Origin of the sequence: Shewanella algidipiscicola (genome assembly GCF_900380485.1) — a bacterium.
In the GTDB taxonomy this organism is placed as follows: domain Bacteria; phylum Pseudomonadota; class Gammaproteobacteria; order Enterobacterales; family Shewanellaceae; genus Shewanella; species Shewanella algidipiscicola.
On record NZ_OXJV01000001.1, the window covers coordinates 922,744 to 980,414 of the forward strand.

Below are 57,671 nucleotides of genomic sequence, written 5' to 3' on the forward strand. Positions count from 1 at the left end.
GCAGAAAACTTAATGTCTGCTCATTTATCGATGTCGCCGCTTGGAATACCGCCACCACTAACCCGACCACTAAACCTGGCACAATGATCATCGACACTATGGTAACGATGACGGCCAAGGCTTCACGAAAGATATCAATCAGGGCTTCGGGTGACATAGGTGCTCCTAAATCCCAAAACTATTGGCTAAGGTGCCCATCACTAGACTCCAACCATCAACCAACACAAACAACATGATTTTAAAAGGCAGCGATACAATCATCGGCGACAACATCATCATCCCCATGGCCATTAAGATACTGGCGACCACTAAGTCGAGAACCAAGAATGGCACAAATAACATAAAACCAATCTGAAAAGCGGTTTTTAACTCACTGGTAATAAATGCGGGGATCAACACGCTCATGGGCGCATCTTCTGGGGTGTCAATGTTTTGGTAACCCGAGATCTCGACAAAGGTTTGCAGATCAGTCAGGCGAGTTTGTGACAGCATAAAGGCTTTCAGTGGCGCTTTACCCGTCTCAAACGCCTGCTCTATGGTGAGGGTTTCATCCATGTAAGGCTGTACGGCATTAGCGTAAATCTTGTCAAATACCGGTGCCATAATGAAGAAAGTCATAAACAGACTCATGCCAATCAGTACCTGATTTGACGGGGTTTGCTGCAGACCAATCGCTTGGCGTAGTATCGATAACACCACAATAATGCGCGTAAAAGAGGTCAGCATTATCACCATCGCGGGTAAAAAGCTCAGTGCGGTCATTAACAACAATATCTGCATAGTTACAGAATATTGCGTGGCGCCGTCGGCCCCTGTCGTGACCGTTACCGCGGGTAAAATACCCTCTTGCGCCCACGCTAACTGAGGCAGTAATAAGGCGCTAATTAAGCTAACGAGGAGGATAATCCGTTTCATAATTGTGATGATTTAGCTTGACGTAATCGGCTGGCAAAAGAGTCTTGTGATACTGTCACAGGCGTCTCAAGTTTATCGATAAGGGTCACCTGATGACTGGTCACGCCCAACAGATATTGCTGCCCTTCAACCTCCACTAAAACCATTTTCTCCTTTTGGCCTAATGGGGTAACTGCCACCGTCTTAAGCACTCCATGGCTGGTAGGCACTAACTTGAGGCGCTTCACCACATAAGCCAATAAAAAGATCAGCACGATAACGAGAATAAGCCCACCAAGCATATTCGCCATGGTATTTAATGCCGGTTCTCGCTCTGCTGTAGCCTGTGTTGCGGTGCTGGTTATTGCACTTGCCATCATTGGCATCGATAATGACATTCCCATTAACCTTGCCTCACTTAAGCTTTTTAATGCGTTCGGTTTGGCTAATGACGTCGGTCAATCGAATACCAAATTTATCATTGACCACAACCACTTCGCCGTGGGCAACTAAGGTGCCGTTGACCATAACATCTAAGGGTTCACCAGCGACACGGTCTAACTCAACCACCGAGCCTTGGTTCAACTGCAGCAAGTTACGGATATTAATAAAACTGCGCCCCACTTCCATCGAGATGGTCACAGGAATATCCATAATGGTATCGAGTTTGGCCGCTTCCTCTTCGGTTAGCGGTTTAGAACTGTCGGCTAATTCGTCTAATTCAACGGCTTGAACCTCTTCAATCGCCTGCTCAGCCATTGCTGCAGCCCAATCATCACCTGTATCTTCTGTGCTCATCACTTTTTACCTTTAAAACTCAAATAATGGTTAACTAACCTAAACTCGGATTAACTAGATATTGCCAATCTCTCGTGCCTTACCCTTTTTGGTCACTAGCTGTAATTCGCTTTTCGCCGTTTCAGGCCGTGGGATTTTTTCCCGAATATGTAAGGCTAAATTTTCTCTTGAACGCCCAAGTTTACAACGATAAGTGGGCAAGTCTTCAACCCGCATGACTATGTGCTCAGGCATTTCAATAGGAATAATATCGCCCGCCTTTAAGCTCAGTACACTCTTCAAGGACATCTCTTTTTCGACAATAGTGGCATCGATGCCCACTTTGACGTCCATGATTTCATCTTTTAAGGCTTGCGACCAGCGCATGTCTGTGTCTTGGGTATCACTTTGTACACCCGCATCAAGCAACTCGCGAATCGGCTCTATCATCGAGTAAGGCATGGTAATATGAAAATCGCCCCCCCCTCCGTCGACTTCGATATGAAACGAACTCACCACCACCACTTCGGTAGGGCTAACAATGTTGGCCATCGCAGGGTTCACTTCAGAGTCAAGATAATCAAACTCGACATCCATGACAGGTGCCCAAGCTTCTTTATAATCTTCGAAGATAATTTTAAGCAGCAGTTGTACGATACGCCGTTCGGTGGGGGTAAATTCTCGCCCCTCAATCTTGGCATGAAAACGGCCATCACCACCAAAGAAGTTATCCACCAAAATAAACACCAGCCGGGCTTCCATGGTGATCAAGGCGGTACCTTTTAGTGGGCTAAAGCGCACCATATTAAGGCTAGTGGGCACAAATAAGGTATGCACATATTCACCAAACTTGAGCATCTGCACGCCATTAATCGACACTTCTGCCGCACGGCGCATCATATTAAACATGCTGATGCGTAAATGGCGCGCAAAACGTTCGTTAACGATCTCAAGGGTCGGCATCCGGCCACGGACAATACGATCTTGAGAAGAAAAGTCATAGGATCGCGCATCTAGCTCGTTATCACTTGCCTCATCTTCATCAACGTCATCGACACCGTGTAATAACGCATCGATTTCGTCTTGGCTTAATAGATCACTCACAATATTGCCCTACCTGGTTAATCAAGATTGCCGCTAGCATCACTGCATTACAAATCCAGTAAAGAGTACCCGTTCGACCACTTTACGCCCGGTCACAGGCTGCAATGTGTTTTGCACATTCAGCAGTGCCAGTTGTCGTAGCTCATCTTTACCCGCTAACGAACTTAACTTTTGCACATTGGCACTACTAAAAGTCGTTAAAAGCGCATCTTCGATTAATGGAATGTGTTTCTTCAGTAACACATCATCGTCAGCGCCTCGCACCATTAACTGCACTTTTATCTCGACTATACGTGCACGGTTTTGCCCTGGCAGGTTGAACAGAAACGGCCGAGGCATGCCGACATAAAACGCTTCACCACTATTAGCGGGAGCGACTTGCTCTACAGAGGTATCATCAATCGGTTCATTATCGGATGAGTCACTCGTCCCCAATAACAACCATAACGCGATGACTACACTAAGGAGAACGACAAGTCCTACAGAGGCAAAAATAATCAGCTTCTTTTTGCTTTTGAGCGGCGCATTCTGTTCCAGTTGTAACGATTCTTCTTCTGCCATGTTTATTTCCTATAACACGCCACTTTTTAAGCGCCTACACTAGGTGGAGGAATCAATAACCCTATAGGTTACCTGCTTATGCATAATAATCTATACCTGAGCGGTAACTTGTTGCATTATTCGCGGCCAATAAGCTTTCATCTGTTGATATTTCATCCACATCCGATGCTGAGGTGCCATTTTGATGACCAGAGCCATCGGCTTCACCTTGCTCTCGGCCACCACCGCCTTGCGACACATTACTGTCTGTCAACTGCATTCCTTGTTCGGCCAGCATCTCACGTAAGCGTGGGATCGCCTGTTCGACCAGATCTTTGGTCTGATGTTGCATCACCTGAAACTGCACTTGGGTCTGATCGCCCTGTACTTGAATACGCACCATCATCTGCCCAAGCTCTGGCGGGTCGAGCCGGATCTCTGCGTGTTGCACCCCTTGGCTGACCATAGCGATCAATTGTTGACGCATGACGGGGGAAAACTTTTGAATCATCTCCTGCATCTGCTGGGCAGGCTCACCTTGCGGTCGAATGGAGACTTGATACTGGGCTGGCGCCTCGGCTCGCGCAAAAGGAGTCGATGTCATGGTCGATGATGTGGGCTTTAACTCGTTAACGCCATTGTCGGCGATATCACCCTCTGCGGCCATAGTGACCATTAACTTAGCATTTTTAAGCTCATTGCCAGCACTTGCATTAGCATCCGCTTGAGCTTGCACTTTGGCGGTTATTTGCCCGGCGGCGTCAGGTTTAAGCTCTGGGGAAACGCCAGATTGAGCTCCACCCAAACTCGATTTAGCATCGTCGCCGCCCATCTTAGCCCCAAGACTGTTAGCCCCAAAACTGTTAGCACCGAGACCATGGTTAACCGCCCCCTGCGCGGCTAAAAACGTGTTGGCCTGCTCGACTAAGGCATTAAAAGCAGTACTGTTACCCTGCTGCGCTCCCTCCATTAGCCCCGCCATCATTTGCGGCGGCAATTGCGCTAGCTGTGCCTGACTCAGGCCAGTTTGACTCTCAAGCACCTCTAGTTGGGATTGAGTTAGGCTAGCTAACAGCTCGTCGGTACTCGTCTCACTTGACAGCTTCAGCTCTGAGCCTAATTCTGCATCGGGTGGCAATGGCACGCCGCCGTCGGCAAGTTCCTGGTTTTCCGCTAACTGTGTCGCCCAGTTAATTTGCGCCAACACATTGGCGACGTCATTATCCTCGTCTTGTTGCTCATCCGCTGCCACGACCTGTTGAGTGTCATGCGCTATCTTATCGGCTTCAGAAGGGCCTTGGGTTTTATGACTTGGGTCATTATCGGCTGACGCTTGCGCTAACGCCGTCGAAAAGTCGTTATTTTTCGAGTCGTTAGCACTAGATTTGTTGGGTTGCAAACCTAATTTATCGCCTGCGGTATCCGCTTTAGATAACAGCACGCTATTCATTTGTGGCATAAATCCTCCAACACTGTTACGCGTAACACGCGGCGCTTATGTCACGCTTTTAGTGTCAATTATTCGGTCGTACTGCCGATAAGAAATTAGTATTTTGATAAACAATGCAAATAAAGCGCCAACTGTTAAGTTATTGCCTTGTCTGATGATTATTTTTAATGAAGAGCAATATTGCGGCGACTGAGGCACTTAACGTTGAGGTTTTCTAAAAAATTGCTGAGAGGCAAACTCATCAATCATCTTTTGTTCTTGCTTTAATTCGGCAAGTTGCCGCTTATGCGCCTTGCGCTCAAGTAGCAGCTCCACCGCTTTACGCTTTTGCTGTTTAACTTGCCACGCTTGCTGGCCAATTTGACGCTGTTTATCTGACTCATTGACGGCAAAATGTTGTTTAGTGATCGCCTCATCAATTTGACGGATAAACTGATGAAACTGATGATAATTACTTGCACTTATTACCTGTCCCTGTTGCTGCTCCATCTGTTTCATGTAATCGAGACGGTACTGTTGTAATGCGCTTAGTTGCTGCTGGCATTTTTGCAGCACCATCTGCGCAGAGCGTAGCTGCAGTGACGCTTGCTCTTCGGCGTCGAGCGCCAATTTAAGCACGGTATCGAGTGGATCATGTTTTGCCATCACATCCTCTATATCATCAAACGAGGGCATCTATCGCATACAGGGATAATCGCTACCCCTGACATTGGGCACTCAGTTGGCCTAACATCAAGGCGCAACTGTCAAAGCTGAGCGACTCTTTCATCGTTTGACGTAAAAAAGCGTTCATTGCCGGTTGCAGGCGAATGGCGTTATCGATACGCGGATCGCTGCCCTGGGTATAAGCACCAATCGAGATCAAGTCACGGTTTTGTTGATATAAGGAGTACATCTGTTTAACTCGGCGAGTGGCTTCTAAGTGGGCTTCACTGATCACCATAGGCGCCACACGGCTAATGGATGCCTCGACATCGATAGCAGGGTAATGGCCCGAATCGGCCAAGGCACGTGATAGCACAATATGACCGTCGAGGATCGCTCGCGCCGAATCGGCTATAGGATCTTGTAAATCATCACCTTCGGTGAGCACAGTATAAAACGCGGTGATCGAACCTTGTCCAACACCACCATTACCGGCCCGTTCCACTAACTTAGGTAACTTGGCAAACACCGAGGGCGGATAGCCCTTGGTGGCTGGTGGCTCACCGACGGCCAGTGCAATTTCACGTTGCGCCTGCGCATAACGAGTCAGACTGTCCATTAACAGTAAGACGTTATAGCCCAAATCGCGAAAATACTCGGCGATACGGGTCGATGTTTCACAGGCGCGCAGCCGCATTAACGGTGAGGTATCGGCAGGGGCGGCCACCACCACAGAGCGGGCTCGCCCCTCTTCACCTAAGATCTCTTCGATAAACTCTTTCACCTCACGGCCACGTTCGCCAACTAAGCCCACGACAATGATATCGGCGGTAGTCCCACGGGTCATCATACCCAACAGCACACTTTTACCGACGCCAGAGCCGGCAAACAGCCCCATACGTTGTCCCTTACCGACGGTCAGCATCGCATTGATGGCGCGGACGCCAACATCGAGCGGCTCGGTGATCGCCCGTCGTGCCAATGGATTAATGGGCGCGGCATGACGCGGGGCTTTTTGGTCGGTATGCAGATGGCCTAAGCCATCGAGTGGCGCACCGTTACCATCGAGCACTCGTCCCAGTAAGGACAGGCCCACATTGAGCCCAGCCTGCGCACCCAATGGCGTAACTTTAGCGCCGGGCATCACGCCTCTGAGCTCTTCAACAGGCATTAAATACAGTAGTTTATCGTCAAAACCGACCACCTCGGCAATAAGGTCACCGGCCATGGTCGCAATACTGCACAAACTGCCTACCGATGCACGGCAACCGGTGGCTTCCAGCGTCAAGCCCACCACCCTAACCAGTTGACCACTGGCATCAGGCATAAACGGATTGACGTTATGATTATGCTGTTTAAATTTATTCAGCAGTTGGTGTTGTCGTGTCTGCATCTGCTTGGCCTTGGCTATCACGCGTATCATCATGGGGCGTCGCGGCATCCGCCTCTGAGGAGGATTGTCCTTCGGGTGCTGATACCTGACTCACCGCCTCACCCGCCTGCTTAGCCAACACCTGCTGCTGTTGCAGCTTCTGTTGCTCTAAGTGACTTTCGCTGTGGACTAAGTTTTCAAATACCGCCTTAATGCGGCTTTCAAGCCCCATGTCGACACGGCTTCTATCATTACTGATGATGCACTCGCCGCGGCGCAGTGACGGATCGGACTCTATCTCCCAGCGATTTTTTTGCAGTTGGACACTGCCATATAACTGCTCAACCAAGGTGACGTCTTCAGGGTGCAAACGCACATTGACGCCTTGCTCTTTTAGCGGAAGGGCGTCAATACCTTGGCGAAGGGCGGCCAAGACATGTTCAGGGTTCACCTGCAACTCATGGCCTATTACCGCCTTGGCTAAGGTCATGCTGAGATTTACCAGAGATTGCTCAATTTCGGTATCGAGTAGCGATAAAGGTGCCACTAATTGCTGCATTAAGGCTTCAAATTGCTGAACTTGTTGCTGCGCCTGAGTCAAGCCATGCTGGTAACCTTGCTCTTCGCCTTGGCTGAAGCCTTCTTGATGACCTTGCTCTAACCCGCTGAGGCGGCCTTTTTCTAAGCCCTCTTGATAGCCTTGTTGCTGGCCTTGTTCAAACCCTTCGGTTTCGGCTTCGGCGCGAATAGTTTCGATTTCGGCAAGCGTCGGCGGCAACACCTGCTGTTCGACTTCTACCGCCTCTTTAACCTGAGTTGTGCGACCAAAGAGATTCTCCTTGGGCGTCTTGTCGACCACAGTCACATCGGGCAACTGCCAGTGACTAAAGTCAGCCTTATCTTTAGGTGTTGAACGATCGTCGGCGTTACTCATTATAGGAACTCATCGCCACCGCCACCGCCGAGAATGATCTCGCCAGCATCACTTAAACGACGGGCAATAGACAAAATTTCTTTTTGCGCCATCTCCACTTCACTGATGCGAATAGGCCCCATGGCTTCCAAATCATCGTTAAGAATTTCAGCGGCACGTTTGGACATATTACGTAATATTTTCTCTTTAAGTTGATCATCAGCGCCTTTAAGGGCTTTCATCAACACATCTTGCTGCACTTCACGCAGTAAGGTTTGAATACCAATATCATCAACATCGGAGAGGTTTTCAAACACAAACATCAAGTCTTGGATCTGCTGGGCTAACTCTTCATCGGATTCACGCAGGGTTTCCATCAACTGACTTTCAACTCCGGTATCGAGGTAGTTCATGATGCTGGCTGCGGCTTTGAGCCCGCCCATCTTGGCAGCTTGCGCGCCGCCCTGGCCAGCAAACTGTTTCTCCATGATGTCATTAAGTTCTTGCAGCGCTGCGGGTTGCACTTCTTCTAGGTTAGCAATACGCATCATCAAATCTAAACGAGTATTTTCTGGTGCTTGAGCAAAAATTTCCGCCGCTTGATCCGGCTCAAGATATGATAAGACAATGGTTTGGATTTGCGGGTGTTCATTTTGAATAATGGTGGCAACCTGTCTGGCGTCCATCCATTTTAATGACTCAAGTCCGCGCGCTCCGCCGCCCATGATGATCTGTTCAATCAGGTTGCCGGCTTTGTCTTCACCTAAGGCTGCCGTCAAGGCTTTGCGCACAAACTCCTCACTATTAAAGCCAATAGAAGAGTATTTCTGCACCTCTTCTAAAAACAGTTTGTGTACCCCAATCACTTTACTTTGGCCAAAGTCTTTCATGGCAGCCATCGACATGCCGACTTTTTGCACTTGCTTAGGCTCTAAGTGTTTTAAAATGGAGGCTGCATCAGCTTCACTCAAACTGAGTAATAAAATCGCTGTTTTCTCAATGCCGCTCAGATCATCAACATTGAACTCGGCGGCATTACCTTTGATTGCAATATCTTTATCATTACTCATTTTCTTGTAACCAACCTTTGACTACTTGGGTGGACAGTTCCGGTTCGTTGGCCACTAGGGCGCGGATGGCCTTGATCATATCATCATCTTTATGCAGATCTGGTATCAAAATTGAACCATCATCAGCATAACTGTATTCGGCATCAGGGCGATTTAACATGCCCAAGGTGTCGGCGGCATACTGATCTTCAATTTCTGCAAGCTCTCCCCCTAGCATTGGATCGTCTGGCATCTTATCGGCATCGGGGTAGATAAGCCGTTTTAACATAGGCCGCACGACAAAGAGGATCAAGGCCAGAATGATAAGTCCACCCATTACTAGCTTAACCGCGCGCCAAAACCAAGGTTGCTCCCACATTTCCAGCGCAGGTGCATCTTCAATCAACTGATCCATAAAGGGAACCGTAACCAGTTCAATCATGTCACCACGCTGAGTATTAAAGCCCACGGCACCTTCAAGTAGCCGACGAATATTGGCCAACTCCTGCTCTGTGCGCGCCACACGTTGCACTTGCCCATCGGCGCCAGCAGGACCGGTTTTAAAGTCAATGGCGACCGATACACTGACGCGCCTAACCACGCCAATTTGCTGACGGGTATGACTAATGGTGGTGTCGAGTTCATAGTTGCGGGTGGCTTCTTTGTGACTCGAGCCAGGAACAGTACGCTCTTGTTGGTTATCCAGCGCATTTTCAGGAATGTTCGACTCCATTGGCGGTTGGTTCGTCAGGGCGCCAGGAATGCCGCCCGTAGTCGATCCCACCGATTGATTTTCAACAGTCATTTCACTGCGCATGGCAGGCAAGTCAGGATTAAAGCGTTTCGCGGTCTGCTCAACGGCAGTAAAGTCCATATTCACATCGACCTGAGCGGTAAAGTTTTCTGGGCCGAGAATAGGCATCAATATCGACTCAATCTTATTACGATATTCTGACTCTTTTTGCTGCACTAGCTCTTGCTCTCGCCTAGCTCGCGCCGATACTGCGTCTTGACTGCCCGAATTGAGTAAACGACCATTAGAGTCTGTAACCGTGACGCGTGTGGGCTCAAGGCCGTGTACCGCAGAGGCGACGATATCGACAATCGAGTCGATCTCCTCTTGGCCTAATCCGCCTCGGCGAGTACTGATGACCACGGTTGCGGTTGGGGTTGAACGATTTCGAGCAAAAACATTTTCTTTGGGGATGGCCAAAATCACTTTAGCGCGGCTGACACTCTTAAGCTCTTCGATAGTACGGGCGAGGTTTTGCTCTTGGCTATGTTTTAAGCGCGCTTGTTCCATGCGTTGACTGACGCCGAAGCCACTGTCCTGAGACAGGTAGTCATTTTTTGTCGCCGAGTTGTCAATACCTTCGCGACTGAGCATCATTTTAACTTCTTGGTATTGATCCTCTGGCACTTTTAATACATCGACATCAATTTGGTAGTCAACTTTATTTTTATCTAGCACATCGAGGACTTGTACCATCTCCTCAGTGCTCATTTTGCCCAACGGGCGATATTCAGGCTCTTGCGCCCACAACATGACAAACACAGCCAAGGCTAAACAGATCGCCAGCGCTAAGATCATGGTCACTTGACGTAGCATGTCGACGCCGCCAAAAGCACCACCACCACTGGGTTTGTGCTCTTCTTGGACCCCACCGGCTAACATGTCGTCTGCAGTAGAGTTTGTTCCCACTACCATATCTGTGCTCACTATAGATACCTGCTGTGTGTTTTATTTAAGAAATGCCTGATCAGAAAAGCTGTCCATTATACTGGCATGCTCATGATCTCTTTGTACGCTTCGACAAGTTTGTTACGCACCTGCACTGTGGCTTCAAATGCGACGCTGGCTTTTTCGCGCGCGATAACCGTATCAGATAAAGTCACCCGGGTATCGCCCATATCGAGACGTGTTTGCATCGACGATGAGTGACCCTGTAACGAGTTCACTGTGCCGACCGCTTGTGAGAGGAGTTGACCAAAGTCACTGCCACTGGTGTTAGCGACTTGCTGAGTTATGTTAGGAGTGATCCCGCTAGGCTTAATTTCACCGCTAAGCGATTGCATCTCCTGCAATAATGAATTGGCACCAATCTGCATACTAACCTCTTAGTCGTCGTATTATTGACGAAAAATTTCTGTTAGCAAGGCTAATGCAATATTATTGCCAAAATGGTCAACCGATAGCACTTTAAGCCAGCGAATCGCTTAAATAACCACCTAGAGGTGACAATTAAGTCAAGCTTAGGTCCAGAGTTGACCACGCAAATAAGCTGCGAACCGCGGGCGTTAAATAGCACAAATAAAAACGCAGCATAAGAAGATAACTTCTGCTGCGCTTATCGGACATAACCTATGTTGTGCTTTCTACTTTAAGGTAAGGGGGGGAATTACGCTGGCAGTTGAATGCCTAAATCGCGCATCTTAGCCATCTTATAGCGCAGTGTACGGGCACTGATCCCCAGCTTTTCGGCCACTAACTTACGACTGCCGTTACACTGGGACAGTGTCTCGAGGATGATCACGTGCTCTTGCGCTTTGAGCTCATCGCCGAGGCCATCTAACTCGGCGCTTTTTGACTCGCCAAACTGCGGGGCACTGTCGATACCAATATCTTGATTGTCGATAATAATATCGCCTCCCGTGATGGTATCGCCCGACAGTAAGATCAGGGCTCGCTGTATCACGTTATCCAGCTCGCGTACGTTACCCGGCCAGCGATGGGTCAATAAACGCCGTGATGCCGACTCATCTAATTGTGGCACGTACGCTAATCCGCTCGACTTAGCATGACGCTGCACTAAGTGTTTTGCCAGCGGCAAAATATCCGCGGGGCGTTGATACAATGCAGGCCACGTCAGTGGAAACACGTTAATCCGATAATAGAGATCTTCACGAAACTCGCCTCTGGCAGCAAAAGCTTTTAAATCACGGTTGGAGGTCGCCAAAACCCGCACATCTAGCTTAATGGTTTTACGACCACCTAAACGCTCGACCTCGCGCTCTTGCAATACCCGTAATAGCTTGGCCTGTAAGCCTAAGTCCATTTCAGAGATCTCATCAAGCAACAAGGTGCCACCCTGCGCCTGTTCAAATTTACCCGGACAGGCCTGATAAGCGCCAGTAAATGCCCCCTTTTCATAACCAAACAGGGTCGCCTCAAGCATATTTTCAGGGATCGCCGCACAGTTAATGGCCACAAAAGGGCCTTCGGTGCGGGTACTATGCTGATGAATATAGCGGGCTAATACCTCTTTGCCCGAACCACTTGGTCCCAGGATCATTACCGAAGCATCTGAATGAGCCACCTTTTGCGCCAAGGCCAGTAAAGCTAGGCTTTTGTCATCGGCCACAATCGGCTGATTTTCGATTAATTTAGGTTTTAAATAGCGCGACACCTGGTTTAATAACACCTCTGGCGCGAAGGGCTTAGCTAAATAATCAACCGCCCCCAATTTAATGGCACTCACCGCATTATCTATAGTGGCAAAAGCGGTCATTAATAAAAGAGGCAACTGACTGTAATGCTGCTGTAAATAATTGAGTAAGCCTAAGCCGCCGATGCCGTCCATCTGCACGTCACTGATCACCATGTCAAACTGATGTTCCTTTAACGCCACGATCGCCTCTTCGGCAGAGCCAACATCAATACATGCATACTGGGCTAGCAGTAAGGTATCAACCAAGGCTTCACGCAGTGAAATATCGTCTTCAACTAATAAGATATGAGCTTCAGCCATGGGTCACCTCCACGTCCTGTTCGACCATAGCGGGTAAAGCGAATGAGGCGCGGCACCCTTGGCCGCGTATACAATTGAGCTGCAGTTGGCCATGATGGTTTGCTACCACGGTTTGCACCACGGCCAGACCTAAGCCAGTGCCTTGCGACTTGGTGGTAAAAAACGGTTCTAATACCTGTTGCTGCATGGATTTATCCATCCCTTTACCGTTATCAACCACTTCAAACAGGATCTGCTGCGCATTATCTTGCGCCTTAATCCAAACATGTGTGGCTCCGGCCTCAATGCTGTTAATCACTAAATTATTAATGGCAGAACTCAATGCAGCGCGATTGGCCATAAAGGTCTGTGTTGAGGCCATATCAAGGTGCAAGCGACACTCTTTACGCGCCGCGATCGGCTCACAATTGGCCAGCACAATATCGACCACTTCGGCCATACTCGTTGCATCGGTTAACTCTTGTTGACGCCCTTTAGCCATGAGCAACATATCATCGACCTGCTGCGATAATTCATTGAGCCGGTCGATAAGCTTTGATTGAAAACGCTGGCGTGAATCTGTGGTTAATTTAGGACTGCCAAGATTAGAGGCATACAGCAAAGCGGCCGATAAAGGCGTTCTCACTTGATGCGCTAAGCTTGCCACCATTTTACCTAAGGCAGATAAACGCTGCAGGTGGGATAAATTCTTTTGCAGCAAGCGGGTTTCGGTCAGATCGGTCAGTACAATCAACTGTCCAGGCTCCGGCGTTAAAGGCGTTATCGCCAGCTTAACTCGGCGACCATTTTTCAGAGAGACTTCATGACCATCATCATGCTGCGGCGAAAAGGCACGGTTAATGATCTGCAACCAGCGCATGCCCGCCAGTGGCTGACCAAGTAACTGCACCGCAACCGGATTAGCCTCGGTCACAATACCGTCGCCATTAATGATCACTACACCCGATGGCATCGCTTGGAGAATATGTTCCATGGTGCTAGACATCGCATCGTTAGCGACGCTGTTGGCCATCATAGGTGGCACAGAGTCAAACTCAGTAAAGTGTAATTTGGGCGTAGCGGACATAGTCACTCCGTCAATAAATTGCTGCTAACGGAGTCTCTGCAGGTTTTGTGCCAATAAAAAACTATAATAAACAGTAAAATAGATAAAAAACAGAAAGGGCGCTATCTTAAGCGCCCTTTCTACATAATAAACTTGATTACGTTTAGTCTTTGCTCATGCCATATTTACGCATTTTTTCAACTAAGGTTGTGCGGCGAATACCCAGCATTTCTGCGGCTCTGGCGACCACATTATCTTGCTGTTCTAATGCTTGGCGGATCATATCAATTTCAAGTTCAGCCAAGAGGTCTTTAAGATTGACTCCTTCAGGCGGTAATTCACTGGGGAAGCGGCTCTCAGGCATATCCACCTCCACTTCATCGCTAAAGATTGACGCTAAGGCGTCACGCTCTAACTCCTCTTCGCTGACGTCGACTTGATACTCAGGTACATCGATATGACGGTACTTCAGTGGTAAATCGTTCACATCGACAAGGCCACCAGGATACAGAATGGTTAAACGCTCGACTAGGTTAGACAGTTCCCTCACATTACCAGACCAACCGTGCTCTTTAAGCGATTCTATGGCGCGCTGGGTAAAACGTACCTTACCACGCCCCTCGTTATAGACTCGACTGACTAATTCTTGTAGCAATAGGGGAATATCGTCTTTACGCTCGCACAGGGCGGGCATCTCGACCGGAAAAACATTTAACCGATAGAAGAGATCCTCTCTGAATTCGCCATTGGCAATCATGGTTTCAAGCTCGCGATGGGTAGCGGCAATCACTCGAACATCGGTCTTAAGCGCCTTACTGCCACCGACGCGTTCAAAGACTTTCTCTTGCAATACACGCAGCAGTTTTACCTGCATCTGCAGCGGCATATCACCAATTTCATCGAGAAACAGTGTACCGCCTTCGGCTAATTCAAATCGTCCCTTACGGGCACTAATCGCACCGGTAAAAGAGCCTTTTTCATGGCCAAAGAGTTCACTTTCTAACAATTCAGCAGGAATCGCACCACAGTTAACAGGAATAAAGGGGCCATCACGTCGCTCTGAAATATAATGAATATTTCGCGCTACCACCTCTTTACCTGTACCGGATTGCCCCAGTACGAGTACCGTGGCATCAGAACCCGCCACTTGATTTATCAGATGACGAACTTGAGCAATACCTTCACTTCGCCCAACTAAGCTACGAAATAACTTGGTTTGATTGCCACTGGTTGGTACTTCAGGCCGTTTAGCCTGAACAAAAACTTGGCAAAAATGTAACAACTCAGTGAGCTGCGGGTAGTTAAGGGGTTCTTCGATACATCCAAGAATATTAGATGTGCTAAGGGGGTCGGTTTGGCCTAATACCAATATCGGCTGCCAAGGAACCGCGGCGGCAATCGTCTTTAACAGCTCTTTTGATTGTGCTTCTTGAGCTAGCACCAATGCCCGAAACCGGGTATTGGAAACTCGAACTTCAAGTTCATCAACGCCAAGCTGTTCAACTTGTTCACCAAGAAACTCAAAAACACAAGATAAGCGATTAGTTCGCTCTGACTCATTACCGACAAGTAGAATTCGTTGATCTGTTTGCATCATTTAAGAAGGCCGTAGAAGCGCTCAGTGTTGTTCGCATTAATTATTAGTGTTAATAGCTTAGAAAACGAGATAATGCAGTTACTACTGATTTTAAATAAACTAATTACCATTAAGGAATAGTGTATTATCAGCAACGTATTAGCAAGTATCAGATTCACTTTATGACAAACTCATCTGATTCTAGAACAATTTATCTACGATTCAAGCACAAGACGTCAAAGGTTTGACACTTGACAGAATTATGGCGCACAAGGCTTTACGAAGCACGCAATTACACATCACTGTGTGACACTATATGATGGTCTTTTTGCGGAATAGCATCCCAACCCTCTTTAATGGTTCTGAGTATCTCACTAACATCATCAATGGCCTGCACATCATTATTGATATTAGCTTCCGATATTTTACGCAGCATAAAATCATAGAGTTCGCTAAGATTATTGGCGATATCACCGCCAGCTTCCATATTCAAACTATTGTTTAGGCCAGTAATAATACCAATGGCTTTGCCAATAAAGATCCCTTTGTTGGCAATATCATTATTTTCAATCGCATAACGGCTTTGCGCTAAACGTTGCAGCGCCCCCTCAAACATCAATTGAATTATACGATGGGGAGAAGCGACCGAAATTTCGCTCTCTACTGATACCTTACGATATGATTTCAGTGACGTTCTCATAAATACCTACCTACTCTGAACCTATAGACTTATACACATTAAGCTGCTTCTGGCTCTTTTGCCCTAAATGCAGCAGCTCTTGTCGATGTTTTAACAATGGTACCGCACGAGCAGTAAACTGATTCGTGAGCGTTAATTGCGTCTGCAGTACTTGTCTATCTTCCTCTTTAGGAGACTCAAGCAACTCATTGAGTAAAAGTTGACGCTGATAAACCAAATCTAGCAAATTTGATACCAACTCATCAGCTTTTTCATCTTCGGCTGTAATCGCCTCTAATTGACTCAATACAGCAGCCAACTGAGTATTTAGTGTATTCAGTGATTGCAAATCTAGATAACCTTACAATTAACCAGATGCCTTGACCACACCTGGCAGAGAATTTAATGCGCTAATCACGCCATTACCTTGGGAAGTTAAATTACCCACCACTAAATCCATGGCATTGAACTGTTTAAATAATCGCGCCTGTAGCTGCTCCATCTTCATGTTGAAAGCTTCGCGCTGATCTTCTAAACGTTGCTGATCTTCTGTTAAGGTATTATTGCGTGTGTTAAGCAGCCCACTGGTTTTAACATAACCTTCAACTAAGGTATCTAAGCGTGTTGCTAGACCTGTGTCTTTGGTGGCAAACAGGTTCTCGATACTGCCCATATCTTCATTAATGACTTTATCTAACTTGGTGCTATTAACAGATAACTTACCATAACGATCGGCTTCAATTCCGATATCGTAAAGCGCGATACTGCCGCCACCGCCAGTATCGACCCGGGTCGAGATCATATTGCGCATCTGCGACTCGATAGAACGGATCATTGAATCCCCTTGCATGGCCGCGGCTTTCTTCTCTTTCGCGTCATAGGAGGATAGCTTTTCTATCGTGCCAATCAAACCGTTATAGGCATCGACGAAGCCCTGCACATTCTCTTTAACGGCCTCTTCATCAAGCTCAATTTTGAGTACTGAGGTCTTATTCAGGTCGGCATCGGTTAAATTTAAGGTCACCCCAGAAATCGCATTGCTAATTTCATTGGTTTGCGACTGTAACTTTTGCCCATCGATATACACAATCGCTTCTTTGGCCGCTTGTACTTCGGTCAAATTACCTGTGCCAAACATATCATTAAGCCCAGTCCCGCTAGTATCGTTCGCCGCAACGGTGACATTACTGTCAGAACCTTCGGTGTCAGAGCTTATCACTAAGCGACTGCCACCATCTGTGGTGACTATGGTCGCTGTGACACCGACGTTATCGTCGGCATTGTTAATACTGGCGGCTATCGCATCGAGCGAATCACCCGCCGCGACATCAACGCTAAAGGAGTTACCATTTACCGTAAAATCTAAACTACCTTCGCCCACAGCCGCTTTAGGGTCGGCGGTATAGCCACCAGCCACCTTATGACGCTGGGCAAGTTGCTCAACCACTATATTATAACTACCCGACTGGGCATTTTTATCGGCGCTAGCCGTAAAATAATTGCTCTCACCGGTACTGACTTTGCGCTGGTTTACACTATTACCATCTTTAAGTTTTTCTAAGGCATCTTGAAACTTAGACAAAGCACTCTTTAACGTACCAATGGCAGAAACCTGCGCTTCAAGCGCATCTTCTTTCTTATTAAAGATCGCTTCTTTAGGCACTTTTTCGGCATCAACGAGTACGCCGACAATCGTGTTGATATCGAGTCCTGAGCCAATTCCCGTTGCTGTTAATGCCATAAATACCTCAACTTAATTATGATGTTCTAAAGCCTTAGACTTCAGTTTTCATTAGTAAACCTGTCACTTCCGACAATTTTTGCGCCAATTCTAGGGCTTCTTCATTAGGAATTTGACGAATGATATCACCAGAATCTATATCCATAACGCTTACAATATTCGTGCCAGAGTCTTCATCTATTTTAAATGCCAACCCTTTTCGCATCAGCGACATCATGTCAGACAGCTCATCGACAACGCCTTGCAGATGCTCTGGTTCAGCTTGTGCTGCAGGTATCTCTTCTGCTGCTTCTACCGCATTAATGGCAGAGCGAGTATCTAATTCAACATCCTGCTGACTAGGTTTGGTCGCCGCATGATCTACATCCACTTTAGTCGGAGCAAGAGTAGCTGAGTTAACCATATTAATATCCATAACGATAACCCTCTATTTCACCTTGTTGCTTAAAACCACGAAAGGGAGGCTCGTTGCCGAACCTCCCTTATCGTATCAATGCTTAACCTAGGCTCGTTATAGTAACGATAGCGCAACCTGTGGCAACTGGTTAGCTTGCGCTAACATGGCTGAACCCGTTTGCTGTAGTACCTGGTTTTTAGTCATTGCGGAGGTTTCTTTGGCGAAATCCACATCCACAATACGACTCTTAGCATCTGAAACGTTGGCCTGCGTGTTAGCGCTGTTACTGATGTTGTAAGAGAGACGGTTTTGCACCGCACCTAAGTCGGCGCGTTGACTGTCGATAGTTTGAATCGCAGAGTCAATTTTCTTCAGCGCACTCGCTCTATCACCAGCTGAAGCATTAGCTAATGCAGCAAGAGATAGGGTCGTCTTGTTTGTTGTTGCCACAGAAAGAGTGATATCTTCACCATCTTGGTGACCCACTTGGAACGATTTACCGTTAGAAAAGCCACCGGCTAATAATTTTGTGTTACCAAAAGCGGTATTGCTACCAATTTCATCAATCTCGGTGGCCAAGGCATCCATTTCAGCCTGCAGTGCAGTTAGATCATCAGTACTGTTGGCACCGTTTTCTGCTTGTACTGTCAAGTCACGCATACGTTGTAACATGTTAGTCTGTTCTTGCATCGCGCCTTCAGCAATCTGTGCAATAGAGATCGCATCGTTAGCGTTACGCATACCCACTTCAAGACCACGAACCTGAGAATCTAGACGGTTAGAGATGGCCAGACCGGCAGCATCATCTTTTGCACTGTTAATACGCAAACCACTTGATAGACGCTCCATAGAGGTCGCTAGGTTACCACTAGACTGATTCAAGTTCTTTTGAGCTTTCATCGATGTAACGTTTGTATTTACTGTAATAGCCATTATCGTTTCCTCTACTGTGCCTGACTTAATCACTTGCCTGTCTGATTTGAGCCAGGCGGAGCTAATTGGTTACAGTAAATGTAACGGCACGAGGATTTTAATCTTTAGCTTTTTTTTAAAAAAAATACTAAATTCAATTAATGCATTGAATTTAGTATTTAAAAATATCATTGTTACACGAATAAATAGGTTAAATGGAGCCGACACTTGCGACTCCATTTAACCTAAATTTATCTTATTGATAGCCATTAGCCTAATAATGATAAGGCAACCTGAGGCAACTGATTCGCCTGAGCTAACATGGCAGAACCGGTTTGCTGTAGTACCTGATTCTTGGTCATAGTGGCGGTCTCTTTGGCGAAATCCACATCCACAATACGACTCTTAGCATCGGCAACATTCGCTTGAGTATTGGCACTGTTACTGATGTTATGTGCTAAACGGTTTTGCACCGCACCCAATTTAGCGCGCTGGGTATCGATAGTATTAATGGCTGCATCAATCTTGTCTAATGCCGACTTACGATCACCTGCTGAAGCATTAGCCAAAGCACCTACTGATAGACTGACCTTATCGGTTTTACCCACTGAAATGGTAATGTCTTCGCCATCTTGGTGACCCACCTGGAAGGTTTTGCCCGCAGCAAAACCACCGCTTAACAGTTTAGTGTTACCAAAGGCGGTATTATTACCAATTTCATTAATTTCATCGGCTAGCTGATCCATCTCTGCTTTTAGTGCAAGCAAATCGTCGGTACTGTTGGCACCGTTTTCAGACTGGACAGTCAAATCACGCATCCGCTGCAACATGTTAGTTTGCTCTTGCATCGCGCCTTCGGCAATCTGTGCGATAGAGATGGCATCATTGGCGTTACGCATACCCACCTCTAAACCACGTACCTGCGAATTCAATCGGTTCGAGATGGCTAGACCTGCCGCATCATCTTTAGCGCTGTTGATCCGCAAACCACTAGACAAACGCTCCATTGACGTTGCCAACCCTTGAGATGAGGTGTTGAGGTTTTTCTGCGCCTTCATTGATGTAACGTTAGTATTTACTGTAATAGCCATTGTGTTTTCCTCTTCTTGGTTGCACTGCCAAGACGCTGAGCTTGGCTAAAAAATCCTGAGTTAACATCTACCGAGATGAGCCTCGTTAGATATAGTCAAATAGTGTCGTCGACCCGACTTTGCTAAACACACTCGACACCGCATTTAACGCTAATTGCTGTCTTTCGAGCTCTGTAATAGCAGAGGCATAATCTAAATCTTCGAGCATCGATAACGCCGAACTGTTGACTAACTTCTCTTCAACATGGGCCGAACTGTGACTCTCTAGACTTTTCAAATGAGTGCCCGATTGACCTCGAGCAATACTGATTTGATTTACACCACTATCGACATCATTCAATACCTGTGCCAACTCTGATCTTCCTTGGGGCGTATTTATTTTATTCGGATCTTCTATCAAGGAAATAGCTTGATTAATGGTGTCGAAAATACTGACTTCACTTTGGGGATTTATGGTAAAACTGTCGCCATTTTCAGGCATGTCAGAGAGAGAAACCTCAATACCATTAACACTTACAGGGGTGGACGGGTCAAAAGGCGATACCGTAGTCACCAACGCAGCGCTTGAGTCTCTCACCTCGAGATCGCCGCCCACCATGGTGAAGGTGTAACTGTCTTCAACATAAGCTGCAGGGTCGGTAATACTGGCGCTGTTAACATTAAAATCACCGACTTGGCTTGCCAAATAATTGACACTGAAATCGCCTAATCCTGATGGCGCATTCATAAATGCCTGATCGCCCGGAATATTAGTACCTAAGGTGACGCCCGATGCGACCACCGCATCACGTACGCCGCTATCGCCGTTGTAAACCACATTGCCTGCGGCATCGAAACTGAACGGTTGCTTACCCGTTTCGAAGCCACCAAATAGATAATTGCCCGATTCATCTTGGGTATTGGCAATCGCCACCAACTCTTCTAAGGTTGTGCGCAGTTCAACGGCAATCATTTGCCGCTCGGAATCTTCTAAACCGCCATTTGCTGCACGCAACACTTGTTCTCGAACCGATCCCGTCAATGTCTCGGCGCTGCCAAGCTTACTTTCGGTCAATGACAAACGGTTATTGGCATAGTCGATATTTTTCATAAACTGATCGACTAAGGCATTTTTTTGGTTAAGGTTATCGATGCCAATAGCGGCAACCGGATCGTCACCTGCGGTATTGACTCGCTTACCACTTGATAGTTGCTCTAAGATTTTACTGGTCGATGATTGCCTGTCTAACACACTGGTAATACTTTGGTTAAACATCTGTGCCGTTGAAATGCGCATCAGCTTTACTCCTATCTCACCGAACTAAATAAAGTGTCAAAAATTTCAGCAGCTGTGGTCATGATCCGAGCGGATGCTTGATAAGACTGTTGAAAACGCATTAGATTGGCGGCCTCTTCATCGAGGTTTACACCAGACTCGCTTTGCACCCGGCTATAAGCCTGTGCGTAAATCGCCTCGGCGGAACCTAATGCCACCTCAGCCGATTTAGCTTTGCCACCCACGGCTAATTTAGTCGACTCATACACATCACTTAAGGTGGCGCTTCCGCCCTGCATCAATTTGGCTTCGTTTAACTTGGCCATCTCAAGGGCATTATTGTTATTACCTTCGGCAAAATTGAGATCAAAGGTAAAACGCTGACCGGCCTCGGCGGTACTGTTTTGCACATCGAAATTCATCCCAAAGGCGTCAATATTAGGTGGCGTAAATGTCCCCGCACCTAAAACGGCACCTGTTGCATCAAAGGCTTGATAGCTATTGGTGATGGTGTCTATTTCAAAGGTGATTTCACCGCCAACACCAGGGAAATTGGCTTGGCTAGGATCCATACTGTTTAATGTGAGGCTCGTGCTACCCGTATTGGCCGCATCGGCATTGATACTCGGACCCGCAGCGGCAATGCCTTTAGGGTCGCCCATCACCACATCAATCCCCGCTGCGGCGCCCGCTGTGGGCCTGATCTCAAACTGATCGCCCGATGCCATGGTGCCTGCGGCTATTTGAATACTAAAGCCGTCGCCACCAGTGAGCTCGTTACCGTTAAGCACCAGTGGTGTGACGACGCCACTGTCGTTATCTTTAAGCTCATAGGTTGCAGGCGCGGTAAAACTTAACTGATAGTTACCACCAGAAAGCGCCCCAACATCATCGATATTGACCTTGAGGGTGGCATCTCCGGTATTATTGCCATAGGCGCCTACGCGGCCCATCGACATCTTAGGATCGTTGATATCTAAAAAGAGGTTTCCGCCTACATTGCCATTTAAATCAAAACCTTGGCTCTGAGCTTGATTAAAGCTATCGGCGATACCTACGGCCAGCTGGCCCATCTCCATTTGTGCAGGGATCAAGGTGTCATCCCTAAATTGAAATAAGGCGCCTAAACTCCCCCCCATTTTAGTGGGATCGAGCACCAGACTTTGGTCGCCAGTCGATGCAGTGATCCGCAGTTCACCGCCAAATGGGTCGCCCATTGTCGAGCCCACTTGCATCGTCACCTCACCAGACACCAACATGGCGGCGCCGCCAAGCATGATGCTTTTAGCGCCTGATTCCAGTGGGATCACATTGACTGTGGCATATTCGCTCAGCTCTTGGATTAAGGCATCTTGATGATCAAGCAGCTGCATGTCGGCGCCTTGAGACTTCATCAACTCCTCGTTGATATGTCCAAGTTCCTTGCCGATGGCATTAATCCTGTCGGTGACCGCCACGATTTGATCGTTAGTCTGCTGCATTTGACCATTAAGGTGAGAGTTCATCTGATTTAATGCATTAGCCAGTTGCTCGGCATTCCCCAGCACACCACCTCGAATGCCTAAATCATCGGGAAGATCGCTCAAGCTGTTTAGCCCAGCAAACAGGTCATTTAGGCCTTGCGGCACCGATTTGCCGATCTGCGAAAACAGTTGGTCGAGCTCACCCATTTTGACATGCGTGGTCTGCGCCTGACTCACCGCCGTTTGCCCAATACGCAGTTCGCGCGCGGCGTAATCGTTATAAATACGCTTAACGTCGCTCACATAGGTACCCGCACCAAAAACGTTATTGCCTAAACGCTGCGAGTCGAGGCTCGACTGCTCAGCCACTTGACGGTGGTAGCCTTGAGTGTTGGCATTAGCGATGTTATTACTGGTTATCGCCAACTGTGACTGCGATGCCAGCACGCCCGTACGAGCAATGTTAAGTAAGTCCAATGACATTAAAGAATCCCTCCTACTGCGCGGGCAATGGTAATTTGACTCATGGTGTTACTCCCGATATGGCTGAACCCAGCCCTTTGGTTACCGATTGCATCACCTTGATCACTTTGTCAGCGTAATGTGGATCGGTTGCATAACCGGCATCTTGCAGGGCTTGTACAAACGCAGCAGGATCGGCCGCCTTATCCATGGCCGCTTGATAACGTGGCCCTTCAGATATAAATGACACAAAATCATCGAAACTCTGCTTTATGCCGTCATATACGCGAAAATCGGCCCGTTGTTTAACCGCAACACCTTGTTCAAACTCCAAGGTACTCACGCCTGCTTTATCGCCTTGCCAGCGCTTGTCGGCCTTAATATTAAATAGGTTATGACTGGGCTCACCCTGTGCGGTGCGCACCATTTTTTGTCCCCAACCAGTCTCGAGTGCCGACTGGGCAATGAGTACCTCTGGCGTGGTGCCAAGGGATTGTGCTGCCGCTTTAGCATGGGGATATAGCGTACTAACAAACTCATCACGGCTACTGAAGCCATTTATGGGCGCCGCCGATGGCAACACTTTGCCGCTGACAACCTCGTCGAGTGCCTCGGGTAAAGAGGGAGTTTGAGTCGCTGAAACCTTAGATTGGCTTACATGCTGTGCCGTCATATTGACGCTAGATGAAATAGGCTGCTGCATGCCGCCACGTAATACTGACGCTGGGGTATAAGCACTGGCCGTAGGATCGAGCTGCTGCACCATCAAGTCGGCTAGGCCTAACATGCCTTTGTCGGAGAGGTTAACCGACATCTGCTGATCGTGCATCTGCTCGTAAAACTTAGTGTATTGGCTGTTCATCGGGCTGTCGGATTCAAACACTGCATTGGCGTCGCGCATGCTCTGCATCAGCATTTGCACGAAGATCCCCTCAAACTGCTGCGCCACTTCCTTCAGAGCTGACTTATCATCTTTTTGTGCTTTGGCACGCAGGGAGTCTAGCCCCCCGATGTCCATAAAGTGCGATGAATGTGACAGCTTTTCCATAGTCAACCCGACAAAAATTAGATGATGATAAGCTCTCCATGCAAAGCGCCTGCCACTTTTAACGCTTCGAGAATTGCCAGTACATCCGATGGCGCCGCGCCAACCAAGTTAACCGCCCTAACGAGTTCGTCGAGGGTGGTACCTGGGTTAAACAAAAACATACGGTTATCTTCTTCAGACACATCGATAGTGCTGTTACTGGTGACGACAGTTTCGCCACCCGCTAAGGGGTTGGGCTGTGACACTTGGGTCGCCTCAGCAATAGTGACCGTCAAACCACCGTGGGTGACTGCGGCAGGCAACAAACGCACGTCTGCTCCTACAACTATGGTGCCGGTGCGAGAATTAACGATAACCTTGGCCGACTCAGATGCGGGCTCAACGTTGATATTTTCCAGCGTGGCTAAAAATGACACCCTTTGTGACACATCACGCGGTGCACTCACTTGTACCGAAGCGGCATCAAGCGCTCGGGCCATGCCTGGACCAAGTAAGCCATTGATGGCATCGGCTAAACGCTTAGCCGTTGAGAAATCGGCACGGCGTAAGTTAAAGGTCAGATGATCGCCTGTTGAAAATGGGGTCGCCACCGTGCGTTCAACAATCGCGCCATTGGGAATACGCCCAACGGTTGGGGTATTTTGGATCACTTTTGAGCCATCGAGTCCTTCGGCACTAAAGCCACTGACGACCATGCTGCCCTGAGCGATGGCGTAAACATTACCATCGACTCCTTTTAGAAAGGTTTGTATTAGGGTGCCGCCGCGTAGGCTTTTAGCTTCACCTAAGCTCGATACCGTAACATCTAAGGTTTGCCCCGGCTTAATAAAGGGCGGCATATTAGCGTGCACGGCAACCACCGCGACGTTTTTAATCTTGGGTCTAAAGTTATCCGGTAGATTAATGCCGAAATTTTTCAGCATGGTTTTAAATGTCTGCTCGGTATAACGGGTCTTTTCACCGGTACCGGGCAAACCGACCACGAGACCATAACCAATGAGTTGGTTATCTCTCACCCCTTGCACATTGGCAATGTCTTTTATGCGCTGGGCAAAGCTTATTGAAGAAAACAGGGTCAGAGCACAAAGTAAAATAATTCTAACTTTCATGATATTACTTCCTAAAAAGGCCACCAATCACTCATGAAAAACTTCCCTAACCAACCCACTTTTTGTGCATCGGCAAAGGTGCCTGTCCCACTGTATTGAATACGCGCATTAGCAACGCGCTGCGAGTCAATCGTGTTGTCGGGACGAATATCTTGCGAACGTACAATGCCGGTCACTCGCACAAATTCATCGCCGTTATTAATGGTGATCCATTTCTCACCGCGGATCACCAAGTTGCCATTATTGAGCACCTGCATCACATTGGCCGAGATACTGCCTGACAGGCTGTTGCTCTGATCGGCGTCTGACTCTCGCTTAGTGTTAAAGCTGTCTTTATAGCGTAAATCGATAGGTACGCCCTTGATGGTGACATTACCACCACCCGCATAAATGGGGTCGAGACTAAGATCTGAGCCTTTTTTAATCTCATTATTAGCGCTCTTGGACGCTTGGGTCGACTCTTGCAAAATCACCGTGATGATGTCGCCCACTTTTAATGCTTTGATATCGGAATACAATCCCGATGCCTGACTGTCTTGATACATAGACCCTGTTGCTGCCACCTTGGTTGGTGGGGCTTCTGGGTAAACAGGCGCATAATAGGGGTCGTCAGCAATCGGCTTATTATTGCTAGTTGAGCTACACCCCGCTAAGGCGATGGCAGCCACCAATATGAGATACTTAGTCATATTAAGCCTCTACAAATTCTGGTTAACGTAAGACAACATCTGATCGACGGCTGAGATCACTTTGGAGTTCATCTCATAAATTCGCTGACTCTCAATTAAGTTAACCAGCTCTTCGGTAACATTGACGTTAGAGGTTTCCAATGCACCTTGACGAATCGCGCCCATGCCATCTAAAGAGGCCGTTCCTTGAATCGGTGCACCGCTCGCGCCAGTTTCGGTGTAGAGGTTTTGCCCCATAGGATCTAACCCACTTGGATTAATAAAATCGGACATGGCTAACTGGCCCACCACTTGGTTTTCGGCCGCACCCGGGGTTTTTACCGAGACCTCCCCTTCTGCCGACACTGTGATACTGGTGGCGTCATCTGGAATGGTGATCGCCGGCTGCAACACATAACCTGAGCCTGGGGTAACGATTTGACCAGTATCATCTAGGGTGAACTGGCCATTACGCGTATAGGCCGCGGTGCCATCTGGCATCTGCACTTCAAAAAAGCCGGGGCCTTCAATCATTAAATCGAGTGAGTTATCCGTGGTTAGCATGTTGCCTTGGGTGAACATCTTTTGCGTCGCCACCACTTTGGTACCCGCACCGATATTCAGGCCATTGGGCAATTTGGTGTTAGAGGCACTGATGCCACCAGCTTGGTTAACTGTTTGATAAAGCAAGTCTTCAAATACGGCGCGGCTTTTCTTGTAGCCAATGGTGCTCGCATTAGCCACGTTGTTAGAGATAACCGAAATATCGGTTTGTTGAGCATCTAAGCCTGTTTTACTGATCCATAACGCGGGATGCATAATCTATCTCCTAACTAATGCGCATTAATGTCGAAGAGGCTTGATCCATCTCTTCGGCCGTTTTCATCATCTTGACCTGCATCTCAAACTGACGCTGCAAATCGATTAACGACACCATTTCATCGACAGCATTCACATTACTGCCCTCAACGGCGCCACTCTCTACAAACACCTGCGCATTGGCAGGTGCGATTTCGCCAGAGATTTGACGGAACAAGCCATCTTCTCCACGCATTAAATTTTGGTTACCTGGGTTAACGAGCTTGATCCGCCCAACCTCTTCAATCACTTCCGCTGTCGCCCCTAAAGGGCGCACCGAAATAATGCCATCTTGGGCGATTTCGACTTTTTCGATAGGCAGCGGCAATACGATAGGGCCGGCATCCCCCATAATGGGATTACCACGGTCGTTTCGCAGCAACCCAGTGTTATCTATGCTTAAACTGCCAGAGCGAGTATAGGCTTCGCCACCGTCAGCCCCCTGTACGGCAATCCAACCATCGCCTTTTACGGCAACATCCAGATCACGGCCAGTGGTTTTTAACGGTCCGCTGGCAAAGTTAGCCGATGGGCTTTCTGTCATCGAAAACACCCGTGTCGGCAAGCCCTCACCAAAGGCCTGCATGGATCGAGCTTGCTCTAAGTCTGACTTAAAACCATCGGTATTAGCATTAGCAAGGTTGTTCGCACGTACCGCCAGCGAATGCATATTCTGCTTGGCGCCACTCATGGCGACATAAAGTAATTTATCCACTTGCTGCTCCGTCAATGTTTCAACTAAAACTGTCGTATTACAGTATCAAGCAATCATCGTGCCAACGGATAGTATCAATGGGAGTGGAAGATCAATGGGATGCGAAGGTAAATAATGTGGGAAGAGGAGAACTTCAGCTAAAAGCGGCAGTGCGTTGCCGTGGCGGCAACACACTTAACCCGAGTCAATGATTAACGGATCTGAAGTACCGTTTGTTGCAACGTATTATTAATCTCTAAGGTACGAGAGTTAGCCTGGAAGTTACGTTGTGCAGAGATTAAATCAACCAATTCAGTGGTCAAATCAACGTTGGATTGTTCCAGTGCTGACGAGCGAATACCACCAAACGTACCACTATTGGCCTCACCAGCTAACGCTGGACCAGAATCTAAACTGGCTTTCCACGACGTATTACCCACCTGAGTTAAGCCTTGCTCATTTGAAAAACGTGCCAATGCCACGCGGGCTAACGCAACCGTAGAGCCGTTACTGTAACTGGCATTGATCAGCCCATCGGCACCCACTTCAACATTGGTTAAACGGCCAACTGTGGTGCCATCTTGGCTCAGCTCTGTCACCTCAAAAGCCGATGAATATTGCGTTGGATTATTAAAGTTGACTGTCAAGGTTTGCGTGCCGTCAGTACCAGGGCCTAATACATTAGCCCCGCCAACACCGAGTTCTTCGGTCTGTATCACTGCAGGATCGCTGCCGGTATAAGTACCTGTGTCATTAAAGGACAATACCGAACCTTTCCAACCGCTGGCATTTTCTGCGTTACCCGTAGCATCGGCAGTACCATCACCTGTAGTATCACGCCCATAAGTCGCTACAGGGCCAGCAATATCGACCTGTTTACCATCGACGGCATAAAACGCCACCCAATTACTCTCACCATTGTGCGCCGCTTCGGGTGGGCGGACAAAGTAAGTCGTCAAAATTTGTGGCTCACCTAATGAGTCATATATGGTTACCGATGTCGATCGATTAAATGTCTCAGGCTTAGTCGGGTCAAAATTAGCAGGATCGAGCGTCTCTTCAGCGGCATTAAGGTTCATCTGAATACCCACATCATTAGTTTTCTGTGGCTGACCTGCCGTATCGGGAATTTTCACTGGCTTGGTGGTGGTTAAACTCACCGATGTTGAGTTACCGCCTTTATCGACTGGAAATGTCTGCAAGAAGTTACCCGATGAGTTAACTAGGTAGTTATTTTCATCCACTTTAAACGCACCAGCGCGAGTATAAGACATATCTTGTGAGCCCACTTCTGATGAGGTCACAAAAAAACCACCGCCATTAATCGCCATATCAAGGGCGTTACTGGTAATTTGCATGCTCCCCTGATGGAACTGCTGCGCCACTTGTGATGTGTTCACACCACCACCCACTGCCGTTTTGCTGTTAGTAAAAATGGAGTTGGCGTACACGTCGGCAAACTCAGCGCGAGACTCTTTAAAACCAACCGTATTGACGTTGGCAATATTGTTCGCCGTGGTATTAAGATCTTTTTGGGCCGCGGAGATACCACTCAATGCAATGTTAAATGACATAAATCACCTCATTAAAATTTCTGTTTGTTGTCGTGGACGTTATGCCCTAACGTAAGCTTTATCTAGGTTTCAGAGACGGCGAGTACATCACCAATCTTGATACCCCCTATGCCCCTAAGGTTTAAAATTGCGCCTGTGCTTGCCGTACCCAGTGACACGCTGGTCACATGTGCGTAAGTCGATACCGCAAGGTCTTCACTTTTACCATCCACTCTGCCAGACGCCTTTATCGAGTAATTACCACTGGCCACCGGCTCGCCATCTTTATCAAGGCCATCCCAGCTAACATCAATATTGCCGCCTGCGCTGCCATCGACGGTAAAGGTTTTGATCAACTGACCTTTTTCATCTTCTATGCGCACGGTAATGTCATCGATAGCCTCTGGCGTACTGACGATCCCTTTTAGGTGCGGATCTTCAGCAGAAATATGGCCAGTATCTGACGGAATCAGTACTTTCTGCCCAACCAAGCCCGAGGCTTGGAGTGCCTGACTCGAAGTCATCACAGCGTTGAGGTTGACAATCTCCTCATTGAGTTTACCGATCCCATCGACGGTCGAAAATGAAGCCATCTGCGCAATCATCTGGTCATTATCTACAGGCTTAAATGGATCTTGCATCGACAATTGTTGGCTCAATAAAGAGAAAAAATCATCTTGAGTCAGCTCTTGGTTATTTGCCTCAGGAATCGTGGATTCCTCAGGCAAACGAATACTGTCTAGAAACGGATTTCCCGTAGATTCGGTGACGGCACTCGATCTGCTGTTTGATTGCGGCGTGATCTGCCCACTTTGCTTATCGCTGCTAAGGGGTGACTGGCTGCTTAACGGGTTAATGAGGCTCACTAATTACCTCCTAAGATTTGCCGATTCGTAAAGTCTGTTGCAGCATAGACTTGGCCGCTTCAGCAACTTGTACGTTCATTTGGTAAGAGCGCGATGCAGAGATCATGTTAGCCATCTCCTCCATCACATTCACATTGGGTTTGTAAATAAAACCATCGGCATCTGCCAACGGGTGATCAGGAGAGTATTCTTTCTGCAGCGGCTTATCACTTTCGACAATGCCCGCCACTTTAACCGACTGTGAGGTTTGCTGTTGATGACTGGCTTTGGCCATTTCCGCTTCAAATACAGGATGACGAGCACGGTAAGTCTGGTCGATGCTACTGGAAACCGAGTCGGCATTGGCAATGTTACTTGCCGTGGTATTGAGGCGGATCGATTGCGCCGACATACCTGATCCAGAAACATCAAAGATATTAAATAAGCTCATCATTAATTTCCTTTAAGTGCTTTTTTCAATCCAGCAAACTTACTGTCAAGAAACCCTAACGACATCTGATACTCTAAGGCATTTTGCATAAACTCAGACTGCTCTTGCTGAATATCGACAGTATTGCCATCACCAGTATCGGGCTGATTGGGCACGCGATAACTTACATGTTGTTGGCTTAAGGCCGCTAAATCGAAATGACGCTCATCACTGCGACTCATGGCTAACCCCCCTTGCCGACTGCGAGCGGCTTGCAATGCCTTATCGAAATCGAGATCTTTGGCTTTATAATGAGGAGTATCGGCATTGGCAATATTAGATGAGATAACCTGCGCACGCGTTGAACGCACACCCAAGGTGAATTGATGCACACCTAATGCTTTATCAAAACTAATCGCCATAAAATTGCCTCCTCATACAGATACCAACAACAAAGCAATTGTTATGCCAAACAAGAGAGAAAGAGAAGGAAGTGGTTAATAAAAAAACATAAAGATAAAAAATGCCAGCTTATTGCTGGCATTTTAGTTAAATCAGGCGGTAAAGACTAACCACGTTTTTGATAATAGATGCCAGGATTACAGCGCACCATCTCAAACTCTTCAGTTAATCCGGCAATCGACTCCGAAGCGCCAAGAAATAAGATCCCTTTGGGGTTCAAAGCGGCAGCAAATTGCCGCAATATTTTGGCCTTTGCCTCAGGCGCAAAGTAGATGAGTACATTGCGACAAAATATAATGTCAAACTTACCCAGTAAGGTATAACTTTCAAGCAAATTATGGGCTCTGAAATTAACTAAACGCTTTACATTGTCTTTGACAACCATAGAGCCTGGTATGGTCGGAGCAAAAAACTGCCGCTTACGCTCATCAGATAAGCCCCTTGCCAGCGCCAAGTTATCATATTGCGCCGCTTTACACCTGTCTAACATAGATGGTGATAAATCGGTGGCCAATATCGATGCGCCACCCGGTAATGCCCCTGGTTTACGCTGTTGATATTCTAAAATCGTCATAGCTAACGAATAAGGCTCTTGCCCTGATGAGCACGCCGCCGACCATATTTTAAGTGGACGCCCCAAACGAGTGTACTCAGGCAACAAGTTATTTGCGAGCAACTCGAACGGATAACGATCCCTAAACCATAAGGTTTCATTAGTGGTCATCGCATCGATAACCTCAGCCCTTAACTGCCGCTCCGTCGGCTTCATCGAATGTTTGACCACCTCTGATAATGACGGAAGGTTATATTTCCCCATTAATGGTGCCAAGCGACTACGAACTAAATACTGCTTATTTTCACCCAGCACGATCCCGCTGTGTTGTTCCAGAAATAATCTAAATTGGTTGTACTCAGCTTCTGCAAGTGATTTATTCGGCACCTAGATATCCCAATCTCAAAAAATAAAACAGGCTACAACATACACTACTATAGCAAGTATTAAACAGCCAAGCGTTATACATTAGCGAACCTACTGAGACAAGCATAAACTACTCAAAGTTAGGAGCTTGTATGACGACGCTCAATTTACAAACTAAGGTGCTTATTCACCGCGGCCGCCAGTTCATCTGGATTAAACTTAGCGATAAAATCATTGGCGCCCACTTTTTCGACCATGGCCTGATTGAATACACCACTGAGTGAAGTATGAAGCACCACCTTAATATCTTTAAGCTTAGGGTTATCCCTAATCTCTGCAGTTAAGGTGTAGCCATCCATCTCTGGCATCTCAATATCAGAAATAATTAATGGGAGCTCATGAGCCACATTATCCATATTTTCCGCCATCGCCTCTAATTGGTTGAGAGCATCACGGCCATCTTTAGCGGTATCGATTTGCAGGTTTAATGACTCAAGCGCCCTAATTATTTGCTTTCGTGCAACCGTTGAATCATCAATCACCATAATATGATAGTGGCGGTCTCTATCTATGGTTAACTTATCATCCATTTCTTGGCTTATCTGCGTCTTAACGGGTGAGATCTCATCGAGGATTTTCTCCACATCAAGGATCTCAACCAGCTCACCTTCAATCTCGGTGACGGCAGTTAAGTAAGAATACCGCCCCGCACCTTGCGGTGGTGGCATGATGGCTTCCCAGTTCATATTGATGATGCGCTCAACAGATTTAACTAAGAACCCCTGTACGCTGCGATTATATTCAGAAATGATAATAAAACACTCGTCGGTGTTTTCAATCGGGCGACCACCCGTCGCTGCGCTTAAATCAATCACAGAGATCGTCTTGCCACGAATATGAGCGACACCTCTAACCACTGGATTTAGCTTTGGTAACGCGGTTAATGGAGGGCACTGTAGCACCTCTTTAACTTTAAACACGTTAATACCAAATCGTTGCCGACCGTTTAATTTGAACAGGAGAAGCTCTAAGCGGTTTTGCCCCACGAGTTGAGTGCGTTTATTTACTGAATCAAGAATACTCGACATAATGCCTTTGCCTTGTGAAAGCTTCCCCACCCATAGTTACTATAAGTATAGGCATGCTAATTGCTTTAATAAATTTGAATGATAACCAGGCCCAAACTCGTCAAATTTATGACACTAATTTCTATGAAAAAAATGTCTAAAGGTACGGGCCACAACGAAGTATAGGTGCAATCTGGCCGTTCAAGCTAGTCTAATCATTATGAAAGTAAATACTGTGTACTTTTTCATCGCTTTACTCTTCTCTTGCCCAAGTTTCGGTGCAGATGAGCCAAGTGTACCCTCTTTATCGACGATATCACGATTAGCTATAGCGGCAATTGAAAATAAAATTGAAGCCCCAAGTGATGCAAGGGTCAATATTACGCCGCAAAGCTTAGACACCAGAGTCAGCCCACCTGCTTGCAGTTCAGCGCTAAGCGTTGAGGTCGCCAGCGATCGCGCAATAGGCCGTAATAACACAGTTAAAGTCAGTTGCGAAACCCCAGAGCTACAATACCCTTGGCAAATTTACATATCGGTAAGAGTCGACATTCTTTACCCTGTGGTTGTGGCCACACAAACCTTGGGGCCAGGCGAGCTAATTGACGCGGAGCAGGTGACGCTCGCCTATGTCGAGCAGAGTAATTTACGTGGCCAACAATTTGATGATCCCGCACAGGTCACAGGTACCCGAGTAAAACGTAGAATTGCCGCCAATCAAACCCTGTTTAGCAGTAACCTTTGCTTTGTATGCAAAGGCGACATGGTGTCTATTTTTGCCCGCACGGCCAATTTTGAGATAAAAACTATCGGTGAGGCCTTACGTGATGGTAACTTAGGCGATAGAATTCAGGTTAGAAACAGTAACTCACAGAAAATGGTAGATGCAAACGTTATCGGGGTCGGCGCGGTTGAGGTTAGGATGTAGTACCACATGACCCACTCGATGGGCATTTTTTATTGATCACCAGCAAATTCTCCTAAAGCTTTAACAGTGAACGCCGATATACAGTTATGTTGATCTCACTAAGTAACGTTGGAACCTATTATGGCTATAGATATAAAGCATATAAATACAAGCACTAACAATCGAGTCGCCACGCCGACAACCGATAAGTCATCGGCAAAAAACCAGGCCGTATCGCCCGAAACCACTATGGCTAAAACCGTAAAAAGTGACTCGGTATCGATAACGCCTCAGGCGCAGCAACTGCAAAGTGCCCAAGCCAAATTGAACAGCTTACCTGAAATCGACACTAAAAAAGTCGAACAGATCAAAGCGGCCATTGCTGAAGGTCGCTACAAAATTGATGCCGACAAACTGGCCAGTAATATTGCGCAGTTTGAAAATGAACTAAAGGATCTTAATTAAGCTGTTATGAACTCAATAATCGACATCATCGCTAATCAACATACGTTATTAAACGACTTAAAACGCCTTATCGAAGCGGAGAAAGTGGCGCTTATCGCACAAAGTGCCGATGAGTTGCTAAACCTAGCGACAGATAAAGCTAAGTTGTTAGATGAGATCAAAGCAGTCGATGTACGATTATCAGAGCACCCTGACAGCGGAAAACTCAGTAGCGATGCTAAGCTACAAAAATTAGTCGAAATTACCAAACAAGTGTTAGCCCAATGTAAGACGCTTAACGCGCAAAATGCGACATTAATCGAACACAGCATGGCCAGTATCAATCGCTTTTCTCAAGCCTTGCAAGCCAGTCGAAACGCATCCAGCCTTACCTACGATGGTAAAGGTAAAACCTCAACAATTTCGACCTTAGGCAATAACCTTAAAGCGTAGACGGATTCTTGTTACGCTAATATTACAGCAGACACTCATTGTGGCATCAGGTTCGACAATGAGTGTCTATAGCGTTCTACCCAATTCTTAATATCTCTGACGACTGTGTCCATAGCACTACCTCATCCTATCTGTTGCTTGGCTCTTTTGATGCACTATAGCGCTCTATTTGATTAACGACAGCACTCTATAATGCTGAGTTATATCAGCGCCTATCTCACCAGTTTCATGCGTTTCCTATGCAGGAACCGCTGACAACAGACACAAAAAAAGCCTCTGAAATAGAGGCTTTAATAATGGAGTCCTGTTGCAGAGGAAGCTCTATTTAAAAATAAGTCACTTGCTTCACTTTTTGCGGACGATGTTGCTGTTGGTACAAAGCCCACACTTGAGAAAAATCAAGTTCCAGCTCAGTCACATAGTGTTCACCCACAGGGTAACTCTTAACCACTCTGGCACCACGAATGACCCCGGTCACCGACGCTTGAATATTATCATCAGACAACATCCAATCCCTAACTTGGCTCGAGGCCGACAACTGCTGGCCGTACACCTGCTCAGCCAACTCGCGATAAGCTGCGATTTTGGATGCTTGCATCGCCATTAACACGCGCTGCGATTGCTCTTTGGCCGGTTGTGTCGCTAAGGGGGCATAGCCGATAGCGGTTAACTTAGGAAACTGCTCAGGCGCTTCTGTTTCCCACTGAATATATCTATCTTGAGAAGCGCAGCCGCTTAGTGTTAGCAGTAATGCCATTAACCAGACTCTCATTGCATCTCTCCTACCATTTGCATGTTACCCTGCCCCTGCGTGCTGTGACGGATCAACAAGCCTTGCTTAGACTCCACCCGCTCAGACGCCCTAAGATAACCAGGCAATTCAGCCAAGGTGACACTCGCCGACGCAACTGATACCACACGATTATTGGTTACATTCACAATGCGGCTATTGACCACAAGCTCATCAAGCGACAGATTCATGGTCGACACCAAAACATGCTCAACGGGCAAATCGTCACCCAGCTTACGCCAATCACGACTCAATATAAAATCACCACTGTCGGTCACTCGTACACTCTGTGCCACATTGAGATCGACCAAATTAAATTGATGATCATGCATAGCAGCAATTAAACCTTGCTGTAATTGTAACCCCAAAGGATTAGTGCCATTTAAACTGTCTAACAACACTGGCGTTGTCACCAATAACGGATGCTTAGGTGTGAGTTGATCATTTTGCCTAACCAATTCATTAGCCAATTGTTGGCTCAGGTGTAGCACTGCCGATTGAGCAGGCAAAGTATTGCCGCTTGCCAATGACGGCGCAGCGGGCTCATTGCTCGCACATCCCCCAAATAGCAATAAAGATGACAAAAGTATCGCTGTTCGCATCGCTCTGTCCTGTATAACGCTAAGCAAGGCTTAGCCGGAAAAAATGCCAATATAAAATGCCGTTTCAATATGAACGCAAGGCTTGGTCGCCGCCCATTTAAGTTAACTGCTAACTATTTAACCGTTGACGGCGCTGATGCATTAACATCACAACCCGGTCGATACTGACGCAGACGATAACTTTGACTATCGCTATGTCACACGACAAATTCGCGGCGCGTTCGACTGACATAAATTTAAATGCAAATTATGAGCCAATAGCCACTATGGCTTACCCACGTCCCTGTATCGGCCTCAACACGCCAACCTTTAACCCCATTAAGCAAGCAATCGTGCCACAAAGTACATACGGGCATGTATATTGCTTACTATGATGCCATCTGGCTAATATCGCCCAACGACCGCAAATACTGTCATCATTTTGGCAGTTAGTAGCGCAGGTTGTAACGCTTCGCATTGTTATTATTGAAAGAGACTTTTACATGAATCGGCTAACCATATCCTTGCTATTGCTAGGTTTAACCCACCTTAATGTGTCAGCACAGTGGATTGAAGCACATGGCGAGGCCAACGTGCTCAACAACAATGTCAATCAGGCGCGCGAAGAAGCCATACAACAAGCCTTAAGTGTTATCACCTTGCAATCGGGTGGCCAATTTACCAGCATGCAACAGACGCAAAACGGCCAACTGGTACAAAGCCAGTTTTCTATGTCGAACCAAGCCAACATTGCGCGAGTCGAACTACTCAGTGAGCGCATCGAAAACCAACAAATCACAGTGACATTAAGAGCCGATGTTATCGATGGCGCAGAGCAACAGTGCCAAGCGGAACCATTAAAAGCCGCTATTTTAGTGCCGCAGGCATCGATTGCCGATCGTGCGCAGCTCAGATACGGCAATATCGGCCACTTTGAACAGGCATTATCAGAACGCTTAGGAAATATCATTCAGCAGCGCAGCAATGCCAGCCTTGCCAATGTTCACGCCAACGAACGCCTAGATGTTGAGCAGTCCTTAGTGGATGTTCGAGGCTACCGTTTACCCAGTTGGCTAAGCGACATCACCGACAGTCAATATATCCTACTGCCAGCGATCGTCGATATCTCCACCGATCCCGTTGAAGGCGGATTACTAGGCCTTTGGAATAACTATCCACAACGACAATTTCATCTAAAGCTATCGCTGTATCATGGCATCAGTGGTGAGCAAGTTTGGAGCGAGCTATATCATTCATCAGCCCCATGGGAATTTGAGCGACAAGCCACAGTGCCGGCAAATAGTGCCCGCTTTTGGCATTCCAGCTATGGTCAACATATTGATGCCGTATTAGCACAAGCCAGTGCCGATATCGATAAAGTGCTTAACTGCAGGCCACTACTGGGACAAATTGTGTCTAAACAAGACAGACGGGTGATCATCAATCTGGGGCGTAATAACGGTATAAAAGTGGGCGACCGTTTTCAAATTGTATTGCAACAAAACTTACCCGATAGGCTCGACAACATGCGCCCAATTGCCGGGGAAACTCGCGCAACGGTCACCATAGATCAAGTCACGCAGCAAAGTGCCACAGCCTTGCTCGAGCCACAAAATGGGACGCTAAATATACAAGTAAATGACATTGCGATTAAAATGTAGTGGACAAGCGGCCACTAATTAAGCAACTAAATCTAAAGCCTTTTCATCGAGATGAAAAACAGTATAATCAACAGCGTCTCCCTATAGCTCAACAGGATAGAGCAGTCGCCTCCTAAGCGATCGATCGGGGTTCGAGTCCCTGTGGGGAGACCATAAGATAGCCACTAAAATGGTTATCTTATGCATAGATAAAATAACCATCACTAACCGCCAACATCCTAATACATCCTACATCCCTCTAGGTTAACAATGGTTTAGTGCCCCTGCGTAGCTAGGTGAATAGGTTAACACTCACGGCTTAGCCTTCGATTTAATCGATATAATCTTATTTAATTAGTGCCATACCAATTCTTGCGGCCATGATCATTTTTAAGCCCAGTGTCTAAGTTTAAATCCTCACACTTGTGGTTAGGGTGCCAAGCGCGCTAAATGTGATTTTTGACTGGCTTGCTATCCGCTTTATCATGGATTTTGAGGCTTTTTTAAGGTACTTTAGCCCCATGAAAGTCACTGCGTATTACGGCGTGAAAGTAGCATAATAGTCGCATGATAAATAATGCTGGTAGCCGAAGTCAGCTTTGTCGTGAACGCTGCGCAATAAACATCAACTTATCTCCATTATTCCTATTTACCTCAACCCTATAAAGGATAGCGTCAATGACTGAGCTGTTTACTGCTAACCTCGAGATCATTAATAAGCGTTGGCCTCTGCTCGCTTCAGCCTTACATGCGGCAAACATTGAACACTTCGATGCTTGTCTCGTTAATGGCAATGAACAAACCATCAGTGTCAATGGTATTCAATTGAGCAGTCGGCATAACCGTATCGCCGAAGCGAAGCTGTTGATTAAACAACTGCCAGCAAACTGCCGTGACCTCACGGTTTATGGTGTCGGTATGGGAGATGTCCCCGCCGTCCTAGTGCAGCACCCCCATATAAAAAGCATTCGTATTGGCCTGCTCAATGTCAGCCTGTTTGCCCTATTACTGACTTATACCGATCAGCGCGAATGGTTGAGCGATCCACGCCTAACGCTGGTGCACCAGCTTCAACAACACCGACTGCCGCCCCACTACATTACCGTCACGCCCGAACTCTTATTGAGCAGCGATGACAATGCCAGATTGCGTGACTTATTGGTATTTAACAATAACCTTGATTTTGCCAACAGAAGCCATGGCAATGATGACGTTGAGCTTCAGCAGCGCATGCGGGATAATCTTGCGACCATGCAACAAGATGCCGATGCCGCCACTTTAAGCTTACAATATCAACCTAATCAGACCTTAGTCATCGCCACTGGCCCCACGCTTGAGCAGCATTATGCTTACCTTAGGGCGCAGCGAGCATTACCAGAGCCGACTCGGCCATTGATGATTAGCGTCGACACTGCATTAAAAGCCTTACTCAAGGAACAGATTGTTCCCGATATAGTCGTGAGCATAGATCAAAATGTCTCGCGTGACTTTTTACCCGATAACGTGCCTGATAGCGTCAAACTGGTCTACTTCCCCAAGTCACAGCAAGCAGTGTTGCAATGGTGGCCTGGACAACGTTTTGCCGCCTACTCGCACAGTAAAATCTATGATGAGTTCCACCAGCAATGCCCTAAACTGCGCCTATTTGCCAATGGTAGCGTCATCCATCCGGCCATCGATTTAGCCGTACATTTAAACAGCCCATCGATAACCTTATTTGGTTGTGATTTTAGTTATCCGCATAATAAGACCCACGCCTTTTGGCAAGACGGTAAATTAGGCCCTTCTATCGCCAATGCCAAGCAACATTGGGTGATGAACGGACATGGCGAAAAAGTGGCAACCGACCTGAATTTCCGCGGCTATTTGCTTGCCCTTGAACATTATATTCTCACTAAACCTGAGGTGACTTTTTATAATGCGAGTTTAGATGGTGCCGCCATTGATGGCGCCCAATATCAGGAGTGTAAGTGATGAAAAGTACTGCAACTGACACCCTTATCCAAATGCTGACTTCGGCTGCGCATAAGTTTCGCTTAGGCCATGAAGCCGATGGCTCACATGACTTTGCTCAGTGCATCGACCTGCTTAAACCCATCTTGCCTGAGTTACAAAATGCCGTAACTGTGGTTGAGTTATTTCGTGAGATGCTGGCGGCGCAGGAGCGTCACGACTGGCTTGCTTTGGCTGACAGTCTCGAATATGACTTGCCCTTACTGCTGCAAGCCGCGCAGTAACACATGATGGTGATGAATCAGGTGTAACAAGCTTAAACGGCTTTTTAAAACTTGTTAAGCCCCTCAAATTGAGGGGGCGTAACAAGTTTTAAAAGCCATATTACTCAATAGTATTATTGGCGTTTAATCGGTTTGCATTGAGTCACTTGAGTAAGCGATTACTCCGCGTCTGCAATATGCTCCCACGACAGCGGCGTGCCTTTAGCGTGTGAACCACGAAACTTTTTACCTAATAGTTGTTCAAGATACTTGGGGTGTAAGCCAAACCCCGGTCTGACCGAGCGGACATTATCCAGCGAGATCACACTGCCATCGGCTACATCTTGAGTAATAAACAGTGAGCGCGAAAACTGTCTTAATTTGGTGAGCTTAGGCGATAATGCATAATTAACCGTTCCGAGGGCTTTTTCGGTATCCCTAATGGTTGTGACTAGGGTGGTAAATTCTTGCGGATCGAGAGAGAAGTCGGCATCTGGGCCGCCTAACGTCTTATCTAAAATAAAATGTTTCTCCACTACGCGTGCGCCCAGAGCAACCGCAGCGGCCACCACTGTGGTGCCCAGCGTATGATCAGACAGGCCAACTTCACAACCAAACGTGCTGCGAATATTTGGAATGGTATTAAGATCCACTTCATCTAATGGCGTGGGATAAGCCGAGGTACATTTTAAGATGATGATCTCATTGTTACCGGCCTTACGACAGGTTTCTACGGCGAGCTCAATATCAGCAAGGCGTGCGATACCCGTAGAGATAATGATTGGCTTGTGTTGACGAGCCACATAATCAATCAGAGGAATATCGGTGATTTCTGCCGATGCTATCTTGTATGCTGGCACATCTAAATCGGCTAAAAAATCAACCGCGGTTGGGTCAAACGGCGAAGAGAAACAGATCAAGCCTAACTGCTTGGCATAATCCATTATCTCTTGGTGCCACTCCCACGGGGTAAAGGCTTTTTGGTACAGGGAATATAAGGTTTCACCGTCCCACAGAGTCCCATGGTTCACCTTAAAGTGGTCACTATCGCAGTCAAGCGTTAAGGTGTCGGCGGTATAGGTTTGCAATTTAATGGCATCGGCTCCGGCTTCTTTAGCCGCTTTAACCGTGGCTAAGGCAACATCTAGCTGTTGGTTATGATTGGCCGACAGCTCAGCAATGATAAACGTTGGCTGATCTAGACCAATCTTTTTGCCCGCAATATTAATACTCATAATGTTCCTCAAAAATCGTTTTTAACGAAGTCCCACGACAACCTGCGCTATAGCCACTCAAATCGTCTAACCGACTAAATCGCCCTTGCAACACCCTAACGGTATCGACTCCTAATAACACACCTGGCTGAATATCATGGCTGGGATTATCACCAATAATCACAGTATCCTCGATATCGACCTTCAAGTGCTTAATCGCTTGCTTAAATCCTTCTGGGCTAGGTTTAGGTGCGCCAATTTCCCAGCAGTAAACGATGAGATCGGCATAGGCCGCTAATCCCAGCGCTGCCGTTTTTTGCTTTTGCATACTGGCAAGCCCATCGGTGACGATGGCAATTTTTTTACCGTCAGCCCGTAAGCGCGTCAACACTGCTTCTGCACCGTCGACAAACTTAAGCTCCGGTTGATGCTGGCGATAAATATCGACCAATGCCGCTATCGTCAGTTGCTGCGCGATAGCAGGATAACCGTGTAGCAGCTTGTCAAAAATCTGCTCACGACCTTGGGTTAAAAAGGTCGAGTGTAAAAACTGTTTAATCTCCTCGCTCGGCAATCGACACTGCGCACCTATGTATGACGCCACGGCGCTAAAACCGCTAAGGACATAATCTCGCTCGAGCACTAAGGTGTCGTCGAGATCAAAAATAAATAATAACTTATTATTCAACATCATCTTGGATCATCAGGTCCTTAGAATATCTCAGCATTTTTAAGCCATACTGAATTGGATTGACCCGTTCAACTGTCGCGTCATCACCACAGACACTGGCGATAAGCTTTCGGGGAGAATCTAGCCCAGCAACAATGCTCAAATTAGATGCGCCGCCAAAGCGTGGATTCACTTCTATCAAGTAACTGCGTCCATCCACATAAAAGGCTTGAATGGTCACGTGGCCACTAAAGTCAAAAGCAGAGCTTAAGCGATGCGCCAAAGCGACTAGCTCAGGGTTATCGACCACCCGAGACACCTTAGACTCACCACCAACGACAATCAGTCTCTGCCTTGCCACCGCCTGTATACAGATGCCATTATTGGCATAAAAGGCATCGATGCTGTACTCATCATACGGCACGTAAGGCTCGAACAGAAAAGCCTCTGCTGGGTACTCGGCTAACAATTGCGAGAGAGCCGCCTGATCAGACAACAGATGCACCCCAGTCCCCGCACTGCTATAGGCTTGCTTAGCGACGCAAGGATAATGCAACTCATCGGGCGCTAGCTGGGGCAATATGGGTAACCCCTTAGCGACACACGCGGCGTGAAACTGATGTTTATTGCTGCAGGTTCTTATCGTATCACTGTCACTCATTAACAAGCCAATGCCCTGCTGCGCCAATTGGTTACTGTGCTCAGCAAAAAATAATAAATCTTGATCCCGCGTAGGAATAATGTGGCCTATTTGCTGGTCGCGGCAAAACTGAAACAAGGCGTCTAAATAATTATCGTCGCTTATTTTGGGCAGTAATTGATAATCATCGGCAAAATACAATGCTGGGCTATTGGGGCTAATATCTGTCGCGAACAGGCGCACGCCATAATCTCGGCACGCCTGCGTTAAACTTTCAATTAGCTGCACTTTGGCCGCGACACTGGTGACTAACACATGTGGATTAGTGGTCATTCATACTCTCCATCACGTCTACAACCCGTGAGCATCCAAGTGCATCGACCATCAGGGCTACCGTTGCCGATTGCGCTTGTAATCGCTCTGGTGAGTTCATTAGGGTGATAAACGCGCGTGCATAATCCGCCGGGCGAGTCTGCTGCTGCGGCCCTAAACAAAGATGTGCATCGATTTGACTCAGGCTCTCAGCTAATGCCTGCTGATTTAACGCCACGGTTGAGGTGATCGCGGGTAAAGCAAGGCTACAGCGTTCCCACACGGTGGCCCCAACGGCGCCAATATAGAGAAAAGCGTGTGCCATTCGCCGCGCCATATCATCAACTTGAACCGCTAACGACAACTGGCCAAAGTCACGACAAAAGGCGGTAACATCGGCCTGGTGCGGATTATGTTTGCCTAAGATAACCTGCCCCGTTAATTGATATTGGCGCAGCAAGGGGGCAACGCCTTTGAGCGCCTTTAAGGTTTCATTATCTTTATCTATGCCGCCGAAAAAAAACAGCACTTGCCCTTGAGTAAGGCGCTGTGGATAAGGCGCAAGCTGACTTTGCAGTTGCCCAAACATCTCGTTGAGCAGGGCAAATCGGGGCCCGATAAGTTTGGTTGTCGCGGCCGCACAGCGGGCGTCATAGCGCGAGTCCATATTCAAATAGAAGTTTTGATCCAGTAAAATATCGCAGTCGAAATCTCTGTCGGCTAAATCATCGATTTGCAACACTTGCTGGCAACGACTGCGCATTGCTGTATGCCAGTGATGGTCGATCCCATAGTGGTCTATGATTAGCCAATCTAACTGAGTACAACCAATTTCGCCAAGGTAATGGTCAACAACTTGAGCCGCTTGCGCTATCTCTTGTTGGTAATCGACCCCTAACCAGTCGCCATGCTGGCAGTGATCATTTGCTGTGGTGGTCGTCATCGCACCTTGACTTAGGGGCAATACCCGAAAGTCATGGGCTGTAATTAAGTCAATCAAGTTACCGGGCAGTTGCCGACAGATAAACACCACCTGATGACCATGTTGACGCAACTGACTTGCTAAGGTCAGGCTGCGATATACATGGCCAGTGCCCATGGTTAATGACGCGTCAACGCGCAGCGCCACATTGAGCCCCATATTACACCGACTCCGATGCAGCAAGGGCTTTAAGCTGAAACAGCTGCACCGCGTAACGCCAATCATCTTCGGTATCGATATCCACCACATCTCGCCTCGAAATCGGCATGGGAATAGCGTAGGAGGAAAACATCGGCGTTTCAGTTAAATAACCTATCGGCCTGCCCCAATAAAACTGCCCTACATCATGGTAGGCCGCGGGTAAATCTTGCGAGCGCATTGGAAAGCACTCAGGCTGAAACATGGTCGCGCGGCCATCATTATCAATGCCAATGGCCCTTTGTATAGGAAAGGCAAATTCACACACAGGAAAACAGAAGTAAGCATCGGGATTCGCCTGCAGCAGCGCCATAGCCTCGCGTATTTTTGTTGGCGCAATAAACGGCGAACAAGCATAAATACAGCAGACTAAATCCAGCTCAACACCTTGATGCTGGCACCACTGCACGGCATGCTTTATCACTTGCCCTGTGGTGGCAAAATCATCGGCTATGTCGCTTGGGCGCATAAAAGGTACCTCGGCGCCATAGGCTTTAGCGACGCTGGCAATTTGCTCATCGTCGGTAGACACTATGATCTTATCGAAGCACCCTGATGCCATTGCCGCCTCGATAGAGTAGGCAATAACCGGTTTGCCGAAGAAGTCTTTAATATTCTTCCCCGGAATTCGCTTACTGCCGCCTCTGGCAGGAATGATGGCCACTTTCACTGTCTGCCTCCGGTTATTCAAACACTATGTATGACATATATGGGTTTTGTGGCGAGCGCGTAATTTTGTATTTCGACAACGAAAACACTTCTTTAAAGGCAATGGTTTCACCGGGGAAAGTGGCACAATTTAACTCATCAAAGCCAATAATGCTGCCCTTGGTCAAATGGCCTTTAATGGCCTCTAAGCAATTTTTGGTCGGCTCATAGATATCAAAATCAAAGTAAGCAAAAGCGATGATGGTCTCTGGATTATCTGCCAGATATTGCTCAATCGTCTGCGACGCATCCCCTTCGACTAATTGATATTTTTTAATGTGTGATATTGGGCTTTCTGACTCATGGTAATCTAAGATCCCTTCAAGATAATCTTTATACCCTTGTGTTACCGAGTAGGCACCAACGTCAATCACGCTATGATCGCCATCTTTAGCATCGACAGAGGGGAAACCACTAAAGGTATCGAATCCGACAATTTTACGCGTGTAGTTATAGGGTTCGTACATACCTCTAAAGGATTCAAATAACGCGAGATTCTGCCCCCAGCGAACACCAAACTCCATCACAACACCATGCACATCGATGATTTTTTGATACATCTCATGCATAAATAGAATGCGCGATAAGGTTTGTCGATTAAGGAAAAGTCCCAAGTTGCTTAACATCTCAGACGAGGGAATTGGACACTGTTTAAAGTCTTCAAAAAACTGCTCACGCATCTGCACCTCAGCGTTACGTGAGTGCCCCGCTACCTTAATTTCTTTCGCCATTGTTATACCTTAAATTTATTGTGATCATTAACGCCATATACTGTAGCCGCGCTGATGACAACGCTAGCTGACCTCGCATGGTTATTGAGTGACATAAACGGTTAAGTTACGCGACAAACCAACTTCGGCCATACAGCGCAGATACTCAACATGTTTATCGACCCCCTGGGTGAAAACATAATTGTTGATCATGACTCGGCTCAAATGTGCCTGCTTACCTCGGCTTCTGTCTTGCGCATAATTGGAAAAATCATTTGCCAGATACATCTCAATCGGAAAATCGCCCGTCATAAACGCTAAGCGTAAACCACAATTGGCCACGAAAGCCTTTAGGCTGTCCTTATTGAAATAGTGTAAGTGTTCTGGAGGGCAAAACCAGGTATTGTCGGTTTTGTTATGTTGTTGCAGCAACGATTGAAACGCCGAGTAATCGTTAGGCACTTCGATACGTATAGCACCATTAACAGCTAACAGCTGAGTTAGTGCTGTCATTAGGGCTTGAGGATCGATAACGTGTTCGAGTACATTTTTAAGATTAATTAACTCAAATTTACGCTGCTGCGCAATCAAGCCTTCTAAGGTTTGTAGCACATCACCTTGCTCAAAAAACGCCATCAGCTGCGGATTATGGTGCTGTAAGCCGTATTGAGAATAATCACATAAATGCACATGCCAGCCTTGCTTGTGACACTGCGCCGCAAAAAAGCCTTCACCACACCCCACATCCAACAAACGCGGTTGCTCGGGTAAAGGCGACAGTGATTGACAAATCGCGATAGAGGATTCCACCTCAGATAAAAAGTAAGTTAACTCATCTAGGCTATATTCACTCTGATAGCTGCTCATTTCTGCTTGGTAATATTTCTCTTTATAAAACTGATCTAGCGTCGCTTTACTTGGCATTGGCGCAACAGAAAACATGCCTAAGGGATTTTTGACCAATTGGTAAGTTGTGGTACTCATAACATAACCTTGTTAATACACGCTGTGATTGGCTCGCCTTAGCAACAGCCATTCTTTTGGCACATCAAAGACAACTACACACTTTTGCAAATCTCTGCAAACTTCATACCTAAACACCAATCAAATGGCATAGGGAATACATTAACCATCTAAAATGGTTATCTATAGTGTGCGAGGCAGTTACGCCATCGACACTATCACGTTAGACGAGGCTGAATTTGGCCAAGCGAGATCACAGCAGATCTCGCAATGTCGCAATCACCTTATGCTGCTCATCAACGGTAAGCGCAGGAAATAAAGGCAAGGATAAACAATGCCGATAAAAATACTCAGCATGAGGGAAATCATGCTCGGCAAAGCCAAGATCTTGATAGTAAGGCTGCAGATGCACAGGAAAATAATGAACGTGGACACAAATGCCTGCATCTCTCATGGCATTAAATATCGCTTTTCTATCTAAGGTTTCCGGCAGCAACGCGACCATCAGATGATAGGCACTGTGACTGTTTTCAAGCGGAGTCACCCATTGCAGATTTAGATCAACAAAAGCCTGATGGTACTGGGTCGCCAACTGATTACGTGCAGCAACAAACTCATTTAAACGTGCCATCTGACTCAAACCTAATGCGGCCTGCATCTCGGTCATGCGGTAGTTAAACCCTAACGCGTGTTGCTCGTAATACCAATCGCCTTCATCTGGGCGCTGCATTTTGTGGGGATCTCTGGTAATGCCATGACTACGATACAGCCCCATTTTAGCCGCTAAATCGGCATTGTTGGTGGTTGCCACGCCACCTTCGGCACTGGTGATGATCTTCACCGGATGAAAACTAAATACGCTAATATCGCTATAACAACAACTGCCGAGCTTATTGCCCTGATGACTACCGCCAATACCGTGAGAAGCATCTTCAATCACGTAAAAACCGTATTCACTGGCCAGTGCCGCAATCGCAGCCATATCACAGCTATGCCCGCACAAATGCACAGGGATCACCACTTTAGGTAAACATCCTTGAGCTTTAGCCACTTCAAGCTTAGCCTGAAGCGCCTCAGGACACATATTACCAGTAGTAGCATCTACATCGACAAAATCGACCTTGGCACCACAATAAAGGGCGCAATTAGCCGAAGCGACAAAGGTAATTGGCGATGTCCAGACATAATCGCCTGCTGCGACTCCCAGCGCTAAACACGCGACATGTAATGCCGAGGTGGCACTGTTAACGGCCACCGCGTATTGCGCCCCTGTGTAGTCGCAAATAGCGTGTTCAAAAGCGGGCACTTTAGGCCCTTGAGTAAGGTAATCTGACCTTAATACCTCAACAACAGCATCGATATCATCTTGGTTAATGTGTTGTTTACCATAAGGGATCATGAGGCAGACGCTTCCTTATCAAAATGTTTAATCTCATCTGCCGACAAGAAGTGCGGATTATTGCCAGAGTGATATTCGTACCCCTGCTGTACCGCATACCCTTTCTCGCCCAAGTTATTGGCAGTGTAATCATGCTCACGACCAAAGAAGGAGATGCTCGGTGTTATCACAAAATGATCGTCAAATTCGATGGTGTGGTGTGAATCGTCGGCTGGGCACATGATTTCGTGCATCTTCTCACCAGGGCGAATCCCCACAATCTCATGCTCTAGCCCTGGCCCATAGGCTTCGGCCAAATCGGTAATTCTCACCGAGGGAATTTTAGGGACAAAAATCTCTCCCCCTTGCATGCGAGCAAAGTTCTTAAGCACAAAATCGACGCCATCTTGCAAGGTTATCCAAAAGCGGGTCATGTCGGGGTGAGTAATAGGCAGCGAGGTCGCGCCATTATTAATTAACTGTTGGAAGAAAGGCACAACTGAGCCACGCGAGCCCACCACATTGCCATAACGCACAGCAGAGAATCGAGTTTCCCCTGCACCGACAATGTTATTCGCTGCAACAAACAGTTTATCCGACGCCAATTTAGTGGCGCCATAAAGGTTAATGGGGTTAGCCGCTTTATCGGTAGATAAGGCTATCACGCGCTTAACTTTATTCGCGATAGCCGCCTTAATCACGTTTTCTGCGCCGTAAATATTGGTCTTGATGCATTCCATCGGATTATATTCGGCTGCAGGAACCTGCTTAATTGCCGCGGCATGAATAACAAAGTCGACGTCATTAAACGCTTGCATAAGACGATCGCCATCGCGCACATCACCAAGAAAATAGCGCATGCAAGGATCGTTATAGACCTGCTGCATCTCATACTGTTTTAACTCGTCACGAGAGAGGATAATCAACCGCTTAGGTTTATAACGCGCTAAAATTGTCTTGGTGTATTTTTGACCGAATGAGCCCGTGCCGCCAGTTATGAGGATGGATTTATTGTTAAACATATAGTCTCCAAATAGCTGCTTTAAACAGCACGACTAAAATTAAAATGAATGTAGCGAAATCTGATACCCAAATATAATGGAGTTCACACTAAAAATATAAGCTGCCGCATAACACATGCCGCCCATCGCGATAACCAGACAGCAGGCAGACTCATAGATAAAGCCAGACAAAAAGTAAACTTATAAACGCATTTAATTTTAGTAACTTAATCTTAATTGTCTAACTATATTTGCCCTTGTAGTGCAGCACATTACTCATATTGTACGATTTATCGACTCACCTGCAGCCAGCTAATCACTTTTTACCCTATGAGTAAAATACCGCGGCACCAAGCAAGGTGAATACAAGCGACAATAAGCCGTCATACATGCAATGCTCTGGCCTATACCTCACCACTTTTGTGACAAACATCTCACTTTGACGCATTAAAGACAGCAAATAGCACTTGATAGCAGCTCACAAGCCAGTTGATAGGATTAACAGTCTCCTCCCCGATATTGGAGTCAACCATGAAGCAAGGCAGATAACCAACCATGGCAAAGTAAGCATGCCAACCGTAAGTCGCTAGTAGCGATTAACAGCGAATTCGCCAGCAAATTTCGCCAGTAAAGATAGGAAACCCATTTGAATCCGTAGCATTAGCAGGTAGGCTATGCTCATCACTGGTCAAGCACAATTTGAACCGACGAATGAGGACATCATGTTAGATAATCCGCCAGAAATCTCCAGAAGCTTTGCTGTCAGCCGCTTTGGCGAATATTACCTGCCCAGCATCAATCGCAATACATTTGAAAAAATTGACTCCACTTCATTGTATAACGAGCGCTTCAAACAGGCCTTATCTAAACCCGATACCTTACATATCATCATCGGCCTTGATTCTGGACTCTTGGCCAATTATGTCATGGAGCGTCCGCTTGCCGATGGGGCTAAGTTTATTTTTGTTGAGCTGCCAGAAGTGCTCTCCATGTTGTCTATCGACATTCCAGAGCACCTTGCCAATGAGATAAGCGTGATCTCATTTGATGAGCTTAACGAGACCATTGCCGATATCCGCAATAATGTGTTTTTAGTCAAAGGTAAGTACGCCATTCATCGCTCAATTGCCGTCGATGGTAATTATTTAGAGCCCTACAGTGAGCTCAATGCTGAAGTCGAAAAAAAGGTTGAACATGAATCCTTTAGCCTAGGCACAGCCTTTAATCAAAAGCTGTTTATCAAGACTCAGCTAACCAATGTAGCCGAAAACCTGCAACCCGCCTCAGTACTGCGTGGCCAATTTAATGATAAAACCTGCATCGTATTAGGCGGTGGGCCCTCGCTTGATAACAATATTGACTGGATAAAAGCCAACGCCGACCGACTGGTGATCATTGCCGCCTCACGTATTGTCGGAAAACTAATTAAGTTAGAGATAAAACCTGACATCATTGTCTCGGTCGACCCCCAATCGATAAGTTTTGATGTCAATAAAGAGTTGATGTCACTGGAGCACGATACGTTACTCGTCTACTCCTACCATGTGACCCCGCAAATTATCGGCCAATGGCGCGGCGCTGCGCTCTATACCGGCTCTCGTTTACCTTGGAACAGCGACCACGATAACAACAATATCGAGTCCGTCGGTCCCACCGTCACCAATAGCGCTATCGAAATTGCACGGGAGATGGGTTTTAGCCAAATTTTGTTGTGCGGCGTCGATTTTTGCCATTCGCAATCGGGTATCACCCACACCGCTGGTACCTATGGCGCAAGCCTTGGACCCGACATGGGGATTATGTACGAGTGGGTTGAGACCAATTGTGGTGAAATGGCGGAAACTCCGATACAGCTCATGTATGCCATACAATCACTGGCAGCAGCAATCGAGGCGTACCCTGGGGCGCGCTATATCAATCTGTCACCTGATGCCGCCAAGGTTAACGGGGTTGAACAGGTCAATGCCCATGACATCACCTTAGCAGAGATCAGCGCCAAGCAACGCGCGCTGCTGGCCCCAGCCCAGCATCTCTTGAGTATCGACAAGAAATGTCAGTTACTTGGCAGCACGCTCGACGCCTTAAAAGCCACTAGCGAACAACTGGCGCAGTTAAATGACTACAATCAAGACGCACTGCAATTGGTCGACCAAATAGAAGCGGCGCATCAGTATCCTGAGCGTATAGGCGCATTAGCTAGCAAGCTCGACAACATCGAAAGCAGCATCAACGCTAACTACTCTGGCCTAGCAAAGCTGGTTAAATTTTATGGTTATTATGAATTTAGCCACTTTTTATCCACCAAAAAAGTCGATGACTGGTCACAGCAAGATGTGACTGACAATACCCGTCTTTACTATCAAGCTTTTAGCGACATCACGAGCGCATTAAGTCGATTAGTTGATGAGGCTATCGCGCGGGTAAGTTCACGCCTTGCAGAGCATCAAGATGAAGTGGATATTCACGCCTTATGTGAGCGTTGGGATATCGATGCACAGTGGGGACGCGCCCTTATTTGGCAACAGCAACATCCGCAGCAATACGCACAATTAACAACTGCTCAGCAAAGCGAACTGGCAAAAACCCGACAGCAATACCATGACCAATTTATGGTCAAGGCGTTCATCGATCCCAGCGATGAGCCTGCTGTACCACAACTCAACAATGCCTTTAAAAAACTGCATGCTCTGCTGCATTACAAACACCTGCTGGGCATCACAAAAATGGTGCAGTACACCGCCCCTTATATCGACAGTGATCTTGATATTACCCGTCTGCATAACTTAGCCAAAAGTTATCAATATCGGCTCGAAAACCAGCTAGAGCTGGCGCTCGATGCCGTGCAGGCAACCCCCATCGAACAGCGACAAGAAGCAGAGTTAAAGCAGATAATCCTACTGGCTTTAAAGCTTAACCGCCTGCCGCTGGCGTTGGCGCAATATGCCCAAATTATTACCTATAGCGACGAATATCTGCCGCAATACGCTCACGCTTTGTACTTAAACGACAATGCCCAAGACGCGTTAGCCACTTACCTGGATTATCTGGATAAATATCCGCAAGATATTCCGGTAATGTTAAAACTGGGGATTTTTCTCGCCAATGTCGGTCAAATCGATGGCGCACGCGCCTGCTTTGAAAACGTTTTAAGCCTAGATGAAGATAACCAAGCCGCAATAAGCTATATCCAGCAGCTCGGCGACTAAGCGATAGGGCCTGTTGATCTTTCAAGGTTGTTTTGGCAGCGAATTGTTGGGTATTTTATACAAGGCAGAAGCTTTGTGGTGTAGTGATTCCACATAAAAAGCTGAGAACGCAGTAGAAATGACCAGCAAAGATCAACAGGCCCTAGGGCGTCATCGCAAAGATTTATCCGCTGGCGCCCTTTCCCTTGCTCGCATTCAAACCGTATAATACGCCTTTGCATATCTCACCCAATTTCGATAGCGAGGCTCTGTGGCACATACTTATATTCCACTCGAACAATACCAACGTAAATGGATCTTCAATCACAAAGATCTTCCTGTCACTGATGATGACAAGGCATTGATTAAGCCCCTTGATCAAAAATCATCAATGGAGGTGTGGAATAAATGGATAAGTAACAAGAGCAGCCGCGCCGAGCAATTTACCAAGGGCGACTGGGCAGCCAAAGCCGATGCTTGGCTTGAAACCGACCATTGGCAAAGCGCATGGGACAGCGAAGCGGCCGAACTGCCCGAAATATTACATCATCATTTTGACTGGGAAAATGACACCCCAATCTACTTTTGCTATGAAAAATATCAAATTATTGAAACTCGATGGGATGTTTTTGTACGCAACTGGAAGTGTTTCCTGTTTTTTGATGACGGCCCACTACTGATCTCCCCAAAGAAAAAACAAGCGGCGATATTTCATCAAAGTGGCCAATACCAAGTGGGTCAGCGAGGTTAACCTCGCCCCATCATCGCCACCACGGCACCCATGACTCAAACCAATAACTAAAAATGAGACCGACGATGAAACCCATTACCACCTTAACCCTATTGCTGCCTTTACTGATGACCAGTCTGGCAAATGCCAAAACGATCGCCGATGTCGAAGTGGCAGAAACGATTCAATTAGCTGACAACACCTTGCAACTCAATGGCGCTGGCGTGCGCAGTAAATTCTTTATGGACTTGTATGTAGGCAGTCTTTACCTTCAGCAGCCAAGCAGTGACGTTGAGGCCATTATCAACGCCCCCAAGGCTGTGATACGGCTTAATATTACCTCAGGGATGATCACCTCAGACAAAATGAGCGATGCCATTATCACCGGGTTTGACGATGCCACCCAAGGCCATGTTGCTCCAATTAAGCAACACATCGACACCTTTATGGCCTTATTTAATGAGCCTATTGTGGATGGCGATCAGTTTACCTTTGAGACCACTCAGGGCGTTGGCGTCAGTGCCTATAAAAACAACCAATTACAGGCAAATATTCAAGGTGAAGATTTTAGACAAGCCTTACTTAATATTTGGCTTGGGGACTCACCAGCACAAAGCAGTCTAAAGGCGGCAATGCTGGGACAATAAGGTACCACCAATTGGAACGGAGCTAACATAAACGCTCATCACCATCTGGCGCTATTTTGGAATAGAGCGAATTATTGCTCTTAGTTGTTGATGCGAGTTGTTGGTGCTTATTAACATTACTTATTGATGTGAATCACGAACTCTTATGCAACACATCACACAGCCTAATAAACAATGAGCCCAGCACTCTTGGCTGGGCTCATTCATTTAACCGTCTCTCTTTGGGGCCCTTAATGACCCGGCCTAACCCGCATTAAAACTTCACTCAGATATTGAACGCAAACTTGCGTATATGAACAGCGCATATTGAAACTTATACAAGCGCTTATATTAGAACTTATATTGCGCTGCAAATGCCATAGCGAGTTGATTATCTAGGGTATCGGTATGATTGGGGTCACTCAGCTCCATTTCACCATTAAAGTAATAACCTATATAACCATTGAGCGATAATGACTCATTCACCACCCAGCCAGCACGCACAAAGCTCGCCCACTCGTCGATTTCGACGGCCACATTATCATCTTTAACTAAAAATCGTTGAGTACGCTTCGATGCACCAACTCCCGCATCGATATCATCAGACAGCTTATAACTCAGCTCCAAACCTGCTGGACCACTAAAACCAGCCGAAAATGGATTGCCCAACTTGAGTCTGTCACTAATTTGCCAGTTAACCGCCAAATAAGGCACGGTTCTAACCTCTGAAATATCGTTTAAATAAGCGACACCAAGCCCCAACATATTGCCATTATTGAATCGGTACATACCTGAGGCGACCACACCATAGCTTTGTGCATTTGATCGCGAGGCATCCTCTGTGTAAGCGTATTGGATCTTAGGCGCAAACAGGAACATCCAGCGCTGGTTAGGTCGATAACTCAGCCCCACACCGGCACTGTAACGGTCAACTGATGACCAAGGGGACAGCTGGCCCGCCATTAATCCCGCTCCTCTGCCAGACCAGTCAAAATCTAACTTGTCATAGTTGGCATTTAAACTGATAGACCACTGCTGGTTAAGTGGTATATCGCTCTTAACACCAAACAACCAGGTATCTCGCTGTACCTCATAGCCGGTGTTATTCACCTCAGCATCAAAGGTCGCAATACGAGACACGCTTAACGTAAGCGGCGAGTATGGTTTGGCCACAGCAGGCGCACTAGCCCCTAGGGTGGCAACCGCCCCAAATAGTAAGGAGATCGATAGACGAGAAAAACGGCTGTTGTTATAAAAAATCATGCAAACTCCATCGCAGCAATATACCAATATATGGATGAGCGTGACCAAACAGGATAAAGCTCACTGCAGCAATAAGTTGATCCCTTAACAACAGTTGTTGCTGATATTGAGCGCACTATTGCTTACCATCACACCAAACGATTAAGACTAACGTTGACCTGCAGCAGATACAGGTCAACTGAGATTACTCACCGCCCAAGGCCATCCATTCTGTTTAATAGACTCTGTGTTGTAATGAGACGCTGTATACAGGTAAAGCGTTAGCATTACGCATCTGCGCAGTAAACCGATCATCCGCGCCCAGATTATAGCTTAATAAACGTGAGCTATTTCGCCGTGATCTTGCTGTTTATGCTTTATCTACGCTCAAATTTCACGACGGTAGGCTCGCAAAAACATCTCTATCGTCTCTTTAATATACTGCGGGCGATGGGGCACGATATCCTCTACCGCCAATCCTAACTCTAACTTTAGGCGCATCTCACCAAATAACATAAGGCATAAACGCACTGCCGCATCACGAGCATCACCAAACTGATAATGGCCAACTCGTTGTACTTCAATAAAATAGCTCTCTAACAAGACAATAAGGTGCTCAGGGCCGGCACTAAAATACAAGGCTGAAATGTCTGGATGGGTGTCGGCTTGTGCCACACAAGCCTTAAACACATCAATGGCCTCGGCGGACAGCACCATATCACTGAAGTAATAGCCAAATTGCAGCAATGCCTGCTCTGGCTTTTCGGGTGAAGAGAAGAGTGATTCGGTGACTTGGTGTACCACACACTTAGACTCTATCGCCGCCACAAAGAGCTCATCTTTACTACCAAAATGAGCGTAAACCGTTTGCTTAGAGACCCCGGCTTTCTTAGCTACCTCATCCATACTGGTATGGGGAAACCCTTGCCCACAGAACAGCTCAATAGCCGCTGCCAATATTTGTTCACGTTTTTGTTCGCTACGACTGACCGATGAATGCGCCATTAATTCTCCAGAGAATATTGAACAGATTAATCAATTGAATACTTAACTATTTTTTAACTCACCACAAACTAGACTAGACAGTCTAGTTTACACAAATTAGACTAGCATTTCCTTAACGTAATCGCTACCTAACATTAACCAAAGAGAGAGCCCACTCATAATGCAACGATTTAGCGCCACAACGTCAACGACCGTACTGCTCATTTTAGTGTTAGCCGTCACTAGTAGTGCGTGCCAGCAACCCAGTGAAGTGCCGACTATCGTGCAAGCAGCCCCTAAAGTGGCAACCGCTCTATTAGAGTTAGCACCAAGCTATCAGTTTGAGCAACAATTTACAGGCACCGTTCGTGCAGGTAACACCACAGGTATCGGCTTTGAGCTCGCCGGAAAAATTAAACAACTGACGGTCGATAGTGGTGATAATGTGGCTGCTGGGCAAGTATTAGCCCGTCTTGATACTGCATTATTAGAGGCTGAAAAGCGTGAATTTGAAGCCAATTTGGCACAAAACAGTGCCGATCTACAATTGGCTAAAAATACCCTAGAGCGCAGTTTGCTCCTTAAACAGCAAGGCTTCGCTTCAGAGCAACAACTTGATGAACTCAAAGGGCAACTCAATAGCTTACAGGCGGGCAGGCAACGGCTAATCGCAGCCATTGAAGCCAATAAACTGCGCATCAGCAAATCCACACTTGTGGCACCATTTGATGGCATCATTGCAATTCGAAATAACAACTTAGGTGAAGTAGTCGCCCTAGGTTCTCCGCTATTTACCCTTGTAGAACAAGGTAACCCACAAGCCATTATTGGTGTTCCGGTCAATATTGCCCAAACACTACAAGCAGGCCAGTCACTACCTTTATCGGTAAATCAACAGCGTTACACCGCCCAAATTGCAGGGATCAGCGCCGAGGTCAACCCTGTGACTCGCACCGTCGCAGTGCGCTTTACCTTGCCCAGTGACGCACCGGCATTAAATGGTGAGCTGGCATATCTGTACTATGAAAAAACGATCCAACAGCCGGGATTTTGGATACCGCTGACCTCACTGACCGACGGCCTGCGTGGCCTGTGGAACCTCTATGTGTTAATACCGGAGGCCCAAGAGCGCTACCGTATCGAACGCCGAGACGTCGATATTCTCTACACTCGCGGCGAACATGCCTTTGTCACCGGCGCGCTTAAGCATGGTGAACGCTATGTCACCACTGGGTTGCATAAACGCGTCGTCGATGAAATCGTCACTCTTCACTCCGTCCCGGCACCGAGGTAGACGATGATCAAAGCTATAGTCGAAAATGGTCGCCTAGCCAGTTTGGTGATCGCGCTATTGATAGTAGCCGGGTTCGGTGCCATTAACAGCCTGCCACGCATGGAAGATCCCAACATCACTAACCGCTTCGCCTCTATCGTCACGCCATACCCTGGTGCGTCGGCAGAGCGCGTCGAAGCCTTGGTGACCGAAGTGCTTGAAAATCAGCTACGTCGCTTGGAAGAACTTAAATTAATTCAATCGACTTCGCGGCCCGGGATCTCGGTTATCCAACTAGAACTCAAAGACAATGTCATCGATACCGAACCCGTGTGGTCGCGCGCGCGCGATCTCCTCAGCGATGCCAATAGTCAGCTGCCCACCAGTGCGCAAAACCCGCGCTTTGATGATCAATTAGGCTACGCCAACACCGCCATTTTAGGCCTAGTATGGCAAGGCGATACCGCCCCTAGACTCGACATTATCCATAGGTATGCCAAAGAGTTACAGAATAAATTACGCTTAATAAGTGGCACAGACTTCGTCAAGCTTTACGGCGCACCTAGCGAAGAAATTTTGGTGCAACTCGATGGCCATAAGGTAAATCAACTTGGGCTGAGCCCAGCAGCTATCGCCCAGATTTTAACGAACGCCGACGCCAAAGTGTCTGCTGGCGAAATTAATAACGCCAGTTTTCGCGCCCTAGTCGAAGTATCCGGCGAACTCGACTCGGTCACGCGGATAAAACAGGTGCCGTTAAAAGTGGATGCTAACGGCCAAATTATTCGCTTAGCCGAAGTTGCTCACATCAGCCGCCAAGCCAAAACGCCCCAAAGCAGCATCGCCTTAATAGAGCAGCAACAAGGGGTCATGGTGGCAGCTCGCATGCTTAATACCACCCGAGTCGATCTGTGGTTACAACAAGTACACCTTGTGGTTGAGCAGATGCAGACTGAGTTATCGGCTAACGTTGAAATTCAATGGCTGTTCGATCAAGAGGGCTACACCATAGAGCGGCTCAGTGACTTAATCGGCAGCTTGCTATTAGGTTTTATCA

59 protein-coding genes and 1 tRNA gene (2 of these 60 only partly in view) are annotated in these 57,671 nt (G+C 47.1%); 12 read left to right on the forward strand and 48 right to left on the reverse strand.

Translation table 11 applies throughout. From position 1 onward, the window contains the following. The 35 genes from fliQ to DN599_RS04330 form a co-directional block, all read right to left on the reverse strand. Positions 1 to 157, reverse strand: the 5' portion of a protein-coding gene (gene fliQ, locus DN599_RS04160; RefSeq protein WP_110456360.1) for a flagellar biosynthesis protein FliQ. 113 nt of this gene lie to the left of the window's left edge; the window shows 157 of its 270 coding nt (coding positions 1-157); it begins with the start codon at positions 155 to 157; the stop codon falls past the left edge of the window. An 8-nt stretch (positions 158 to 165) separates the two neighbouring features. Further along, positions 166 to 915 (reverse strand): flagellar type III secretion system pore protein FliP, encoded by a 750-nt coding sequence (fliP, locus tag DN599_RS04165; RefSeq protein WP_373317388.1) that lies wholly within the window; start codon positions 913 to 915, stop codon positions 166 to 168. Next, positions 912 to 1,292, reverse strand: a complete 381-nt coding sequence (gene fliO, locus DN599_RS04170) for a flagellar biosynthetic protein FliO (RefSeq protein WP_373317389.1) — start codon at positions 1,290 to 1,292, stop codon at positions 912 to 914. The genes fliP and fliO overlap by 4 nt, the downstream gene beginning before the upstream one ends. Before the next feature lie 16 nt (positions 1,293 to 1,308). Continuing rightward, positions 1,309 to 1,692 carry a flagellar motor switch protein FliN gene (gene fliN / locus DN599_RS04175; RefSeq protein WP_110456363.1) on the reverse strand — a complete coding sequence of 128 codons (384 nt, stop codon included), beginning with the start codon at positions 1,690 to 1,692 and terminating at the stop codon, positions 1,309 to 1,311. Positions 1,693 to 1,746: 54 nt separating this feature from the next. Beyond that, the gene (gene fliM, locus DN599_RS04180) at positions 1,747 to 2,775 is read right to left on the reverse strand and encodes a flagellar motor switch protein FliM (RefSeq protein WP_110456364.1); all 1,029 of its coding nucleotides are present in this window, start codon (positions 2,773 to 2,775) and stop codon (positions 1,747 to 1,749) included. A 39-nt stretch (positions 2,776 to 2,814) separates the two neighbouring features. Beyond that, on the reverse strand, positions 2,815 to 3,336 hold the full coding sequence (fliL, locus tag DN599_RS04185) for a flagellar basal body-associated protein FliL (RefSeq protein WP_110456365.1): 522 nt from the start codon (positions 3,334 to 3,336) through the stop codon (positions 2,815 to 2,817). Positions 3,337 to 3,412: 76 nt separating this feature from the next. Next, complete coding sequence (locus DN599_RS04190; RefSeq protein ID WP_110456366.1) at positions 3,413 to 4,774, reverse strand: flagellar hook-length control protein FliK; 1,362 nt, start codon at positions 4,772 to 4,774, stop codon at positions 3,413 to 3,415. Between the two features lie 189 nt (positions 4,775 to 4,963). Further along, on the reverse strand, positions 4,964 to 5,410 hold the full coding sequence (gene fliJ / locus DN599_RS04195) for a flagellar export protein FliJ (protein ID WP_110456789.1): 447 nt from the start codon (positions 5,408 to 5,410) through the stop codon (positions 4,964 to 4,966). A 52-nt stretch (positions 5,411 to 5,462) separates the two neighbouring features. Further along, the gene (gene fliI, locus DN599_RS04200; protein WP_110456367.1) at positions 5,463 to 6,803 is read right to left on the reverse strand and encodes a flagellar protein export ATPase FliI; all 1,341 of its coding nucleotides are present in this window, start codon (positions 6,801 to 6,803) and stop codon (positions 5,463 to 5,465) included. After that, on the reverse strand, positions 6,772 to 7,716 hold the full coding sequence (gene fliH, locus DN599_RS04205; protein WP_110456368.1) for a flagellar assembly protein FliH: 945 nt from the start codon (positions 7,714 to 7,716) through the stop codon (positions 6,772 to 6,774). The genes fliI and fliH overlap by 32 nt, the downstream gene beginning before the upstream one ends. After that, positions 7,716 to 8,765, reverse strand: coding sequence for a flagellar motor switch protein FliG (gene fliG / locus DN599_RS04210; RefSeq protein ID WP_110456369.1), 1,050 nt, complete (start codon positions 8,763 to 8,765; stop codon positions 7,716 to 7,718). Before fliG ends, fliH begins: the two co-directional genes overlap by 1 nt. Then, complete coding sequence (fliF, locus tag DN599_RS04215) at positions 8,758 to 10,452, reverse strand: flagellar basal-body MS-ring/collar protein FliF (RefSeq protein ID WP_162599163.1); 1,695 nt, start codon at positions 10,450 to 10,452, stop codon at positions 8,758 to 8,760. The genes fliG and fliF overlap by 8 nt, the downstream gene beginning before the upstream one ends. Before the next feature lie 68 nt (positions 10,453 to 10,520). After that, positions 10,521 to 10,853, reverse strand: a complete 333-nt coding sequence (gene fliE, locus DN599_RS04220) for a flagellar hook-basal body complex protein FliE (protein WP_110456371.1) — start codon at positions 10,851 to 10,853, stop codon at positions 10,521 to 10,523. Positions 10,854 to 11,143: 290 nt separating this feature from the next. Further along, positions 11,144 to 12,493: a sigma-54-dependent transcriptional regulator gene (locus DN599_RS04225; protein ID WP_110456372.1), complete on the reverse strand. Its 1,350-nt coding sequence runs from the start codon at positions 12,491 to 12,493 to the stop codon at positions 11,144 to 11,146. Next, positions 12,486 to 13,559 (reverse strand): sensor histidine kinase, encoded by a 1,074-nt coding sequence (locus DN599_RS04230; protein WP_110456373.1) that lies wholly within the window; start codon positions 13,557 to 13,559, stop codon positions 12,486 to 12,488. Before DN599_RS04230 ends, DN599_RS04225 begins: the two co-directional genes overlap by 8 nt. A 142-nt stretch (positions 13,560 to 13,701) precedes the next feature. After that, positions 13,702 to 15,135 (reverse strand): sigma-54 dependent transcriptional regulator, encoded by a 1,434-nt coding sequence (locus DN599_RS04235; RefSeq protein ID WP_110456374.1) that lies wholly within the window; start codon positions 15,133 to 15,135, stop codon positions 13,702 to 13,704. 271 nt (positions 15,136 to 15,406) lie between these two features. After that, on the reverse strand, positions 15,407 to 15,814 hold the full coding sequence (gene fliS, locus DN599_RS04240) for a flagellar export chaperone FliS (protein WP_110456375.1): 408 nt from the start codon (positions 15,812 to 15,814) through the stop codon (positions 15,407 to 15,409). A gap of 10 nt (positions 15,815 to 15,824) precedes the next feature. After that, positions 15,825 to 16,142 (reverse strand): hypothetical protein, encoded by a 318-nt coding sequence (locus tag DN599_RS04245; RefSeq protein ID WP_110456376.1) that lies wholly within the window; start codon positions 16,140 to 16,142, stop codon positions 15,825 to 15,827. Positions 16,143 to 16,160: 18 nt separating this feature from the next. Next, positions 16,161 to 17,534 carry a flagellar filament capping protein FliD gene (fliD, locus tag DN599_RS04250; protein ID WP_110456377.1) on the reverse strand — a complete coding sequence of 458 codons (1,374 nt, stop codon included), beginning with the start codon at positions 17,532 to 17,534 and terminating at the stop codon, positions 16,161 to 16,163. Positions 17,535 to 17,568: 34 nt separating this feature from the next. Next, complete coding sequence (locus tag DN599_RS04255) at positions 17,569 to 17,949, reverse strand: flagellar protein FlaG (protein WP_110456378.1); 381 nt, start codon at positions 17,947 to 17,949, stop codon at positions 17,569 to 17,571. A gap of 96 nt (positions 17,950 to 18,045) precedes the next feature. Further along, the gene (locus DN599_RS04260) at positions 18,046 to 18,864 is read right to left on the reverse strand and encodes a flagellin N-terminal helical domain-containing protein (RefSeq protein ID WP_110456379.1); all 819 of its coding nucleotides are present in this window, start codon (positions 18,862 to 18,864) and stop codon (positions 18,046 to 18,048) included. A gap of 248 nt (positions 18,865 to 19,112) precedes the next feature. After that, positions 19,113 to 19,934, reverse strand: coding sequence for a flagellin N-terminal helical domain-containing protein (locus DN599_RS04265; RefSeq protein WP_110456380.1), 822 nt, complete (start codon positions 19,932 to 19,934; stop codon positions 19,113 to 19,115). Positions 19,935 to 20,019: 85 nt separating this feature from the next. Further along, complete coding sequence (gene flgL / locus DN599_RS04270; protein WP_110456381.1) at positions 20,020 to 21,210, reverse strand: flagellar hook-associated protein FlgL; 1,191 nt, start codon at positions 21,208 to 21,210, stop codon at positions 20,020 to 20,022. A gap of 11 nt (positions 21,211 to 21,221) precedes the next feature. Further along, complete coding sequence (gene flgK, locus DN599_RS04275; protein ID WP_110456382.1) at positions 21,222 to 23,135, reverse strand: flagellar hook-associated protein FlgK; 1,914 nt, start codon at positions 23,133 to 23,135, stop codon at positions 21,222 to 21,224. Positions 23,136 to 23,175: 40 nt separating this feature from the next. Further along, the gene (gene flgJ, locus DN599_RS04280; protein WP_110456383.1) at positions 23,176 to 24,162 is read right to left on the reverse strand and encodes a flagellar assembly peptidoglycan hydrolase FlgJ; all 987 of its coding nucleotides are present in this window, start codon (positions 24,160 to 24,162) and stop codon (positions 23,176 to 23,178) included. Between the two features lie 17 nt (positions 24,163 to 24,179). Then, positions 24,180 to 25,271 (reverse strand): flagellar basal body P-ring protein FlgI, encoded by a 1,092-nt coding sequence (locus DN599_RS04285; protein WP_110456384.1) that lies wholly within the window; start codon positions 25,269 to 25,271, stop codon positions 24,180 to 24,182. A gap of 11 nt (positions 25,272 to 25,282) precedes the next feature. Next, complete coding sequence (flgH, locus tag DN599_RS04290) at positions 25,283 to 25,960, reverse strand: flagellar basal body L-ring protein FlgH (RefSeq protein ID WP_110456385.1); 678 nt, start codon at positions 25,958 to 25,960, stop codon at positions 25,283 to 25,285. Between the two features lie 9 nt (positions 25,961 to 25,969). Beyond that, complete coding sequence (flgG, locus tag DN599_RS04295; protein ID WP_110456386.1) at positions 25,970 to 26,758, reverse strand: flagellar basal-body rod protein FlgG; 789 nt, start codon at positions 26,756 to 26,758, stop codon at positions 25,970 to 25,972. A gap of 10 nt (positions 26,759 to 26,768) precedes the next feature. Continuing rightward, positions 26,769 to 27,512, reverse strand: a complete 744-nt coding sequence (flgF, locus tag DN599_RS04300; RefSeq protein WP_110456387.1) for a flagellar basal-body rod protein FlgF — start codon at positions 27,510 to 27,512, stop codon at positions 26,769 to 26,771. A 191-nt stretch (positions 27,513 to 27,703) separates the two neighbouring features. Next, a complete protein-coding gene (gene flgE, locus DN599_RS04305; protein ID WP_110456388.1) occupies positions 27,704 to 29,065 on the reverse strand; it encodes a flagellar hook protein FlgE in 1,362 nt (453 codons plus the stop codon). Between the two features lie 62 nt (positions 29,066 to 29,127). Further along, positions 29,128 to 29,847: a flagellar hook assembly protein FlgD gene (gene flgD / locus DN599_RS04310; protein ID WP_275426000.1), complete on the reverse strand. Its 720-nt coding sequence runs from the start codon at positions 29,845 to 29,847 to the stop codon at positions 29,128 to 29,130. A 73-nt stretch (positions 29,848 to 29,920) separates the two neighbouring features. Beyond that, positions 29,921 to 30,340, reverse strand: a complete 420-nt coding sequence (gene flgC, locus DN599_RS04315) for a flagellar basal body rod protein FlgC (RefSeq protein WP_110456390.1) — start codon at positions 30,338 to 30,340, stop codon at positions 29,921 to 29,923. Positions 30,341 to 30,342: 2 nt separating this feature from the next. Beyond that, positions 30,343 to 30,741, reverse strand: coding sequence for a flagellar basal body rod protein FlgB (gene flgB, locus DN599_RS04320; RefSeq protein WP_110456391.1), 399 nt, complete (start codon positions 30,739 to 30,741; stop codon positions 30,343 to 30,345). A gap of 146 nt (positions 30,742 to 30,887) precedes the next feature. Continuing rightward, the gene (locus DN599_RS04325) at positions 30,888 to 31,721 is read right to left on the reverse strand and encodes a CheR family methyltransferase (RefSeq protein WP_110456392.1); all 834 of its coding nucleotides are present in this window, start codon (positions 31,719 to 31,721) and stop codon (positions 30,888 to 30,890) included. A 146-nt stretch (positions 31,722 to 31,867) separates the two neighbouring features. Further along, on the reverse strand, positions 31,868 to 32,788 hold the full coding sequence (locus DN599_RS04330) for a chemotaxis protein CheV (protein ID WP_110456393.1): 921 nt from the start codon (positions 32,786 to 32,788) through the stop codon (positions 31,868 to 31,870). 199 nt (positions 32,789 to 32,987) lie between these two features. Between DN599_RS04330 and flgA the strand changes: the two genes are divergently transcribed. The 3 genes from flgA (at position 32,988) to DN599_RS04345 (ending at position 34,571) form a co-directional block, all read left to right on the forward strand. Continuing rightward, a complete protein-coding gene (flgA, locus tag DN599_RS04335) occupies positions 32,988 to 33,695 on the forward strand; it encodes a flagellar basal body P-ring formation chaperone FlgA (RefSeq protein WP_110456394.1) in 708 nt (235 codons plus the stop codon). 120 nt (positions 33,696 to 33,815) lie between these two features. Further along, positions 33,816 to 34,139, forward strand: a complete 324-nt coding sequence (gene flgM, locus DN599_RS04340; RefSeq protein WP_110456395.1) for a flagellar biosynthesis anti-sigma factor FlgM — start codon at positions 33,816 to 33,818, stop codon at positions 34,137 to 34,139. A gap of 6 nt (positions 34,140 to 34,145) precedes the next feature. Then, positions 34,146 to 34,571 carry a flagella synthesis protein FlgN gene (locus DN599_RS04345; RefSeq protein ID WP_110456396.1) on the forward strand — a complete coding sequence of 142 codons (426 nt, stop codon included), beginning with the start codon at positions 34,146 to 34,148 and terminating at the stop codon, positions 34,569 to 34,571. 325 nt (positions 34,572 to 34,896) lie between these two features. On the opposite strand, the gene DN599_RS04350 is transcribed toward DN599_RS04345, so the two are convergent. Then, on the reverse strand, positions 34,897 to 35,343 hold the full coding sequence (locus DN599_RS04350) for an LPP20 family lipoprotein (protein ID WP_110456397.1): 447 nt from the start codon (positions 35,341 to 35,343) through the stop codon (positions 34,897 to 34,899). Further along, positions 35,340 to 35,963: a FlgO family outer membrane protein gene (locus DN599_RS04355; protein ID WP_110456398.1), complete on the reverse strand. Its 624-nt coding sequence runs from the start codon at positions 35,961 to 35,963 to the stop codon at positions 35,340 to 35,342. Before DN599_RS04355 ends, DN599_RS04350 begins: the two co-directional genes overlap by 4 nt. A 482-nt stretch (positions 35,964 to 36,445) precedes the next feature. Between DN599_RS04355 and DN599_RS04360 the strand changes: the two genes are divergently transcribed. The 4 genes from DN599_RS04360 (at position 36,446) to DN599_RS04375 (ending at position 39,819) form a co-directional block, all read left to right on the forward strand. Beyond that, positions 36,446 to 37,603 carry a flagellar assembly protein FlgT gene (locus DN599_RS04360; RefSeq protein ID WP_110456399.1) on the forward strand — a complete coding sequence of 386 codons (1,158 nt, stop codon included), beginning with the start codon at positions 36,446 to 36,448 and terminating at the stop codon, positions 37,601 to 37,603. A gap of 77 nt (positions 37,604 to 37,680) precedes the next feature. Then, positions 37,681 to 37,756, forward strand: a tRNA-Arg gene (locus DN599_RS04365). Positions 37,757 to 38,260: 504 nt separating this feature from the next. Further along, the gene (locus DN599_RS04370) at positions 38,261 to 39,556 is read left to right on the forward strand and encodes a motility associated factor glycosyltransferase family protein (RefSeq protein ID WP_110456400.1); all 1,296 of its coding nucleotides are present in this window, start codon (positions 38,261 to 38,263) and stop codon (positions 39,554 to 39,556) included. After that, entirely contained in the window at positions 39,556 to 39,819 is a 264-nt protein-coding gene (locus DN599_RS04375; protein ID WP_110456401.1) for a hypothetical protein, read from the forward strand. Before DN599_RS04370 ends, DN599_RS04375 begins: the two co-directional genes overlap by 1 nt. A 158-nt stretch (positions 39,820 to 39,977) precedes the next feature. On the opposite strand, the gene pseI is transcribed toward DN599_RS04375, so the two are convergent. From pseI to pseB, 9 genes are all read right to left on the reverse strand, one after another. After that, positions 39,978 to 41,033, reverse strand: coding sequence for a pseudaminic acid synthase (gene pseI / locus DN599_RS04380; protein ID WP_110456402.1), 1,056 nt, complete (start codon positions 41,031 to 41,033; stop codon positions 39,978 to 39,980). Further along, positions 41,023 to 41,706: an HAD family hydrolase gene (locus DN599_RS04385; RefSeq protein ID WP_110456403.1), complete on the reverse strand. Its 684-nt coding sequence runs from the start codon at positions 41,704 to 41,706 to the stop codon at positions 41,023 to 41,025. The genes pseI and DN599_RS04385 overlap by 11 nt, the downstream gene beginning before the upstream one ends. Beyond that, on the reverse strand, positions 41,693 to 42,655 hold the full coding sequence (locus DN599_RS04390; protein WP_110456404.1) for an ATP-grasp domain-containing protein: 963 nt from the start codon (positions 42,653 to 42,655) through the stop codon (positions 41,693 to 41,695). The genes DN599_RS04385 and DN599_RS04390 overlap by 14 nt, the downstream gene beginning before the upstream one ends. Then, positions 42,645 to 43,775: a UDP-2,4-diacetamido-2,4,6-trideoxy-beta-L-altropyranose hydrolase gene (gene pseG, locus DN599_RS04395; RefSeq protein WP_162599146.1), complete on the reverse strand. Its 1,131-nt coding sequence runs from the start codon at positions 43,773 to 43,775 to the stop codon at positions 42,645 to 42,647. Before pseG ends, DN599_RS04390 begins: the two co-directional genes overlap by 11 nt. A 1-nt stretch (position 43,776) precedes the next feature. Next, a complete protein-coding gene (gene pseF, locus DN599_RS04400) occupies positions 43,777 to 44,484 on the reverse strand; it encodes a pseudaminic acid cytidylyltransferase (protein ID WP_110456406.1) in 708 nt (235 codons plus the stop codon). Between the two features lie 13 nt (positions 44,485 to 44,497). After that, complete coding sequence (locus DN599_RS04405) at positions 44,498 to 45,253, reverse strand: crotonobetainyl-CoA--carnitine CoA-transferase (RefSeq protein ID WP_110456407.1); 756 nt, start codon at positions 45,251 to 45,253, stop codon at positions 44,498 to 44,500. A gap of 81 nt (positions 45,254 to 45,334) precedes the next feature. After that, complete coding sequence (locus DN599_RS04410) at positions 45,335 to 46,216, reverse strand: class I SAM-dependent methyltransferase (RefSeq protein WP_110456408.1); 882 nt, start codon at positions 46,214 to 46,216, stop codon at positions 45,335 to 45,337. 232 nt (positions 46,217 to 46,448) lie between these two features. Then, positions 46,449 to 47,594, reverse strand: coding sequence for a UDP-4-amino-4,6-dideoxy-N-acetyl-beta-L-altrosamine transaminase (gene pseC, locus DN599_RS04415; protein WP_110456409.1), 1,146 nt, complete (start codon positions 47,592 to 47,594; stop codon positions 46,449 to 46,451). Next, a complete protein-coding gene (gene pseB, locus DN599_RS04420; RefSeq protein ID WP_110456410.1) occupies positions 47,591 to 48,595 on the reverse strand; it encodes a UDP-N-acetylglucosamine 4,6-dehydratase (inverting) in 1,005 nt (334 codons plus the stop codon). The genes pseC and pseB overlap by 4 nt, the downstream gene beginning before the upstream one ends. Before the next feature lie 653 nt (positions 48,596 to 49,248). On the opposite strand from pseB, the gene DN599_RS04425 reads away from it, so the two are divergent. From DN599_RS04425 to DN599_RS04435, 3 genes are all read left to right on the forward strand, one after another. Then, positions 49,249 to 51,780, forward strand: a complete 2,532-nt coding sequence (locus DN599_RS04425; RefSeq protein WP_110456411.1) for a motility associated factor glycosyltransferase family protein — start codon at positions 49,249 to 49,251, stop codon at positions 51,778 to 51,780. Between the two features lie 250 nt (positions 51,781 to 52,030). Further along, a complete protein-coding gene (locus tag DN599_RS04430) occupies positions 52,031 to 52,510 on the forward strand; it encodes a DUF2947 domain-containing protein (RefSeq protein WP_110456412.1) in 480 nt (159 codons plus the stop codon). A gap of 65 nt (positions 52,511 to 52,575) precedes the next feature. Further along, the gene (locus DN599_RS04435; RefSeq protein ID WP_110456413.1) at positions 52,576 to 53,136 is read left to right on the forward strand and encodes a chalcone isomerase family protein; all 561 of its coding nucleotides are present in this window, start codon (positions 52,576 to 52,578) and stop codon (positions 53,134 to 53,136) included. 330 nt (positions 53,137 to 53,466) lie between these two features. Here the strand turns inward: DN599_RS04435 and DN599_RS04440 are convergent, their stop codons facing one another. Further along, on the reverse strand, positions 53,467 to 54,378 hold the full coding sequence (locus DN599_RS04440) for a DUF6268 family outer membrane beta-barrel protein (protein WP_110456414.1): 912 nt from the start codon (positions 54,376 to 54,378) through the stop codon (positions 53,467 to 53,469). Positions 54,379 to 54,744: 366 nt separating this feature from the next. Further along, the gene (locus tag DN599_RS04445; protein WP_110456415.1) at positions 54,745 to 55,362 is read right to left on the reverse strand and encodes a TetR/AcrR family transcriptional regulator; all 618 of its coding nucleotides are present in this window, start codon (positions 55,360 to 55,362) and stop codon (positions 54,745 to 54,747) included. 160 nt (positions 55,363 to 55,522) lie between these two features. On the opposite strand from DN599_RS04445, the gene DN599_RS04450 reads away from it, so the two are divergent. Together DN599_RS04450 and DN599_RS04455 are read left to right on the forward strand one after the other, a co-directional pair. Beyond that, a complete protein-coding gene (locus DN599_RS04450) occupies positions 55,523 to 56,635 on the forward strand; it encodes an efflux RND transporter periplasmic adaptor subunit (protein ID WP_110456416.1) in 1,113 nt (370 codons plus the stop codon). 3 nt (positions 56,636 to 56,638) lie between these two features. Then, positions 56,639 to 57,671 carry the start of an efflux RND transporter permease subunit gene (locus DN599_RS04455; protein WP_110456417.1) on the forward strand. 2,036 nt of this gene lie beyond the right edge of the window, so the window shows 1,033 of its 3,069 coding nt (coding positions 1-1,033); the start codon lies at positions 56,639 to 56,641; the stop codon falls past the right edge of the window.

Bases quoted from the DNA above. Each gene is read 5' to 3' on its own strand.
- fliP (WP_373317388.1), bottom strand. From the start codon at position 915: ATGAAACGGATTATCCTCCTCGTTAGCTTAATTAGCGCCTTATTACTG.
- fliO (WP_373317389.1), bottom strand. From the start codon at position 1,292: ATGTCATTATCGATGCCAATGATGGCAAGTGCAATAACCAGCACCGCA.
- fliN (WP_110456363.1), bottom strand. From the start codon at position 1,692: ATGAGCACAGAAGATACAGGTGATGATTGGGCTGCAGCAATGGCTGAG.
- fliL (WP_110456365.1), bottom strand. From the start codon at position 3,336: ATGGCAGAAGAAGAATCGTTACAACTGGAACAGAATGCGCCGCTCAAA.
- DN599_RS04190 (WP_110456366.1), bottom strand. From the start codon at position 4,774: ATGCCACAAATGAATAGCGTGCTGTTATCTAAAGCGGATACCGCAGGC.
- fliJ (WP_110456789.1), bottom strand. From the start codon at position 5,410: ATGGCAAAACATGATCCACTCGATACCGTGCTTAAATTGGCGCTCGAC.
- fliI (WP_110456367.1), bottom strand. From the start codon at position 6,803: ATGCAGACACGACAACACCAACTGCTGAATAAATTTAAACAGCATAAT.
- fliH (WP_110456368.1), bottom strand. From the start codon at position 7,716: ATGAGTAACGCCGACGATCGTTCAACACCTAAAGATAAGGCTGACTTT.
- fliG (WP_110456369.1), bottom strand. From the start codon at position 8,765: ATGAGTAATGATAAAGATATTGCAATCAAAGGTAATGCCGCCGAGTTC.
- fliF (WP_162599163.1), bottom strand. From the start codon at position 10,452: ATGGTAGTGGGAACAAACTCTACTGCAGACGACATGTTAGCCGGTGGG.
- fliE (WP_110456371.1), bottom strand. From the start codon at position 10,853: ATGCAGATTGGTGCCAATTCATTATTGCAGGAGATGCAATCGCTTAGC.
- DN599_RS04225 (WP_110456372.1), bottom strand. From the start codon at position 12,493: ATGGCTGAAGCTCATATCTTATTAGTTGAAGACGATATTTCACTGCGT.
- DN599_RS04230 (WP_110456373.1), bottom strand. From the start codon at position 13,559: ATGTCCGCTACGCCCAAATTACACTTTACTGAGTTTGACTCTGTGCCA.
- DN599_RS04235 (WP_110456374.1), bottom strand. From the start codon at position 15,135: ATGATGCAAACAGATCAACGAATTCTACTTGTCGGTAATGAGTCAGAG.
- fliS (WP_110456375.1), bottom strand. From the start codon at position 15,814: ATGAGAACGTCACTGAAATCATATCGTAAGGTATCAGTAGAGAGCGAA.
- fliD (WP_110456377.1), bottom strand. From the start codon at position 17,534: ATGGCATTAACAGCAACGGGAATTGGCTCAGGACTCGATATCAACACG.
- DN599_RS04255 (WP_110456378.1), bottom strand. From the start codon at position 17,949: ATGGATATTAATATGGTTAACTCAGCTACTCTTGCTCCGACTAAAGTG.
- DN599_RS04260 (WP_110456379.1), bottom strand. From the start codon at position 18,864: ATGGCTATTACAGTAAATACAAACGTTACATCGATGAAAGCTCAAAAG.
- DN599_RS04265 (WP_110456380.1), bottom strand. From the start codon at position 19,934: ATGGCTATTACAGTAAATACTAACGTTACATCAATGAAGGCGCAGAAA.
- flgL (WP_110456381.1), bottom strand. From the start codon at position 21,210: ATGCGCATTTCAACGGCACAGATGTTTAACCAAAGTATTACCAGTGTG.
- flgK (WP_110456382.1), bottom strand. From the start codon at position 23,135: ATGTCATTGGACTTACTTAACATTGCTCGTACGGGCGTGCTGGCATCG.
- flgJ (WP_110456383.1), bottom strand. From the start codon at position 24,162: ATGGAAAAGCTGTCACATTCATCGCACTTTATGGACATCGGGGGGCTA.
- DN599_RS04285 (WP_110456384.1), bottom strand. From the start codon at position 25,271: ATGAAAGTTAGAATTATTTTACTTTGTGCTCTGACCCTGTTTTCTTCA.
- flgH (WP_110456385.1), bottom strand. From the start codon at position 25,960: ATGACTAAGTATCTCATATTGGTGGCTGCCATCGCCTTAGCGGGGTGT.
- flgG (WP_110456386.1), bottom strand. From the start codon at position 26,758: ATGCATCCCGCGTTATGGATCAGTAAAACAGGCTTAGATGCTCAACAA.
- flgE (WP_110456388.1), bottom strand. From the start codon at position 29,065: ATGTCATTTAACATTGCATTGAGTGGTATCTCCGCGGCCCAAAAAGAT.
- flgC (WP_110456390.1), bottom strand. From the start codon at position 30,340: ATGAGCTTATTTAATATCTTTGATGTTTCTGGATCAGGTATGTCGGCG.
- flgB (WP_110456391.1), bottom strand. From the start codon at position 30,741: ATGGCGATTAGTTTTGATAAAGCATTAGGTGTGCATCAATTCACCTTG.
- DN599_RS04330 (WP_110456393.1), bottom strand. From the start codon at position 32,788: ATGTCGAGTATTCTTGATTCAGTAAATAAACGCACTCAACTCGTGGGG.
- flgA (WP_110456394.1), top strand. From the start codon at position 32,988: ATGAAAGTAAATACTGTGTACTTTTTCATCGCTTTACTCTTCTCTTGC.
- flgM (WP_110456395.1), top strand. From the start codon at position 33,816: ATGGCTATAGATATAAAGCATATAAATACAAGCACTAACAATCGAGTC.
- DN599_RS04345 (WP_110456396.1), top strand. From the start codon at position 34,146: ATGAACTCAATAATCGACATCATCGCTAATCAACATACGTTATTAAAC.
- DN599_RS04350 (WP_110456397.1), bottom strand. From the start codon at position 35,343: ATGAGAGTCTGGTTAATGGCATTACTGCTAACACTAAGCGGCTGCGCT.
- DN599_RS04355 (WP_110456398.1), bottom strand. From the start codon at position 35,963: ATGCGAACAGCGATACTTTTGTCATCTTTATTGCTATTTGGGGGATGT.
- DN599_RS04360 (WP_110456399.1), top strand. From the start codon at position 36,446: ATGAATCGGCTAACCATATCCTTGCTATTGCTAGGTTTAACCCACCTT.
- DN599_RS04370 (WP_110456400.1), top strand. From the start codon at position 38,261: ATGACTGAGCTGTTTACTGCTAACCTCGAGATCATTAATAAGCGTTGG.
- DN599_RS04375 (WP_110456401.1), top strand. From the start codon at position 39,556: ATGAAAAGTACTGCAACTGACACCCTTATCCAAATGCTGACTTCGGCT.
- pseI (WP_110456402.1), bottom strand. From the start codon at position 41,033: ATGAGTATTAATATTGCGGGCAAAAAGATTGGTCTAGATCAGCCAACG.
- DN599_RS04385 (WP_110456403.1), bottom strand. From the start codon at position 41,706: ATGATGTTGAATAATAAGTTATTATTTATTTTTGATCTCGACGACACC.
- DN599_RS04390 (WP_110456404.1), bottom strand. From the start codon at position 42,655: ATGACCACTAATCCACATGTGTTAGTCACCAGTGTCGCGGCCAAAGTG.
- pseG (WP_162599146.1), bottom strand. From the start codon at position 43,775: ATGGGGCTCAATGTGGCGCTGCGCGTTGACGCGTCATTAACCATGGGC.
- DN599_RS04405 (WP_110456407.1), bottom strand. From the start codon at position 45,253: ATGGCGAAAGAAATTAAGGTAGCGGGGCACTCACGTAACGCTGAGGTG.
- DN599_RS04410 (WP_110456408.1), bottom strand. From the start codon at position 46,216: ATGAGTACCACAACTTACCAATTGGTCAAAAATCCCTTAGGCATGTTT.
- pseC (WP_110456409.1), bottom strand. From the start codon at position 47,594: ATGATCCCTTATGGTAAACAACACATTAACCAAGATGATATCGATGCT.
- pseB (WP_110456410.1), bottom strand. From the start codon at position 48,595: ATGTTTAACAATAAATCCATCCTCATAACTGGCGGCACGGGCTCATTC.
- DN599_RS04425 (WP_110456411.1), top strand. From the start codon at position 49,249: ATGCTCATCACTGGTCAAGCACAATTTGAACCGACGAATGAGGACATC.
- DN599_RS04435 (WP_110456413.1), top strand. From the start codon at position 52,576: ATGAAACCCATTACCACCTTAACCCTATTGCTGCCTTTACTGATGACC.
- DN599_RS04440 (WP_110456414.1), bottom strand. From the start codon at position 54,378: ATGATTTTTTATAACAACAGCCGTTTTTCTCGTCTATCGATCTCCTTA.
- DN599_RS04445 (WP_110456415.1), bottom strand. From the start codon at position 55,362: ATGGCGCATTCATCGGTCAGTCGTAGCGAACAAAAACGTGAACAAATA.
- DN599_RS04450 (WP_110456416.1), top strand. From the start codon at position 55,523: ATGCAACGATTTAGCGCCACAACGTCAACGACCGTACTGCTCATTTTA.